This is a genomic window from Marinomonas polaris DSM 16579 (genome assembly GCF_900129155.1).
In the GTDB taxonomy this organism is placed as follows: Bacteria; Pseudomonadota; Gammaproteobacteria; order Pseudomonadales; family Marinomonadaceae; genus Marinomonas; species Marinomonas polaris.
The window spans coordinates 41,026-98,696 of the sequence record NZ_FQVF01000021.1 but is presented as its reverse complement, the minus strand read 5'-3'; the positions used below and the strand labels follow the sequence as shown (position 1 = coordinate 98,696).

The following is a 57,671-nucleotide window of genomic DNA, read 5'->3' as shown; positions in this document are numbered from 1 at the left end:
TTTTGAAGGTATTCTTATAAATACTTTACGACTTGAATTTGGAAGCAAAAACTTTCCATCCAATGCTCGGCTTAAATCTTGACCTTCCAATTTGTAAACTTGACCTTTATTTTTCACTACCCATTTAGCCTGAGAAAGACGAATAAACTTATTGCCTTTATTTTCTAATAACACGCTCCACGTTTCTTTATCTACTTGCTCTTTATTCTTTATTACTAAATTAGCTTTAGCATCATTCGGTACAACATTAAGTAATGTTTTAAAGCTAAGCGCCATACCAATACCTGATCCATCTAGTTCACCAAGATCAACGGTCACTTGGTTAATCGCTATTCGATAAGACTTAGATTCAGATAAAACAGGTTCTCCGATATACCTTATAATTACGGATTGAGTCTTTCCAGGTGGAATAATAGTTGTCAAAGGTATAATTAAGAAATCATCATCATTTGGACGAAGTTCTTCTTTTCCATTTTTATTCACTAATAAATCTAACGCGAATATTTCTACCGTTAAAGATTTATCTGAATTATTCAAAACACGTATAGTTTGCTGAGATTGACTTCCTGTAGGCTGTATTTCAGATACCATTGGCTGTACCTGAAAAGCAAATATAGGAAAAGAGCTAAAGACAAAAATAAAAAATATAATATATCGCATAATTTTTTTCCTAATTCAAAAAAAGGCAGTATTAAACTGCCTTTTTTTGTTTTTTCTTAGTTAGCTGTAATTGATAACATTAGTTGATCTGTATAGTTACCAGCGAAGGTTGGAGTCTGGGTAACAGTCATAAAAATGTTACCTGAGTTGTAACCTGCTGCTAACGCAGGAGAGCCATTTTTACTTTGTGATTCTTTCAAATCATCCACACCAGTAGTCGCATTCAAAGTGAAGTCATATGGACCTGCTTTAAACTGTGCAGTGTAGCCAACGCCAGTACCGTCTTGACCATCGACAGTTTGCATGTGACCTTCAGACGATGTCAGAGTAACTGTCGCTCCATCGTAGTCATTACATTTCAAGCTAGTGATTGGAAGCTGGAACGTCGCACCTTGGGCTAGTTGAGAAAAATGCACTGACGTAGCAGAGGTAGCTACTTCACAAACTGAAGGGACTGAACCGCCCACATCAAGATTGCCTGCTAACACTGCGCCAGATGACAAAGTTGCAATTGCTGATAATACGATTAACTTTTTCATTGTAATATTCCTTCAATAATGTGAATTAGATTTAAAAATTAATGTCTACCAAACTCCACCAGAAACAGCTGATGGAGTCATTTCTATGCGAATTACATCCTGATAATCTCCCGCATAAACTAATGGCTCAACCAGTTCAAGTTGTAACTTTGCCATGCTTTTAAATAAAATATCGCCAACGTTTATATACTGTGTCGTTTTAAGACGATGAGAGGAATAAGTTTCGCTTTCCCCTAAATTCTCAATAGACCAAGTGACGTTATAGCTATTTATTTGAGTACCATGCTGATGACTTAAGCCACCATTTTCCGACTGCATTGATACTCGCATAGGTGAATTACAATCAATCACCAATTCGGTACTAGCGTAACCTTTAGATGATATTGTTAGATTATTATTTAATGCGGTAAATTCACACTTTGAAGGAATATAACCGACCAAAGTCAAGTTAACATCACTGCTGCAAAAAGCATCAAACGTACAAGCAAATAATAAGTACCTAACCCGTTTTATCATCTTTTCATTTCCCTTGGGTTATCTCGCTAACACAACCAAGATCCTAGATAAAAAAAAACGTTTAGTTAGTTTCTATTTGCTTATCAAGACACCATTCATTCGTTTATCCGCTTTGAAGACGTATAGATTTTCAGTAAACATTTAACCTAATTTGTGACTTTAAAAATAAACTTAATCAGCTAAAAAAATAAAATCCCTATTGAATTTAACGACTTACAAAATATTTCTCTTTTATTACAGAAGTAAACACCTAATAAACAAAATCTCACAATAAAAATGAATAGCCTCTAAAAAATAATTAAACATTACTAAAAAACAACTTAAGGTAAATATTTCTTAAGATCTTGTGACATAATACTGACAATCAGCTTCTACCTACCTGTACGCCCTGGAAAGCCACTCTTGTAGGAAAGAACAACACTGGCTACCACTTTATAATTAATACAGCTCAATTCTTGTATCTTATTCAGACTTGTATCCGCATTGTGTCGACGAGGCCAAAATACAGATATAAAAAAAGGCTAATTGAGTTTCCCCAATTAACCTTATTTATATCTAAGTAGAAAAAGTGTTTTCTACACGGTTTTTACTTCCGCTGGCTCGATGTTTAACTTGTCTTCTTCAATCTGATCTAACTCAGGGTCACCTTTCCCTTTCGAGATTTTGATCACATAACCAGTCACAAATAACATCACAACGATACCAATGATAGTTGATAGTTGCATTGGCAAACCAAAACCTAAAGTACTGTTATTTAAGATAAACGTTGTACATACCGCCGTCATAAACATCGCAGGAATAGTCGAAATCCAATGCAGTTTATTGAAACGTAATAAGTACGCAGAAGCCGTCCACAACATCATCACAGCAGTCATTTGATTAGCAAAACCGAAATAACGCCAAATCACAGCAAAATCGACCTGAGTCAACACGCCACCTACTATGAATAAAGGCATCGCCATCAGCAAACGACTTTTCAGTGTTTTTTGCTCCATATTGAAGTATTCAGCCAAAATCAAACGGCTAGAACGAAATGCAGTATCGCCGGAAGTAATTGGCAAAATAACCACGCCTAAGAAAGCAATGATCCCGCCAAAAGTCCCAAGTAAACCAAAGGACGATGTGTACACCACATTGCCAGGACCGCCGTCAGCAACAGCATCACCCAAAGATCCCATAGAACCAAAAAATGACAAGGCAATCGCACACCAAATTAAGGCAATCACACCCTCTCCTATCATGGCACCAAAGAAGACGAAGCGTCCGTTTCTTTCATTCTCTAAACAGCGTGCCATTAATGGTGATTGAGTGGCATGAAAACCAGATACAGCACCGCAAGCAATAGTAATAAACAACGCAGGCCAAAGAGGTAAATTGTTTGGATTCATATTAGTGAACATATCGCTAAACTGATAATCCGCTAAAATAGAATGCCCTGAAGAGAACCCAATCGCCCCGATCAAACCAACAGACATGAAAATCAATAGCGCGCCAAAGAAAGGATAAAAACGACCAATAATTTTATCGATAGGCACAATCGTGGCTAAAATATAATAAGCGAAAATGATCGCGACCATAGCTCCCATAGAAACCGTAGTGCTTGTTTGTTCATTCACTAAATTAGTAATCATACTGGCTGGAGCGGATACAAATACCACACCAACAAGCAGTAACAGCACAATTGCAAACACATTCATAAAATGTTTCGCACCTTTACCCAAGTAACGACCAGTAATAGATGGAACAGAAGCGCCACCATTACGAATAGAAAGCATTCCTGAGAAATAATCATGAACAGCGCCGGCAAAGATACAACCTAAAACAATCCAGAGCATTGCTGCAGGACCATATAAAGCCCCCATGATAGGGCCAAAAATTGGTCCCACACCAGCAATGTTCAATAACTGCACTAAGTAGATTTTTTTCTTAGACATTGGCACGTAATCCACACCGTCACGCTTAGAAAAAGCAGGCGTAGTACGATTTTCTTTGATACCGAATACTTTCTCGACAAAAGTACCGTAAATGAAGTAACCCGCAATAAGCGCAGCTACACAGAAAAGAAACATCATCATATTATTATTTTCCCATTCAATGATTGTTTTTATAAGTGTGGTCACGAAGATAAATGCACTTCCAAAAACAAGCATCTGAGCTTTCACTCAGTGGCAAAATATCAAGTTAAGAGGTCATAGGGAGAATTGAGCGGTATTCACGATTAGTAAATGGTTATGGTCACGCCTCTAGTAGATACCAAGCATTTGCTTCAATAGCTTCAAATAACGACGGCTAACTGGCGCGATACTTCCACTGAGAGTAACCACTTCAGCAAGCCCATTATCGAGCAATTGAATCTCTTTTATCGCCTTGGCATTGATAAGATATTGGCGGTGACAACGCAGTAATTCGGTCTTTTCTTCTAATGTTTTTAAGGTAAGCTGGCTGCTTGCCGTCTGTTGCGCCGTTTTAACATGAACACCAGAAAGGTCACTGTAAGCCATTTCGATATCGTGTAGAGGAATAATCATGATTCGATTATGTCCAATACAAGGCACTTGCTGAAGCTGCGTTGGCATTAGAGCATCAATTTGTGCCTGAGTATGAGGTGCTTCTTGGTTATGCCTAACTTTTAACAGCCTATTAAGGCTTTTATGAAGACGCTTGGGATCAACCGGTTTAAGCAAGTAGTCAAACGCATTATCTTCAAACGCCTGAACAGCGTATTGGTCAAAGGCCGTAACAAAAACCACATGAGGCATGGTTTCTGGGTCAAGCATACCGATAAGCTCAATACCACTAAGCTGCGGCATTTGAATGTCCAAAAAGATGACTTCCGGCTTTAGAGTATTAATAAGCTTAAGCCCTTCAATAGCATTACTAGCTTGAGCAATAACCTCTACTTCTCCCGATTCCTGAAGTAATTCGGTCAGCTCTTCTCGTGCAAAAAGCTCATCATCTATTACGATTGCCGTTAACATAACTATATTTTCTCGACTGTTATTGGTTATATCCGATATCTACTCGATGACTGGAATTAGAAAACGCATTCTTGTCCATTGCCCTTCGTCACACTCTGTTTTCAATTCCGCCGCATCACCAAAATAATGCGTAAGACGCTTAGCCACAATATCCATACCTAAGCCGGTATCATCAGCAGGTATTGGTACAAATCGCCCGGCATTGTCCTCAACAAATATGTCATAACCTAATGCATTTCGTTGACTATATATTCGAATTCGTCCGCCTTCTAACAGGGTGCTAATGCCATGTTTGATTGCATTTTCAACAAGAGGTTGCAGTGTAAAACTAGGCAACATTCTATTCAGTAATTCATCATGGATATCAATTTCTACCTCAAGTCGATCGGTGAAACGCGCTTTCTCAATTGTCAGATATGCATTCACATGGGCAAGCTCATCTTTAAACATTACCGTCTCGATATTTTGTTTAAGATTGCTCCTAAAGAAATGCGAAAGATGCTGAATGAGTTCCCGCGCCTTATTAGGGTCTCGACGAATAACCGCACTAATGGTATTCAGCGCATTAAATAAAAAGTGAGGATTGACTTGCGCTTGCAACAACTTGATTTCTGCTTGAGTTAACAGTGTTTGCTGCTGCTGAAAGTCACCATATAAAATTTGGCTCGATAATAATTGCCCGATGCCCTCTCCCATAGAGCGATTAATATTGGACAACAGCTTGCGCTTTGGTTCATAGAGCTTAATGGTACCGACAACTTTTTTACCTGCCCGCAAGGGAATAACAAGAACCGAGCCAAGTTTGCAGCTATCTGAAATAGAACATCGATAAGGCGACTCACTGCCACCTAAATACACCACTCTATTCTCTTCCATAGCTTGTAATGTATATTTGGAAGAAATTGGAGTATTGGGTTTATGGTGGTCTTCTCCAATACCGATAAACGCCAAAGTTTTTTCGTTATCTGTTACAGCTACCGCACCAACACTAGTTTCTTCATAAATAATACGTGCAATTTTTTCAGCACTGCTCGCATCAAAGCCAGAACTCCATAACCCAACGCTACGTTCCGCAATCGTTAAAGCCCGTTGTGAAAAAACCGCAGAATAGCGCTCAAAAATAGTTTTCTTATCTTGAAGAATACTAACAAACAACGCGGCACCAATGCAGTTGGCAATTATCATTGGCATAGCGATCTCAGACACTAACGCATAAGCTTGATCAAACGGTTTAGCAACGGCAACAATAATAAGCATCTGACTAACTTCCGCCACAAAAGTCACCGCGAGAACAACCAAAGGGTTAAATAACTGATCAGATTTATCTTTTCTCACAAAATACAAATGCATTAAGCCACCAATAACCCCCTCTGCGGTGGTAGAAATTGCACAAGCGACATCTGTAAAACCGCCCAAACTATAACGATGCATACCACCCGTTAAACCAACAGAAAAACCAACAACAGGGCCACCAAGCAAGCCACCAATCACTGCACCAATCGCACGTGTATTGGCAATAGCATCATTAATAGTAAGACCAAAGTATGTCCCCATAATGCAGAACAATGAAAATAAGACGTAACAACTAAATTTATGAGATCGCTGCGAGGAAACATTCAGCAAAGGCAGAAAAATAGGAGTCTTGCTCAACATGTAAGCCAAGACAAGATACACACTCATCTGCTGCAACAACGAAAGAATTAAATGCATAAAACGATACTTTTAAAAACGAAGACATCAAGAAAATAGAGACTCAATTTACCCGTCTAACCCTATCGGAACAAGAAAAGAGTCTGCGACAAAGCCGACAATACATAACAAATTCTCTATCTCTTGAGATTTAGTCATTTAAAAAGCCGATTTGATTTTACTCTGCCCCCCTCTATCACCGATAATTCCCGCTAATGACTCACCCCAGCCGATGAAAGGTTTTGGTAGAGCAACTCGCATCTAAAGTGGAAACCCTATTCAATGGAAATCAAAGTTAATTTTCTCGACAATCTGAGACTTGAAGCCAAGTTTGACGATTTTACCCTTATAACCGATCAGCCGATCCGCTATAAAGGCGATGGTTCTGCACCAAGTCCATTTGATTACTTTCTAGCGTCTTCTGCTTTGTGTGCAGCGTATTTTGTGAAGGTCTACTGCAAGGCTCGTGATATCTCAACGGATAACATACGTTTGTCGCAGAACAACATTGTCGATCCAGAAGATCGCTACAACCAGATTTTCCAAATTCAAGTCGAATTACCAGACGACATTTCGGACAAAGATCGCGAAGGCATCTTGCGTTCTATTGATCGCTGTACCGTTAAGAAAGTGGTGCAAACAGGGCCTGAATTCAAAATTGAAACTGTTGAAAACCTAGACGCAGACGCCAACGCTATGTTGATGGGTCAGCCTGATGGCGCGACGAGCACTGTGATTCTTGGTAAAGACTTACCGCTAGAGCAAACTATTGCCAATATGACGGTCATGCTAGCCGACCTTGGAATGAAGATTGAGATTTCCTCATGGCGTAACATCGTGCCTAACGTTTGGTCTCTGCATATTCGTGACGCGGCGTCGCCTATGTGTTTCACCAACGGTAAAGGCGCATCCAAAGAAAGCGCGCTGTGTTCTGCTCTTGGTGAGTTTATCGAGCGCTTGAATAATAACTTTTTCTACAATGATCAATTCTTTGGTACCGACATCGCTAACAGCGAATTCGTGCATTACCCCAATGAAAAATGGTTTGCGCTAACTGAAGACGATTCCCTACCAAAAGGCATCCTAGATGATTACTGCCTAGAGATTTATAACCCAGACGACGAACTGTTTGGCTCGCATTTGATCGACACCAACTCAGGTAATAAAGCCCGCGGCATTTGTACGATTCCTTATACACGCAAATCCGATGGCGAAACGGTTTACTTCCCGTCAAACCTCATCGAAAACTTGTTCCTAAGCAACGGCATGAGCGCGGGCAATAACCAGCAAGAAGCGCAAGTGCAATGTTTGTCGGAAATTCTAGAACGCGCCGTTAAACGCCAAATAATCGAAGACGAAATTGTCTTGCCAGATGTGCCAATGGAAGTGTTGGAGAAATACCCAAGCATCCTTGCTGGCATCAAGGTATTAGAACAACAAGGCTTTCCTATCGTGGTGAAAGACGCCTCTCTTGGCGGACAATTCCCCGTGATGAACGTCACTCTAATGAATCCGAAAACGGGCGGTGTGTTTGCTTCTTTTGGCGCCCATCCAAGTCTTGAAGTGGCGTTAGAACGTAGCTTAACCGAGCTAATGCAAGGTCGTAGCTTCGAAGGTTTGAACGATGTACCAAAACCTACGTTTAATAGCATGGCTGTCACAGAGCCAGAAAACTTCGTTGAACATTTTATTGACTCAACCGGTGTCATTTCTTGGCGCTTCTTCAGCGATAAGCACGATTATGATTTCTGCGAGTGGGATTTTTCAGGCACCAATGAAGAAGAAGCCAACGCCATGTTCGGCATTTTGGAAGAATTAGGCAAAGAAGTGTATGTTGCTGAACTTAGTGATTTAGGCGCATCAGCTTGTCGTATTTTGGTACCGGATTATTCCGAAGTGTATCCAGTGGAAGATTTGGTGTGGGACAACACCAACAAGGCGTTGGATTACCGTGAAGATATCTTGAACCTACATTCTTTAAGTGATAAGCAACTTACCAATCTGGTAAATCGTTTAGAAGACAGTCAGCTAGATAACTACACAGACATACCTACTTTGATTGGTATCGTATTTGATGAAAATACCGTCTGGGGTCAGCTGACCATAATGGAGCTGAAAATCCTGATCTATTTGGCGCTTGATGCTCACGAAGAGGCGTTAGAACTTGTCGGTGAGTTCCTGCAGTTTAACGACAACACAGCCAAACGCGGTTTATTCTATCAAGCAATGAACTGTGTATTGGAAGTAACGCTAGACGAAGAATTAGAGCTGGACGACTTTATCCATAACTTCAGCCGTATGTTTGGTAAAGAAGTTATTGAAAACGTTGTCGGTTCTGTCACTGGCGACGTGCGTTTTTATGGCCTCACTAAAACCAGTATGCAGCTTGAAGGCATCGAACCGCATTTACGCTTGATCGAAAGCTACAAAAAACTGCATCAAGCTCGTAAAGCCAACGCAGCCAAATAATCTAGTAATCTAGTAATCTAGTAATCTAGTAATCTAGTAATCTAATAGATTTAGCGTAGAACGTTAAAAGCGAACCCTCGGGTTCGCTTTTTCATTATAAAAACCATAAACATACAGCTTTTCCTCAAGGGAATCGATTCTGCTATAATTTTGATTCTAACTATTTAGCCTAAAATGCTTTAACGGCAAGACTGCCGTACTTCAATATCGTTTATTTATATGAGTGACAACTGAATGTTTCATAATATCGTGCGCCAATCTGCCTTTGTATCAATTGGCCTTGTATTACTAACATTAAGTGGCTGCGAATCCATGTCACTCTCTTTCGATTCCGTTGATTCAGTAAAACAGTTATCAAAACAGATAAAAGAAGCAGATGACCTTGACGATGTAAAAACCATCGCCAAACAAGCAAAAGTCACTAGGGACTTAGTAAGAGCAGATATTAAAGCGATTCAAGCACTATATGCAGAGCTTGACCAAAAAGTGAATAAAAAATGGGGCAAAGGTAATAGCGAGCTGCCCGAGAAGAAAAAGTACGTAAAATACACCAACGACTACCAAGCAAGAACCATTGTAGACTTTGAAAAAGGCACAGTGCGTGTCGAAACGCTAACCACGAATTCGCCTCTTGATACATTAAAACAAGCCGTAACAACCACACTACTCACAACAGCAGATCCAACCAAAACCGATATTTTCTCTAGCGACGCACCAGATACAGAAGGTGTCCCCTTTTTGTATCCACAAGTTATGGATCATGATGGCAAGCTTGTGCAATATCGTTGGCGTGCACAACGTTACTCAGATTATCTTGTAACTAATAAACTAAAAAAATCCAGCTCAAACGGCAAAACAGTCTATGCCGTTGAATTCAACCTAGTTGCTCAACACGAACACCTACGCCAAGAAAAATACAGCCAATACGTAATCGCCGCTGCTAAACGCTACAACTTATCTCCAGCCCTGATCTACGGCATTATTGAAACCGAAAGCTCTTTTAACCCTTACGCTGTCAGCCCAGCGAACGCTTATGGTTTGATGCAAGTGGTACCAGCCACAGCAGGTCGAGACGTTTATAACCTAGTGAAGAAAAAATCTGGCGAGCCAAGCAAAGAAGTACTTTTCTCTCCAGAAAATAACATCGATATCGGCAGTGCTTACTTACATATTTTACAGACCCGTTATCTCGTAAAAGTCAGCAACAAAGTCAGCCAAGAATACTCAATGATTTCCGCTTACAACGGCGGCACTGGCAACGTATTAAAAACATTTGATAAAGACAGAACACGTGCCATGAACAAGATCAACCAAACCTCCACCAGCAATGTGTATAAGAAACTAAGATACGACCACCCTCGAACCGAATCTCAAAATTACCTAGAGAAAGTCACCAAAGCGAAAAAGAAATATGAGTAAGACTAGACGTCGGACTCTTCGGTGATCGAAGCAAAAGTATTGGAGAACAAGTATTTAAATATTGCTAAGCAAGGAGGTGTAGCACTAGAAAAGAAAGTGACTTACTAAAGTGGTAAGTAAACAAGCAATGGACATCATCAAAAAAATTCTAAAAATAAATGGAGAGATGAGTATGCGAATCAGACACTCAATGCAACGCTGGCTAATAAGCGGAATAGCCATTCTTTTTACCGTAACCGCTTATTCCAGTCCTATAGTGGCTTTATCAAACACTGCCAAGATAGAAGGCAACAATAGCCAAGGCATCGATTCTTTTTTAGGTGTTCCTTATGCAAAAGCACCGACTGGCTCGTTGCGCTGGCAATCACCTCAACTAGCAGATTCTATACAAAGCACTTTGCAAGCCACACAAAAAGGCGCTATTTGCCCTCAATGGCAACAAGGCAAATTTAAAGGTCAAGAAGATTGCCTAAACCTAGATATTTATCGACCAGACAACAATAAAGATAACTTACCTGTTCTCGTTTATATACACGGCGGCAATAATCAAACAGGCGAAGCCCATGAATTTGACCCTAGAGCACTGGCCGAATCATTAGACGCCATCATAGTGCAAGTGAATTATCGTCTCGGTGTATTAGGATTCAACCCTCTTAGAGCGATTAAAAGTAACGACCCAGTCCAGGCCTCAGGTAATTTTGGACTGTTAGATCAACACGCCGCACTGCAATGGATACAAAATAACATCAAATATTTCGGAGGGCGCGCCGATCAAGTCACCGTATCTGGTTTTTCTGCCGGCGGACGAGATGTTATGGCAATGTTAATCTCGCCCCTGTTTGAAGATCAATTTCAGCAAGCTATTGTCTTCAGTGGAGGCATGACAACATCACCAGTAGCACCAAGCCAAGAAGTATTCCGTCAAGCATTTTCTTCGCTTGTTGTCAGTGATGGAATCAAAACCAATATGACGGCAGCGCAAGAGTGGCTAGCCGAGGGAAGTAAAGCGGTTAAAGAGTATTTGCAACAACTACCAGCAGAACGATTAGCACCATTAATGAAAGACGCTGGCATACGTATGAGCCACTTTCCACACTTGTATCGTGATGGTGTAGTAATACCAAAAGAGGGCTTTGATACCATCAGTTACAATAACGTGCCAATCATAATGCTGTCAGGACAAACCGAGTTCTCTTTCTTTGCGTTAAGTGATCCCAACTTTGTTAAAGCATGGCATTCTGGAGCATTAAGCAAAGATCCTGAGTTACTAGCCCAATACCAATTTACCTCAAACTACGGTAGCAAACTTTACAGTCTATTTAATGTGCAAAAATCAGCAGAACAGATGTTTGAACATTACCCGTCTCCTATTTATGGAGCTGAAATAGCCTTTGGAACCAACCCTTTTGTCGCACAAAACCCACAAATGGACTTAATCGGATCATTTCATGGTGTGTTTATGCCGCTCCTAGATCAAAATTGGCAACAAGCACTTTTAGGGGAGACGTTTCAGAAGGCAGGAACGCTAGATCTAGCCAAACACTTTCAAGCTTATCTAAAACGTTTTATTCGTACAGGTAACCCAAATGATCCAGACCTAGTCAACTGGTTAACCTGGTCACCTGAACATGAAAAACAAGGTCAATCATTACTCACCCTAAATGCCAATAAACACCGAGCTCTGATTCAAATGTCATCGAAGTCATACGATGAAAAAGCGCTACTTGACGCAATGAAGAATGATCACAGCCTTCCAGATCAAGCAAAAAAGAAAATGATTAATCAGGTATTAAATGGACGCTGGTTTAGCGATGCGCTAGACCAACAATTTAATAACCCTTCCTTGTGGCCTAAGCCATAAGGATAATTTTGGCCGGCCCGCTCATTGGGTTCGGCCAAACTTTGTCGTGAATTCAATTAAGAAGAAACCCTCTCGCCACCGCACATGTCGCTTTGGCGTTTTTGATTTTATTCAATATAAGCTCTGGTTCTGTGCCGGTTTCAATTTGAGCAGACAAGAGCGCGGCGGATTCTGCAACGCCGTAAACACCAACGGTTTTAAAAATGTAGTCAGATTTAGTGCTAAGCAACGGCTCCATTGGGGCGAGTTGTTGGGCGCTATAAGTGTTGAAATTCCAGCGGTACTTTTTTGCAAGGGCAATAAGATTGGTCTCATCCGCTTTAATATCAATACTGTTTAGAGAGTGAATATCGTTTGGGATTAAGCCTTTTTGCGCTAGGGCGTCGAGCATGAGACTTTCAAGAAATTCTAATGGGCAGTTGCGTTCACAGCCCATTCCCAAGGTGTAAATAGGATTCAGGTAAGGTTTTGCTGTGGTCATAACAAGCTGTGCGCCAAGGGATTTTGCCACTTGCGCGCCCCACTCGTTGGCACCACCTTCATGACCAGACAAAAGCGGAATGACAAACTTACCTTCTTCGTCCAATACCAAGACTGGCGGGTCTTGATACTTATCTTGAATCACTGGCGCGAGGGTTCGCATAACGATGCCAGTGGCGCAGATGAACACCAGCCAATCACCGTTTTTAAACGCCGTTTGCACGAACTCGGCAAAGGGTTTTGGCTTGTAGTCGACTACCGTATCGGCCCAATGATTCAGCCGTCCTTTAGACAATAACTTTTTAGCCAGACTTTCACCTGCTGGCGTTAACGCGATAAAGCGTATCACCGAGTGCCTCGCTCACTTTTGGTCACCACGAACAAGGAGAAATACGGCCCAGCTTTGTCTTCCAAAGTAGAGACATCACGCACAATACGTTCGTTTTCACGACCAATGTATTCAAGATATTTCGCGTCTTGCATGCGATTGGTTTTGCGTAACGCCATGAGAATACGCGGACGCGCACGTCCTGCTTTCATGATGACCACACTGTCATGTTGCTCTAATGCCATATCTATTTGCTGTGCGGTATGACGACCACTCACCACAGCAAAGGACTCTTTCAACACGGTTAACGGATGATTCAAGGCAGACGATGCGGCATTGATTGACGACACACCGGGTACAACTTGGCATTGAAAATCGCCTTCTAGACGCTCTAATAAATAAGCGAAAGAACCAAAAAACAGCGGGTCGCCTTCACACAAGAAAACCACGTCTTTGCCTTGTGATAATTCGTCAGCAATCGCTTTTGCACCATTGTCGTAGGCTTCATTTGCCAATGAACGATCCGTCGACATAGGCATGACGATGGCAATTTCGTTTTGCGCATGAGTCACGCCAGCAAAGGCTTCACTGGCGATGGTTTTCGCTTGGGAACCGCCTTCATCGTTAGCAAGGTAACTCACCACACTAGCACGCTGAATCAAACGTAACGCTTTTAAGGTGATCAATTCTGGATCACCGGGACCTACGCCCACACCAATGAATCGGCCTGTTTTTTGAGATGTTTCCGAGGCACTCATTGTGCGCTTTCCTTATAAATTGTCTTATTGTCTATCTTGATCATGTGTTCTGCAGAATACTTTTTAAAGTGATGGAGTGTCACAGGTAAACTTGGGCGAAATAATCGCTGCCCAGCTAATCGCTCGCCTTTGGCAATCGACACTTGCAAGCTTTGTTCGTCTGCGTCTTGCGCTTCGTCACGCAGTTGCGCGAATTGCATTACTTGGTATTTTGTCTCTTCGGTAACGGCGCTAGCCATTAAACTGCCGCCAGCAGGCAATAGATCCCAAACCTGCGTCATCAAGGCATTTAATTCGCCATCACTGCCACCAATGAAAACTTTATTAGGCCTGCCGTGTTGTGCGTTGTTGTCAGCTAGCAAATTGCCAGCAAGTAAATCCACCAGCACATCTGGCGCGCGGCCTGCCACAATAGATAAATTCTGCATGACGCCAAAACGGTCTTGGTTGGCTGTTAAACAGGCTAATCTATCTGGATGATGTTCAATGGCAACAATCTGACTACGCGGATGCCAATACGCCATTTCCACACTCACACCACCGCAACCCGCACCAATGTCCCAAACTATGTCGCCCTGCTCAATGTTCATATAAGACAAAATCGCCAACCGCACTTCTCGCTTGGTAATCATGCCTTTGCCGTCGCCCTTATCTGTCACAAAAGACGTATCTGGAATGCCAACCGAGCTTGGATAAAGCGAGGGTTGCTGGCTAGTTTTCAGCACAATCACATTGAGCGGATCAAACTCTAATTCGCTTTCGAACCCATCTCCGTCAGTAAATAACTTAGTTGCGAACGTCCGGACTTTTTCTTGCGCATAACCCAAGGCTTCACAAACCGTAATTTCGCTTTGATCCAATCCTGCTTGCACGCATTCTTCGGCAATGTGTTTCGGTTGGCTGTATTGATCGGTCAGTAACACCAAGGTTTTATTCGATTGCAAATGACGACGCAAAGACGCCAATGGACGACCGTGCAAGCTCACCACATGCACATCTTGCAAGGATAAACCAAGACGATGACACGCTATTTGAATACTGGAAACGTTTGGGTAGAAATACAGGTTTTCAAACGAAAAATTACGCATTAACCAAGCGCCAATCCCGTAATACAAAGGATCACCAGAGGCCAAAACCACCACCTGTTTTGCACCTTGTGATTGCCACTGTGCGAACGATTCTTTCAGCATTTTGAGCTTGGGTAAATCCTCACGTTGCGCTTGATGAGTATATTGCGCAATCGTTTCGTGCTGACGTGGTGCGCCTAAAACAACGTCATTCGGCGACAAGCTCGCCAAGACCGCTTGCGCCGCGACATCAAGATTCGCAGTGTCGTTAACACCTAAGCCGATAACATGAATCAGCATTCGTGTTTCTGTCATTAACCTACTTCCATTCAATGCCATTAAATTAAGCTAGGTGGATTGTCGCTGCCCATTAATAACTCAAGTTTCGGAGTTCAAAAACAGCAACAAAATACACTTAACTTACTGTTTTCCTTGTTCCCACCCAGGACCGAGGGTAAAAAAGAACCTTGGTATTTGATTTACGCTGACGCGTTGAGCTTGCGAAACAGGCGCAAGTATTTTTTATTTTTAAGAACTGAACACCAAGGCTCATGGAATGCATTAATAATACTCGCCTAGATTACAGCGCAACAATGCATTACAACTGGCCGATGTCACTGCACTACCGCCCATTCGTCCGAGCAAGGTAATGCATTCAATACCGAGTTTTTCATGGGCTTGCCAAAGGGCATCTTTCGATTCCGCAGCGCCAACAAAACCCACTGGCATACCGATAATTAAGGCTGGTTTTGCTGCGCCTTGTTCTATCATTTCCAATAAACGAAACAAAGCCGTTGGCGCATTGCCGATTAGTACCACGCTGCCAGAAAGGTCTTCTTGCCATAAACTCAGCGCCGCCATAGAGCGGGTTTCACCTTTGCTTTTGGCCAATTCCGCCGTGCGAGGATCATTCAAAAAGCACAAGGGCTCTCGCGTTAGCATGCGTTTGGTCACGCCTTGCTTGACCATTTCCACGTCGCACAAAATCGCGCAGTTATTCGCCAATGCCTCGCGCCCAGCTTGGGTCGCATTCGTACTAAATCGAACTTGCTCGGCCACATCAGGCAAGCCAAGGCTGTGTACCACACGCATCACGACTTGCTGCTGATCTTGACTCAAGCCAGACAAATCAGTTAATTCACGGATTTGGCGAAAGCTGTCGTTCTCAATGGCTTGAGGGTTGTTTTCGTATTTATAGTCGTCTGAAGAAGTCACTGTTGGCTGTCTTTTTGTTGATGCTTAATATGGATAGAAGTGTTACCCCAAGCCGCTAAACAGGCTTGCAAGCATTCTTCTGTGTCACTAAATTCACGATCGGCGTCGGGTAAAATTGGCCGAGCATGTAATAAAACGGAAATCGATAATTCGCGCGCGGCTTCGAGTTTTGAATACGTCGCTGAGCCGCCGCTGTTTTTACTGACAATCACATCAATGCTGTGAGCCACTAACAATTGACGCTCGTCTTCTAAGGCAAAAGGCCCAATGGCTTTTATCCAATCGATGTTGTCCGGCAGAGAAAACTTGGGTTCAACCGCCGTTCGCCATACGATGCGTTCAATACTCGGCAATTGCATAATACGTTTGAGCAAAGCTTCGCTCATTTGCCCTGCGCTTAATAACGGCACTCGAAAACCATCGAGCTGAGCAAGTAAATCGGCTTCATCTTGGTAATCCTGCCAGTTATCGCCTTCTTCTTGTTGCCAAGCGGGACGATGAAAACGCCAGCACGGAATGCCAACGTCTTTGGCTGCAATAACAGCTTTGCTGCTCATGGTTTGCGCATAAGGATGAGTCACATCCAAAATCGCGCCTATGTTATTGTCTTTTAAATACTGAGCCAAACCACCAAATTGGGTAAATCCACCTACCACCAGCTGGCAATCTACTTTTGGTATGCGGACCAAACCCGCCAAACTGTAAATGACGTTTAATTTCGAATGATTTAGCCCTGACTGGTTCTGCCCTTTTTTATGAAGAGCATCGGCCAAATGTCGAGCATCAGCGGTGCCGCCCAATAATAAAATTTTCATGGCTCATCCTGTTTATTCATATCCGCATCCAACGCTTTGCCGACAAATTGGCCTTTGCGATCAATCGCCCACACCTCTAATTCTATGTGAGCTGGAATGTATCTTCGCGCAAAGTCTAATGCTTGCAGGCAGATTGCATCAGCAAGCGGCAAACCTGCCGACATGGCGAACGACAAGGCTTCCACGCTGGTGTTGGCGTTTGTCATGCACTCTTGTAACTCAGCATCTGCGCCTAAACTTGCAGCCAGTTGCGCCAACGCCCCCAAGTCGATACCAGACACGCGGCTGTTTAAATCCATGTGATGCTGAGCTAACTTGCTGATCTTACCAAAGCCACCGCAAATACTTAATTTAGTCAGTTGAGCTGGTGTGGTGGATTCCACTTTTTTTATGTGCTTTAACACAGCGCCGACAAAGTCGCCCATTTCGATCAAGGCCATATCATCAAGCTGATAATGGCTTTTTATCGCGTCTTCACTGGCGTTGCCGGTCGTGGCCGCAATGTGTGTAATTGCGTTAGCACGCGCCACATCAATGCCTTGATGAATGGATGCGATGTAAGCGGCACAAGAAAAGGGTCGCACTATGCCGGTAGTACCTAAAATTGATAATCCGCCTAAAATCCCCAAACGCGGATTCATAGTTTTTTGTGCGATTTGCTCGCCATTGATCACGCCGACAGAGACATCAAAACCACCAAGATATTGATAGGTTTGCGCAAAGCCTTCTAAATGCTCAGTCATCATTTTACGCGGCACTGGGTTGATTGCTGGTTCGCCAACGTCAAGCAACAAACCGGTTCGCGTCACAGTGCCAACTCCTTGTGCTGCATGGAAACGCACGCCTTGCTCTGATGACAATCTCAGTTCAACAAATAACGTCGCACCATGAGTGGCGTCTGGGTCGTCCCCAGCGTCTTTGATGGTAGCGGTTTTGATACCGTTGTCTATTTCTTGGTATTCGATAATCGGTAGGTCGACCACTTTGCCTTTGGGTAAGGTGACACTCACGTTTGAATCTTGTTTTTGGGCAAAAAGTGCTTGTGCCGCGGCTACGCAACAGGCCGTGGCACAGGTCCCGGTGGTTAAACCAGTACGCAGTGGCGCGGGCGATTCAGCACTTTCGGGCCACATTCTTTTAGTTTCCTTTTCCTAAAAAAATCTTGGCGGTGACATCAAGATTCGAAGGGAAAAACAGATGCAAATAACTGGCGGTCAAACCTTTCTGCTGATAAATCGCTTCGCCCGGTGCAGGATGTCGCTGACGACGACCATAGCCGACAGGTTCTGGCGTATTGGCGCTGCGTGACCTATGGTGAGCATGGCCACGAATTTCACCTTGCGGAATCACCGCCGTTTGCATACCTTGGCAGCCACGTTTACCGCGCATTGCACCTTGGCCTTCCAAAATCCCCAACATCGGATAGCACTGATTATCCAAATCGGTTAAATCATCCAAGCTATAAAGCATGCCGCCGCATTCTGCCAAAATGCCTTTACCTGTTTGGAAAAAGTCTTTGATCGCTTGGCGCATTGTTGTGTTTTCTGACAAGGCTTTAGTGTGTAATTCAGGATAACCGCCCGGTAACCAAAGCGCATCGGCATCAGGTAAAGCTTGATCATGCAATGGTGAGAAAAACACCACGTTAGCGCCTAAGCTTTTTAGCGCAATCAGGTTAGCATCGTAGATAAAACTAAACGCCGAGTCTTTGGCAACCGCAATGGTTTTGCCTAATAAGCTTTGCTCGATGGTTTGTTTAGCGTCTACTTGATTTGCAGGGTAAAAAGGCACGGCTGTAGGTAATTCCAGTAAGCCTGTATCTTTGGTTTCTTTGAGCCATTCAACAGCGGCTTCGAAACGAATTTCTAGTTCATCTTTCACTTCGTCCGCTTGCACCAAACCCAAGTGACGTTCTGGCAAGGTAATCTCTTCATCACGCTTTAACGTTGCAAGCAAAGGCAAGTTTGCAGGAAGCGCATCACGAATCAATTCGGCATGACGTTCGCTACCACAACGGTTGGCAATCAATCCGGCCACTTGCACGTCATCACGGAAGTTCGCCAAGCCAGTCGCTACTGCGGCGGCGGTTTGCGCCATGCCTTTGACATCCATAACAATAGCCATGGGAATACCAAAACGAGCCGCAAGATCGGCACTGGATGGTTCACCATCAAACATGCCCATAGCGCCTTCCACCAAGATTAAATCCGCCACTTGAGCAGCTTGGTAGAGTTTGTCTTGGCAATACTCTTCGCCTGCCATCCAAATATCCAATTGTTCAACTGGCTGTTTTGAAGCTTGCGCTAAAATTTGTGGATCAAGGTAATCTGGACCCGTTTTAAAGACACGAACCACTTTGCCCTGATTGGTAAAATAACGCGCCAAGGCGGCAGTAATTGTGGTTTTGCCTTGATTCGACGCAGGCGCCGTCAAAAATAACGCGGGACAATGAACAACGGAAGTGGTCATAAAGCAGTCTCTAAAAGTGTCTAAAAGTTCTCTAAAAGAGAGCTCAATAAAACGTATTGTGCGCCCAAATGCTGGGCAATATCCTGACCTCGGCCACGCTTAACCGGAGCGTTTTCAGTATCGATCAGTACAGTGTTGCCCTGTAAAACAAGATCGGACACATCAGCTTGGGTGCGACCATCGGTCAATATGTAAGTTTGGCTGTGCAAGCCAGTGGTTGTCTTATGTTGTTGAACCAAATACTGACTGGCGTTTTCTATGGCAACGCGAAACGGCGTACCGCCACCAGCACCTAAATCATCAAGTAAGTCTGAGATTTCTTTTGGCGCACGGACTTTTGGCAAAATCGACGACACACCGTCTTGCCCAAAACCTAAAATCGTAATCTGTTCTCGTGCTAAATACGCATGGTTGGCAATGTCTAAAATCACGCCTTTAGCTTGAGCAAAAACGCCTTGGCTCAAAGTTGATGCCGACGTATCTAATAACACCAAGTGCAAAACAGATTGACCCGTTTTGGCTGGCTTATGCGTCAGGTTTTTCGGCGGCCATTCTTGTGGGTGACTAACGATGCTGCGAAACCAATCAATCCCATCCGCTGATTGAAGATCAACAGATGACGCAACATCAGGACGATAACCGCCCAATTGCTTGCCTTTACGCTTTCCCGGCGTCACCTCATCAATACGAGTGCGAGTTGAATTTCTTTCGTTCAACTCGTCATGAATGGCGACACGAATCGGCGCGCTACTAGCAAGTACTTGTGACTCCATACTTCCCCACTCACCTGAACCATTTTGCTCATTTGTCTGATTGTCTTTAGAGCTTTCTTGATCTTGTGGCTGATCACCTTTATTTAGTGAAGGCGAACGTGAATGATCAGTACGACGAGACGGTGGTGGGCTTGGAGGCTGTGACTGGTTCTGAGTTTTAGCTTGGCGTCTATGTGCCAATACCAAATCTTCCACCGCTTGAATATCGTCCAAAGCAACAGTTTTTGCGCCACGCCAAGCAGCATGAGTCATCGCAGCTCGAATCCAAACAATGTCGCCACGCACACCATCAATATTTGCTAACTGACAGCGAGTCGCGACTTCTAAACGTAATTCATCAGAACAGCGCACTTGTGCCAAGGCTTGTCTTGCTAAACGAATGCTGTTTTTTAAATTACGCTGTTTGTATTTAAAGGCATCACAAAAGGCCTGTGAATCTTGATCGTATTCGTCTCGCAGACGGACAATCTGTACTCGCTCTTCAAGGCTATATTGATTCACTAATTCGACCATTAACCCAAAACGGTCTTTTAACTGCGGACGCAATTCACCTTCGTCTGGGTTCATAGTACCAACCAATAAGAAACGTGCCGCGTGTTCATGGCTAATACCATCACGCTCAACACGATTCACACCGCTGGCTGAAACATCTAAAAGTTGATCAACTAAATGGTCGGCAAGTAAGTTCACTTCATCGACATACAACACACCGCCGTGAGCTTTGCTCAATAAACCTGGCTTAAACGCGACGTGTTTGTCTTGCAGAACTTGCTCTAAATCGAGAGCGCCAAGCAAACGATCTTCACTGGTGCCAAGAGGTAAAGTGGCAAAAGGAACAGGCTCTTCACCTTGTAAAGCAGGCATCACCCCAGACAAACCGCGAGCCAAGGTAGACTTTGCCGATCCACGCGGACCGCTTATCAAAACACCGCCAATTTGGGGATTAATCGCACACAAAATCAACGCTAACTTCAACGGCTCTTGCCCCGCCACTGCGGTAAAAGGAAAGTCACTAGAGGCTAAACGGGTCATTGAGCTACCTGTTGCGGTTCATTAAGTTCAAAAGGAAATCATAAGCCGTCTATTGTAGGCGTTTTCCCTATGATTTGTCTTGTTTGACCTTAACTAGGCAGCAGATTCCTGTCAAACCTAAAGCCTTCAGCATGGCTTGAACAAAACGCATGCCTGTGAAGAAACGATGTGGGTTATTCGTTCTCTGTCTGATACTTATCAATCAATGTTTCTACCAATCCCAAATCAAATTGATTGATCGCCGCTTGAAGGGCTTTTTGCTGATGCTTAGGCAATGATTGACGTAATACCTGAAATACCTCTTCGGTGGTTTGCACATCGCCACTTTGTGCAGCCAATAACAATGGCTGCCAATCTTCTGGTGTTAAATCAGGTAATAGCTCTGGTAACTCGACTGTGTGAGCGCTTTCTTCAGATTGCTCATCAGTAGCCTTTTGTGTCGCAGTGGTTTCAATGATAGGAACAAATTTCACATCAAGATGTGCCACTAAGGCTTTGTAAATATCTTCTATTTGATAAGGCTTAGCGATGACCTGCCAAAAACCATCATCCAATAGAGCTTGCTGTTCATGCACCAATGTCGATGCTGTTACCGCTATTACAGGAATCAATTGTTCCTGATCTTCTTGTTGAATGAATTTTAATAAGTCTATACCGGTTTTGTTGGGCATTCGAATATCGGTCATCACCAAGTCTGGCGGATTCGCTTTGAAGGCTTTTATAGCTTGCTCGCCGTCTTCTGCTTCAATGATCTGACAACCAGCCTTTTCTAACAAAGACACCAGAATATCTCGCGACCATTCATCATCTTCCGCCACCAAAACTCTGATGGGATTATTAAGTCTCATATTAAGAAGCGTGTCTTGCTGGTCACCGTCAATCGCTTCGTCGCCTTCCACTTTAGACAAGGGTAAATCAACTATAATTTGTGTACCGACACCCTCGCTACTTTTAACAGACAAAGTCCCGTTCATCAGTTTGACCAACGTCGTCGATAGAGACAAACCTAACCCTGTGCCACCAGATGCCTCACCCGCTTTCCCCTGTATAAACGGCGTGAACAGGTGATCTATTAATTCAGCTTCTATTCCTGGACCTGTATCTTCAATGCTGATATGAATACGATCCTCTACAATCTGAACGACCGCTTTCACGTAACCTTGAGCTGTGAATTTCACAGCATTACCCAGTAAGTTGGTAATTATTTGCTGGAATTTAACGGGATCTATCCAGACAAACTGCCGCTCGTCTATATCACACTCGACAATAAGCTCTAGACCTTTTTCCTGAGCTTGACCTTGAAAGAGCTTACTAATCTGGCTAACTTCGCGACAAAGGTTAACTTTTTGCTCGTGTAGTACAAGCCGCCCAGACTCTATTCGGGCTATGTCTAAAATGTCGTTAATCAAGCCCAATAAACGATGCCCAGCACTCGCAATGGATAAAAAACGCGTTCTAGAAACGCCAGTTAATTGGTTGTCTTCACTAATCAGTTGTGCGTAGCCAATAATCGCATTTAATGGCGTACGAATTTCATGACTCATATTAGCTAAGAAATGGCTTTTTGCCTGGCTGGCTTGCTCTGCGGCTTCTTTTGCTTGCTCCAACTCCATGGACACATATTTTTGCTCGGTAATATCATTCATGATGTCACCAACAGAGGTTGCCTTGCCATTTTCATCACGCAATAAAAAATAGGTTTCGTAGGTTGCGAAGATATGACCACCTAAGCTCTTGGCCTGCAACTCACCCTCCCAAACACCGTACTCTCTCACATAAGGAATCACGGTTTCTTTCAGAAACTTTTGGCTAACTTCAGGATAAAATTCAAGATAATTATATTCGGCCAAAGACGCATCACTGGCCTCTTCACCCACATCTAGAAGTGAACGTATTTTTTTATTAAAATACGTAATATCGCCATCCAAAGTAGCCATGGCAAAGCCTTGCGCAGAGTTATCTGCAAAGCTTTTAAATAACTTAAGCTGGTTAAACAGGAGATGACGCTCAGTAATATCTCGGGCAATTCCTAAAGTGCCACGAAAATTGATCGAAGGTTCAATTACTGGAACTCGATGGATTTCAAATAAACACGGCTCGCCCCCATCTTTTGGGTAGCCCCAACTTTGCTCATGAGAAGTAATGCCCGTTTGTAAGGTTAAATCTCCTCTGCTTTGATAATAATCACCTTTGCCATCCAAATTTAAATCTAAATCACTTTTTCCTTTTATCTCTAGCGTAGTGAGTTGATTAAAATCTAAAAAAGCTTGGTTACAGTCGAGGTAATTTCCTTGCTCATCTTTTGACCAGACAATATCAGGAATGTTATTTAACAAGGAGGATAAGGTAAGTTCTCGGCGACGCGCTTCTTCACGCGCAACGATCAAAGCGGTTTCAGTTTCAACTAGATTACCTATTTCTTCAAAAATCCCAGCTACACTCAAAACACGATGGTGGCTATCTCTACGAGTAACGCTGCCGCGCATCTCTATCCAAAAACATTCATTAAGATGGTTCTGAATCTGTAAGCGTATCGATTTAGGTGCGAGACGTGTTTCTTGTTCGAGTAACGCAGTTTTCCATGTATTAAAAGTTATTTGATCTTCTGATGATAAAAACGCCAACCAATCTTCTAGGCGCTTTGGTGTTTTTTGTTCTTCAAAACCAAGTTGCATAAAGAATTCAGAAGAAGCATATAAACGACCTGTTTCAGGAAACCACTCCCAAACGCCTGCATTGGTGGCAAGAATCGCTCTTGAATAGCGACGCTGTAATAACTTAAAACGAAAAAGAAAAGCGAGTTGCAAAGCAACCAGTACAAAAGCGGTTAGGCAAAATAAACCAGCAAACACTTTGAGTAGAATGGGAAACTCTATATCCATGATAAATCCCTAAAAACACCAGAAGTAACTTTATTGACTTTAAAAGCCCGGTACCAAGTCGCGCGAGTACAGCTTGTGCTAAAGCTTTTCCGGCTTATGGAAAAAATATCCCTGCCCCCACTCAACACCTAAAAGCTTAAGCTTATCTACGATACTTTGGTTTTCGACAAACTCTGCCACAACAGGTTTATTAAGCATCTTAGCCAACTTCACAATCGAGTCGACCATGCCGTAGTGGATTTCGTTTACGTGCATGTCTTTAATAAACATGCCATCGATTTTAATTAAATCAAATGGCAAATCCATCAGATATGCAAAAGACGAAAAACCTGTACCAAAGTCATCTAAAGCAATGGTACAGCCATGTTCGTGAAGCAAAGCCATAAACCTACGTGTATCAGCAAAGTTATTAAGCGCTTCAGTTTCTGTGATTTCAAAACAGAATTTGCTGCCATCTAATTGATAGTACTGTAACTGCTCAATAATAAACTCAGCAAAGTTCGACTGTCTTACCGACAGCGCAGATACATTCAAAGCGACTTGATCAATTTCGCCCCACAAATCATAACGTTCTGACAACTGCTGCATGGTATTGCTAATCACCCAGCGATCTATTTTGGAGACAATACCAAAACGCTCTGCTGCTCGGATAAAATCATTGGGGTAAATTAAACCGCCCGTTTCTTCGTCTTTCAGTCGAACTAATATTTCTATTTTCTTTTTCGGTTCATCGTTAATCAATGAACACACTTGTTGAAAATGCACTTCGAATAAATCTTTATCGAGGCCGTCAATAATACGCAGCCCCCAGTTTAAATTCCCCCTATGCTCTTCATATGCAAGGTCTTTGGCATTCTTGATAATTCGAGAATGAACACCCGACTTTTTGCTGGAATAACAAATTTCGTCAGCCAACATAACAACTTGTTCAAAAGACACCATATCAAGCGTAATTGGAATAGCAACTTGCGTCACAGTCATTCGAAACTGACGCTCATCCCATACAAATGCAAAGTTCTTGAAACCTTGTTGTAGTAAGCGGAAAAAAGATTCGACCGCCTCATCACCGCCTTGACTGATAACAATGGCAAATTTATCACCGCTTAAGCGAGCACAAAAATCGCGTTGGGGATCAGCGAACTCACTCATCATGATCGCCAGTTGATACAACAATTCATCACCGGCAATACAGCCGCATGAATCATTTATCAGACGAAACTCGTTCACGTCGATTAAAATAAAATAAGGTATATGCTCAGCGGTTTTAGCTTGGACGCCAGAAATGAGATGAGATATGTGTTCATCTAGTGCGTCGCGGTTATAGAGTTGAGTGACAAAATCATGCTGTGCAAGATAGTTCAGTCGATCTTGCATATAGCGTCTTTCGTTCACTTCTTTTCGAAGGTTTCGATTTACCAAATTAAGATCTGCAGTCCGCTCACGAACCTTTTCTTCCAGTGACGAGGTAAGCTCTCTTAACTCATTCACCAATTGGAATTTTTCCAGCTGGTGTTGAACTCTGGAACGGACTTCTTCTATTCGAATAGGCTTACTGATGTAATCATTGCCGCCTGCCTCAAAACCTCGACTTATATCATCAGCCAACGCGGTAACAAAAATAATCGGTACATCTTTATGATGCGGATGGCATCGAATTCGACGACAGGTCTCGAACCCGTCAATTCCCCCCATCATAACATCTAACAAAATTAAACACGGCTGGGTTCTATCTAGCAGTTCCAGAGCTCGTTCGCCGGAGTTTGCTACAGAAATTTGGCAATCCAATGCATCCATTACTTCCTTTAAAACGCGTAAATTCTCTGGAACATCATCGACAATTAACACCGTTGGGGACTGCTTCATACCTAGCTATGCCTTTTCTATGATTTAACAATCACTTAAATAAAGTAATTAAAACGCCACGATTGAACAATTATTAAGTAATACCCCTAAATACTACCTCTGTTTCTTATAAAATATCCATCTAAGTTATCTATAAAAAGCCTAGAATAAAAATTAGCCGATGATCCTAAGCACAAAATAAAAGTAGATTGTACAAGGGTCTCAAATGAAGACTCATTAAAGCGCTGAATGATAGGAAATATACAAATTAGATACGAGGCATGCACTAATGTGGATCAAGGAAAGTCCACATTAACACACGCTGATAAAACGACTTGTTAAAAAAGAGTCAAATAAAAGTAAAGATCGACTTTATACCTTAAACTTTGGCATCTACCATCACTATTTGCGCCCACTTTGGTGGACGATGATAACGGCCAACTACTGAACTTAATAATAAGAACGCAAGTAACGAGTAGGCTAAATGGCTCCAATCAAGAAACACCATAGCCGCCATCAATACCGTAATATCCGCAACTAACGTTGTTTTACTCGCATGAACACCAAATCGCCGCTCTAAATACACAGATAAGATATTTAGCCCGCCTAAAGAAGCATTATGGCGGAACAAGATAATTAGCCCAAAACCAACTAATAAGCCACCTAGAGCACCCGATAAAAGAGGATGAATCGATAGAACAACATATTGTTTCATCAGTTCAGAAAGCAAAGACAACAGACTAACACTGGCAAAGGTACGTAAGGTAAAGTCTCGCCCTAGTGTGTACCAAGCTAATATGTAAAAAGGAATATTAAGCAAGAAAAACAACTGCCCAAAAGATAAATCAGTAACCCGCAACAGAATCATTCCAGCGCCTGCTGTGCCGCTAATAAGCAACCCAGCGGAATTTAGAATATGCAAGCCTAAGGCAACAAGCAGACAACCCTCAATAATAGAGAGCCAACGATGAGTGGTTTTCATAAAACGTCCTTAACAAGAGTCGTATTAACTTTTGGTTAATAACAAAGGTTTGTAAAAATCGCTTCTTGTGAAAGCGGATAACACAAACCACATTCAATTCAGTAAATTCAGCACTGAGTTTCTCAGTTAAAACTGAAGCACATTTCATACCATAATATAGGGAAGGTGTGAATAATTCTACTAAGCCTCAGTCTTTCAGAGAAACCGTCAGATAAGGCGCGGCTCTGAAGGAATGTAGGAACCTTTCAAAGAGTCGCAACGATATGTGGCGCTTTCTCTGAAAGACCCGAAGGGCATGGTCTAAAAGACCTATATTCTTTGTTGAGCACCTCGAAAATAGGTCAACTATTCACATTCGGTACTCGCCTAGAATAACAGGCTTTTATCCACATGCTGAGGCAAGAGGACTTGTTCACACCTTCCCTTGAATACACAATTGCTTATGGACTTTTATTTGTCTCTTGGATCATTTATCACCAGGGAAGCGAATAGCACTACTCATCAAAACAGAAACAAGGCTACAATAGCCAAATGAGAATCACACTTAGACAATTACAAATATTTGAAGCGGTTGTTCACACAGGATCCGTTACTGCTGCTGCAGAAATGGTTTCCATCAGCCAACCTGCTGCAAGCCAAGCACTAAGAGAGCTAGAAGCTCTTTTAGGTCGGCCTCTTTTCCGCCGCCACGGCAAACGTTTGCAAATAACACCACAAGCAAGGCACCTCCTCCCACAAGCTCGTGCAGTTCTCAGTCAAATAGAACAAATCGAGAGCATGGGCAACGAAGATGAGCTAAGCGGCTCATTGCATTTGGCTGCCAGTGTGAGTGTTGGTAATTATCTACTGCCTAAACAGATGTCTTTGTTTAAACGTCAACACCCTAACATTCGTTTTAACTTAGACATTGGCAATACACAAAGCGTGATTCAACAATTGCTAACAGGTAAAGCTGAAGTCGGTTTTATCGAAGGCTACTGCCAACACGCAGAATTGATGACCCAGGTATGGTTAAAAGACGAACTTGTGGTATTTGGTTCCGCTGAAGAAGAACGCCCTGAGAATTTATCGTGGGATGACTTAAAAGAGGCCAGCTGGGTAATGCGCGAATCCGGCTCTGGTACTCGCAATATATTAGAACAAGCCACCGCGGCTCAAATTCCACAGCTTAATGTCGTCCTTTCCCTTGCTCACATGGAAGCGGTAAAACAAGCCGTCATTCATCAAATGGGACTTGGCTGCTTGTCTCGTATGGCTATATCCCAAGAACTCAACGCTGGGCTAATACGTCTTTATCAAACACCATTAGAACTAAACCGAAACCTATTAATTGTCACACCAAAGAACACCGCGCTAACCCAAAACGCTCAGCGCTTTATCGATCTCTGCTGCACAGCGCCAATCCTATCAAATACATAAAATATACATTTTTAGACCTTTGCTAGATTATTTAGCATTTGCGGTTGAAGTTTACGCAAAGGTCAATACAATAAATTCATAAAATATATAAATTATGCGAATCACATAAAAAGTATGAATATTAATAAAATTGATCTTAATCTTCTTATTTATCTCGATGTCTTACTGAGAGAATGCAACGTCACGCGCTCTGCAAATCAGCTAAACATCACACAGCCAGCGATGAGCAATGGCTTAAAGCGTCTAAGAGACTTGTTAAGCGACCCATTGCTAGTCCGCACTAGTGAAGGCATGAAGCCTACTGAGAAAGCCTTACGCCTACAACCTATCGTACGCAAAGTTCTATTAGAACTAGAAGAAGCTCTGCAGCCAGAAGCAGACTTTAACGAAAGTATTAGTACGCGTGTATTTCGTATCATGGCGAGTGACTATGCCGCTTCAACCGTTATTCCGCGACTACTTAACCGTCTACGGGAATTTGCACCCGGCATTACGCTCGACATAATGACGCCAAGTGATGTCACCTTTCATGATGTTGAGGCCGGCAAAATCGATATGGCCATTAACCGTTTTGAAGAATTACCTCAGTCCTTCCATCAAAAAAGTGTCTGGTTTGATACCTTTGTCTGCATGATGAGCTCAAAAAATCCTGTCAAAGACCATTTTGATATTGAAGCATACTTACAAGCCCAGCACATTTGGGTGAGTAAAACAGGCTTTGGTGTGGGTGTCGGCATGGACCCAAACGACGTACAGAAATTAGGCTGGGTTGATGAGGCACTACAAGCTCTTGATCATAAACGCAGCATTCGGGTGTTTACCAGAAGTTACCATACCGCGATGCACTTGGCTCTTGAGCAAGATCTTATTGCCACTCTTCCCAAAAAAGTCGCCATGGTTAATAAAAAGAACCCTGATTTAGTCATTCTAGATCCACCATTCGATATTCCAGAAATTGAACTAAAAATGATTTGGAGCCCGCTACTACATCACGATGCCAGTCATATTTGGTTCAGAAGACAAGTCATTGATGTGGCAAATGAGCTAAAAGCACAAGCTAAATAATAAGAGCCATCAGAAGACACAAAACTATGTTCAACATTTCTCATGTTCATCATGTCGCCATCATTTGCTCTGACTATTTGGTCTCAAAACGATTCTATAGTGAGATTCTTGGCTTTCGCATACTAAAAGAGACTTATAGAGAAGAACGTCAGTCTTATAAATTAGACCTTGCCATTAATGACCAACAACAAATTGAACTTTTCTCATTTCCATCACCACCAGTACGTCCTTCTCGGCCTGAGGCGCAAGGCTTAAGACACTTAGCCTTTGCAGTAGAAAATTTAGAAGACTGTATTAAACATCTAAATCAACAAGGTGTGATCACGGAAGACATTCGATTGGATGAGCTGACTGGCAAGCGTTTTACTTTCTTTGCCGATCCAGACGACTTACCGCTTGAGCTTTACGAGCTATAGCCGCAATAGCAGCATTTAAAGCCAGCACTTATAAACCGGCATTTAAAATCATCGCTTAAAGCCAATAACTCAAGTCAAAAAAAACGCCCACTACTTTACAGTGGGCGTTCTGTTCTTCTCTTACTATAAAACAAAGAGTCTTATAGAGATTTAGAGTTTTCAGCAAGGTAAGACGCAACACCTTCTGGAGAAGTTGTCATGCCTTTGTCGCCTTTGTTCCAGCCAGCTGGACAAACTTGGCCATGCTCTTCGAAGAATTGAAGCGCATCAACAACACGAACCAATTCATCCATGTTACGGCCAATCGGCTCATCGTTTACAACTTGTGAACGAACAATACCTTTTTGGTCGATAACAAAAGACGCACGCATAGCAACACCAGCTGGGTAGTAAGAATCACCACCTTCTGACTCAATGCCGTATGCTTTTGCGATTGCATGATCCATGTCTGCTGCTAATGTATATTCAACAGCACCGATACCACCTTGCTCAACTGGAGTATTACGCCAAGCGTTGTGAGTAAAATGAGAATCGATAGAAACACCGATGACTTCTACGCCCATTTCACGGAATTTATCCATACGGTGAGACATAGCAATGATTTCTGAAGGACATACGAATGTGAAATCTAACGGGTAGAAGAACACGATTGCGTATTTGCCTTTGATTGTTTCAGCAAGGTTGAAAGAATCAACAATTTGGCCATCTGCCAATACGGCTGGAACTGTAAAATCTGGGGCTTTTTTACCAACTAAAATAGACATCTTTAACGTCTCCTTTTATTGCTTAATATTTAAAGGCTAATGTTTAACTCAACAATGTCGCTTACCATCATAACCGACACAAAAACTTATTCTTCAGAAGAAGAACCGACTGCTTCGTTGATCAAAGTCTGTAGTTCACCGTTAGCAGCCATTTCAACGATAATATCGCAACCACCCACTAACTCGCCTTTAACCCAAAGCTGTGGGAATGTTGGCCAGTTAGCAAACTTTGGTAGCTCAGCACGAATATCAGGATTATCTAGGATATTTACAAACGCAAAACGCTCGCCGCAGGACATTAGTGCTTGCACTGCCTGAGATGAAAACCCGCACTGTGGAGCGCGAGGGTTGCCTTTCATGTACAACAAAATATCGTTACTGCTAATCTGCTCTTTAATTGTTTCGATTGTATTACTCATGCTAAAAACCTCGCTCTGCAACTGTCTTTGGTAAGGACAAACGAATTATTAATGCCCTTACTAAATTCAAGTCTATTAAATTCATTAAACTTGCATCAGTTTATTGGGTCTCGTGGTGTATTTACAACCCCAAAAAGATGCTTTCCTTTCTACTTTCTCTTGTTAATTGCCCTTTACTCGCCTACCTGAGTGTATTAAATTGGTCGACTCCCTTTTTCCAAAGACATACAAGGAGTCCTAGCGTGTCGCCTAGACATTTTCTTACTCTGAAGGATCTATCTTCTGACGAGTTAAAACAGTTACTACTACGAGCTTCAGAGCTTAAGAAAATCCATCACGAAGGCACTCTATTTCAACCGCTGAAAAACCGAGTTTTAGCGATGATATTTGAAAAGTCATCGACCCGGACTCGAGTTTCTTTTGAGGCGGGTATGGCTCAATTTGGCGGACACGCATTGTTTCTTTCCTCTCGAGATACGCAATTGGGACGTGGCGAACCAGTTGAAGACAGCGCACGTGTTATTTCAAGCATGGTAGATGCCGTAATGATAAGAACCTTTGATCATAAAACCGTCGAAACTTTTGCCAAATACTCATCTGTTCCTGTTATTAACGCTCTGACTGATGACTATCACCCATGCCAACTGCTTGCTGATATGCAAACATATCAAGAACACCGAGGATCTATCGAAGGCAAAAAAGTCGTCTGGGTTGGTGATGGCAACAACATGTGTAATTCCTACATTAATGCAGCAGCTATGCTCGACTTCCAATTAGTTGTTGCTTGCCCAGTAGGCTATGAACCCAATGCAGATTTGGTTGCAGAACATGCTGATCGCGTGACTGTGCTTCACAATGCGCATGAAGCAGCCAAAGGCGCGGATCTAATCGTCACTGACGTATTTGCCTCAATGGGCCAAGAAGACGAGCAGGAACAGCGCTTAAAAGACTTTGATGGCTTCCAAGTGAATGCCGAACTAATGGCTAAGGCTAATCATGATGCCTTATTCATGCACTGCCTGCCAGCTCACCGAGGCGAAGAAGTGTCTGCTGACGTAATAGATCATCCAGACTGTGTGGTTTGGGATGAAGCAGAAAACCGCTTACACGCACAAAAAGCACTGCTTGAATTTTTGCTCTGCCACTAACACAATATCAAGGCTCGTAAGGATCCCCTTCCCTACGAGCTTTTTTTTGCCCCCAAATATTAAAAAGACGCATCAACCGTGAATTACTATGAGCATTATTGAAGTTAGGCATTTAAAAACACTGACCGCACTCAGAGAAACTGGCAGCTTAGTCGAAGCTGCCGAACGAGTTCACTTGACGCAATCAGCTTTATCTCACCAACTTAAAGATCTTGAAGAAAAGCTAGGATGTCCACTTTTCATTCGAAAAACGAAACCAGTTCGTTTTACCAGCGCTGGACTGCGTTTATTACAATTAGCAGATGATGTGCTACTTTCATTCCGTTCGGCCCAGCGCGATATTCAACGCTTCGCTGAAGGGGAAAGTGGACGCCTGCACATCGCTATTGAATGCCACAGCTGTTACGAATGGCTGATGCCAACCATTGACCATTTCCGCGAACATTGGCCGGATGTCGAGCTCGACCTTTCTACAGCCTTTGGTTTCATGCCATTACCAGCTCTTGCCCGCGGTGATTTAGATTTAGTCGTGACATCCGATCCACAAGACATTCCAAATATTGAATACATCCCATTGTTTCAATATGAGTCTCAGGTCGCCTTATCCAGACATCATGCTCTGGCAAAAAAAGAATTTCTAACACCGGAAGATTTTGCGAAAGAAACACTTATTACCTATCCGGTCGAAACGGAACGATTGGATATTTTTAAACACTTCCTAAACCCAGCGGACGTGTCACCAGCTAAAATTCGTCATAGTGAATTGACGCTGATGATGATGCAGTTGGTAGCAAGCGGTCGCGGTGTCTGTTGCTTACCAAATTGGGCATTAACAGAATACACCAACCGACAATATGTCATTACCAAGTCGTTAGGCGAAGAAGGCGTTTGGTGTAAGCTCTATTTGGCAATAAGAAAAGATCAGCGTGAAAACGCCTATATGGAAGATTTGATTTCTACCGCATCAAAAACTTGCTTTAAGAATCTAAAAGGCATTCTAGCTCCAGAACTTTAAAAACATCACTCAAAACCAACTTTCAAACGATTTCACGAGCGAAACCTAGACTAGGAAAAATAGACGAATAAATGAATAACTACATGGATGTAGTTATTCGGGCGATACAGGAAGTCAAAGCCGGGGTTATGAGTTATGGGCTATAAATGAGCCAATGTTGCTAAATCCATAAATAAGCGAGTCTATTTTAACAAAGTATTGGCAAGCGTAGTAATCGTTACAAGTACAGCATCAGGACAGAGAGTTCTGATGCTGATTACGCGACCAAATCAAACTAAATTTAGCGCCACCAGACTCACTGGCATCAATCAACACAGCACCACCATGCCAAAAAGCAATACGCTGAACAATCGCCAAACCTAGTCCATAACCACCTGAAGCTCGTGTACGACTGTTATCTAATCGCTGAAAAGGAATAAAGACCTTATCTCTATCTTCAAACGCAATACCTGGCCCATCATCTTCAATATCTAACTGCCAACGCTCTTCATCATGAGAGAAAGTAATAACAATCTTACCTGCAGCGTATTTTGAGGCATTTAAAATAAGGTTCTGTAACGCTCGACTCAAATGGTGCTCATCTGCTAAAACCAAATCTGTTTCATCGATATTTACCTCGACACTGAGATGCTGAAGTAATAAATGATTATGCTGTAAAATATCGCCAACCAGTTGAGAAATAGAAATCTCTTTGAAATTCAGCGCCAAAGAACCAGCTTCTAACTTCCCGTAAGTTAACACCTCATCAACCAGTGTATTCAGTTCTTCAACATCGCCCTCAAGCGCTTCAATCGTTTTAGCAACATTATCATCTACCTCATCCTTCATCACCTCCAACCCAAATCGTAAACGGGCAATAGGCGTTCGCAACTCATGAGAAATAGCATTTATCATTTCACGTTGAACTTTTAGCAATCGTTGGATATGAGAAGACATCGAGTCAAAGGAATACGCCAGCTCTTTTAGCGTCCCACTACTGTCAGGAATACCTTTCGGTAAACCACTTCGACCACGGGCAATTTGACGAGTAATACTTTCGAATGTTTTGCGCTTAAAGTCCAAAGAGATAAGTTCACGCCAAATTAGCATCAGCATAATTGCAATACCGACACCGACTACAATAACCACAATTAAAGTCAAGGACACATTATCATCATGAACAACAGACAAATAGACGGTATTACTTGTATCCTTATCTTTCCAGACAAAGCCATATTCACTATAAGCGCCGCTCACTAGAGCTACAGCAGTTAATGGGCTAGAAACCTTAGAAGAAATTTCCTTCATAGAAAGACAAGACATACTTTTTAATAAGGTAACTTTGTCTGAGTAGGAAATATCATTTGCTAACAAAAACTGTGCTAACAATGACTCTATTTTAAAAAGCGGACGATCTTGATTAGCGTGTCCAATCAGAACCGGCTGATTAGTTTTTCCAAATGCAATCTGATAGCTATTATTAGGTAATTTAAGCCATTTTTTTTCTGCAATAAGAGAAGAGAGAGCCGCGATTGAAAACGGTTTAGAGGATTGGGAGGTCCAACTAAATTGGGAATCGGGAAGATCTTTTTGAATACCTGAAAGAAGTAAGACAGAGCTGATTTCAGCATCAACACAAAGCAATTGCTCAGCTCTTGATGCGCCAAAACGAATTTGAGTGAACTCCATGACGATGTAACAACACGCCACAATAACGACACCTCCAAAAATAAGGTGTCGATATAACCGCCACATTTCAGCTCGCATTCTATTCTATACTTCTTTTACGAACAGGTAGCCTTTACTGCGAATAGTCTTTATACGGCGAGGATGAATTGGATCATCACCTATTTTTGAACGTATACGGGAGATTCTAACGTCAACCGAGCGATCCTGACCATCATATTCAATGCCACGCAATTCACCAAAAATTTCTTCTCGGCTTAAAATACGACCAGCATTACTAGACAGCAACCATAACAAATCAAACTCGGCACTCGTTAGTTCGATTTCTTCTTCAAGTAACCAAGCTTCACGGCGAGAGTTATCAATAGTCAGTGGCCCAAAAGTCAAGTTTTGCTCTTCCTTGGAAAGATCAAGCGTCAAATCTACATCTTGTGTACTGCGACGCAACAAAGATTGAACTCGAGCCAACAACACTCTAGGTTTAGCTGGTTTAGATACATAATCATCAGCACCTATTTCTAAACCTAATATCTGATCAACATCGTCACTACGAGCAGTTAACATCAGAATAGGTCCTTTGTAGTCATTGCGAACACTTCTACACACTGTAAAACCATCTGCGCCCGGCAACATAAGATCTAGAATAACCAAAGATGGCTGTTCCTCAACAATACGGGAAATAGCTTTGCGTCCATCAGGCTCGATCCCAACAGTAAAGCCATTTTTTTGCAAATACTCTTGAGTGAGTAACGCCAAACGCTCATCGTCTTCAACAATCAAAATGGTTCTGTTGTCATCTATGCTCATGGGCAATCCTCGTCCAGTTGTTATCATTTTTAGTTTTAGTGACTTAAAATCAATTCGTTTAAAATCAATCTACTAGAAGACTTTGAATTTGTCTAACTCTCTCGAGGTTAATACCAAGATCAGAGTAGCCAACACGAGAAGCTGAACGGACATGAACAACACTGTCGGCTTCTGGTAGGTAAAACTCAACATCATCAATATAGCCAATCAAAGCACTTTTCACTTCAAAGTGAACATAGCCTAGTGTGCTACTAACCAGATGAGCATTCCCTTTGCTTAGTATAAAAGACTCAATAGACAACTGAGTCTTCATACGGTCACCTGTGTAAACTATAGGCTCTGCATAATGCTCCAAATCTTCCGGAGATGCTTGAGTTGACACACAGTTCGGGGACGAAGGACAAGACATCAGCCCGCCATCCGTGACACCAAGTCCTTCAGGCAATTTATTACTTATAGTGACGTATATAAAGAAACCTACGAACAAGACAACAATCAATGCAATTATCCAGCGAACCATGCCTCTACAACTCCTAAGCAATTTTCATCTTAACGAAACGATCTTTTACCTGGCTTTTTAGGTTTAAACTCAGGTTTGTCATTGCTCTGCCAATCAAAACCTTTAGGTGGCGCACGACGCGCTCCGCCTGCTGTTGCTTTGTTTTTGTGGCGTTTTAATTCTAATTTCTCTTGTTGGGTTTTTGGTGTCAATTCTGATAACTTAAGGTCAACCATGGCGCACAAAGAATTAACATCGGTTTCTTCCATTTCTACCCAACGTCCAACTTTTGCTTTTGAAGGCAAGAAGACAGGGCCGAAGCGAACACGTTTCAAACGGTTAACTTTTACACCTTGAGATTCCCAAAGACGACGAACTTCACGGTTACGCCCTTCCATCAAGCAAACATAGAACCAACGGTTAATGCCTTCACCACCGCCATCAACGATGTCCGTAAACTTGGCAACACCATCGTCTAAAATTATGCCTTTTTTCAACGCAGCTAGATTTTCATCAGTGACTTCACCCATCACGCGGACAAGGTATTCACGATCTATCTCAGTAGATGGATGCATCAATCGATTTGCTAATTCACCATCAGTGGTAAAAAGCAGCAAACCTGACGTATTGATATCCAAACGGCCAACAGCAATCCAACGCTCTCCGCGCAATTTTGGCAGTTTATCAAACACAGTAGGTCGACCTTCAGGATCTTTACGAGTACAGACCTCGCCTTCTGGTTTGTTATAAATAATAACACGGCGGTTTTCACCAGCCTCAGTCGCAATAATAGAGTAACCATCTATTGTGATCGTATCTTTTACGCTAACGCGGTCACCTAATGTGGCAACTTCGCCATTAACTAATACACGACCTTCACGAATACGAGTTTCCATTTCACGACGTGAACCTTGACCCGCTCTTGCTAATACTTTTTGTAACTTCTCGTCCATTACGAACCTCTTAGAGGGAATGCTTCTCAGCAACCCAGTTTTAGTAATATTAATTAACCATTTTTCGCATTATAAGCCACACAGCATGGGCCTTGACAGCTGAATATTAAAGATTTTACAGAAAGGGAGCAGGATCACCTGCACCAACACGTACCACTTCAATACTATCTGCATCCATTTTAACGACCGTTGTCGGTTGTAACCCACAAAAACCGCCATCAATGACTAAATCTAGCGCATGTTCTAGAGTATCGCGAATATCATATGGATCTGTCATTGGATCTGTCTCTCCAGGCAAAATAAGAGAAACACTCATAATAGGTTCGCCCAATTCTTCTAACAAAGCAGACACTATGTTGTTATTCGGAACACGAATACCAATGGTCTTTCTTTTCGGATGCAATAATCGCCTAGGAACTTCCGATGTCGCATTAAAAATAAAAGTATAAGGACCCGGTGTATTATTTTTCAACAAACGGTACAAGCGATTATCAAATCGCGCATAGGTTGATATTTCAGACAAATCTCGACACACCAAGGTAAAGTTATGCTTATCATCCAAACGACGAATTGCTCGAATTCGATCCAATGCATCTTTATCACCCAAATGACAACCGAGCGAATACCCACAGTCTGTTGGATACGCAATAACACCGCCGTTACGAATCACTTCTGCCGCTTGTTTTACCAAACGCGCTTGCGGGTTTTCTGGGTGTATCTGAAAAAATTGACTCAACCTATTCTCCACTAAAAAATATATAAATAATAACTCGTAACTAATTCAAGGGAGCTTAAAAATAAGCCGTGCTATTTCCAAGTCTGCCATACTAAATCTACTTCACTTTCGTGTATTTGCGTAAATTTACCCACCTGCATCCACGGACCAAACGGTCCATGATAATCACTTCCTACCGACGCTTTTAAGTCAAACTCTCTGGATAAGCGTTCAAGCAAACGAACACTGTCAGGGCGCTCATTACCCGAAACTACTTCTATTCCTGTACCTCCCCATTTTTTGAAATCGCCTAATAGACGCTTTAACTTAGTTACAGTTAGAGGATAGCGCTTAGGATGAGCTAAAACTAATTCCATATTTTGGCCAGTAAGAGCTGTTAAAACATCCTCAAGTTCTGGCCAAACATCACGTAGCTGACCTAGCTTTTTATTACCTAAATAGCGATCAAACGCCTTATTGGCGTCTTTTACAAAACCTTTCTCTACCAGTAAAGTCGCAAAATGTGGTCGACCAAGTTGACTCTCGCCAGCTAGGGCAACCGCTTCATCAAACAAGTCAGGTAAACCTTGCTTCACCAATAGATCGGCTATACGTCGTGCTCGATCAAGACGTATAGCCTGATTTTTATTCACAATAGACAGCAAAGCTGTGTTGTCTAACGAGAAGTTCAGCGCCACCATATGCAAAGGAACACCGCCCCATTGCGTCGACAGTTCAACACCATGAATAAAGCTAAGCCCATGCTCTACAGCTCGCTGACTGGCTTCAACAATACCATCAAGCGTATCATGGTCAGTTAGTGCAAACAGAGAAACGCCCTGCTCTACCGCAAGATCCACAAGCTCGGTTGGCGAAAAACGACCATCCGAACGTGTAGAGTGAGTATGTAAATCGACTTTTCGATAACTTGCTGCTTCAGGCATAGATTGGCTGTTCTTTAAAAGGAATGGTGGTTATCATAAGACCAGCATACATACATTTTAGTATACATTCACTGGGTTTTTATATGAAAATACTGTTCGACTTTCTTCCTATTGTTATCTTCTTTGTTGTTTATAAAATGACAGGGAATATTATTCTTGCGACCGCAATTTTAATTCCCGCGACTATTATTCAGGTCGGTTTTACTTGGTTCAAGAACAGAACCATAGAAAAAATGCACTTAGTTTCTCTAGCATTAGTCGTGTTGCTAGGCGGTGCTACCGTTCTGCTAGGTGACGGTGATTTTATCAAATGGAAGCCAACGATCGTAAATGGTTTGTTTGCCATTGCATTTTTAGGAAGCCAATTCATCGGCGATAAAAACATCATTCAACGCATGATGGGTGATAAATTAGACTTGCCTTTCAAAGTATGGCGCACTTTAAACCTTGCATGGGTTGGATTTTTTATTATCTCTGGTGTCACCAACTTATACGTTGCGTTTTCATATAGCGAAGAAATTTGGGTAGATTTTAAACTGTTCGGTTTATTAGGAATGACCATTGTATTTATCATATTACAAGGCATTTACTTGTCATCGCACTTACAAAATAAGGAATAACAATGCTTTACTCTATTATCGGTGAAGATACAGCAAACAGCCTTAGCGCTCGTCAACAAGCACGACCAGCTCACTTGGCTCGTTTAGAGTCACTGCAAAATGAAGGTCGTTTAGTCTTGGCAGGTCCAAACCCAGCCATTGATTCTGATAACCCTGGCGATGCTGGTTTTAGCGGCAGCGTTGTTATTGCTGAATTTTCCAGTCTTGAAGAAGCCAAAGCTTGGGCCGACTCCGACCCCTATGTGGACGCTGGCGTTTATGAAAACGTAACGGTTAAACCTTTTAAGCAAGTTTTTCCGAACTAATTGAACAAAAAGACTTAACAAAATGCCGCTATCAATATGAAGCGGCATTTTTTGTGGAATCTATTTTGTTATTTTTTAACATCCGAATGCCCAAGATCTCGCTCAGGATCGATCACATCTCTCATTCGCTGTTTTAATACTTTAGCCTCAGGAAAACCATCTTCTTCTTTACGACACCAAATTTCCTGACCGTTCACACGAACTTTAAAAATACCGCCTTGCGTTGGTATCAAGGTAACGCTTTTTATATCATCATCAAATGTCGTTAACAGCTCTTGAGACAACCAAGCAGCACGCAACATCCAGCGACATAAGGTACAATATTCAATTTCTACGGCAGCAGTTCGCATTTGCTTTCTCTCCGGTAAATTAACAAGACGTCTTGGAACGCCACTACACAACTAATACTATTGCCCATACATTCAATAAGGAAGTAGCACTATGCGAAAATCTCTTATCACTAGCTTGGCTCTGCTCGCTCTTTGTTCACAAGCATATGCGACAGAAGTCGATATTTTAACTAATCAAGGCACGATCCGAGTCAATCTAAATGATGACGCCGCGCCTAAATCTGTTGCCAACTTTCTACGTTATGCCGACGAAGGTTTCTATAACGGCACTATTTTCCACCGAGTAATACGTGGCTTCATGGTACAAGGTGGTGGCTTTACCAAAGACCTAGAACGCAAGACAACCCATAAAGCCGTTGCCTATGAAGGTGATAATGGACTAGCTAATAACCGTGGCACTCTTGCTATGGCCAGAACACAAGACCCAAACAGTGCTACATCACAGTTCTTTATCAACCAAGTCGATAACGCCTTTTTGAATCATGGCGCTCGTGGCGCTGCAGGCTATACCGTTTTTGGTGAAGTTACTTCTGGTATGGATATTGTGGACGCCATTTCTGCAGTACCAACATCAACGGTTGGCCCTTACCAAAACGTTCCGACCGAACCTGTTATTATCGAGAGCATCACGCGTGTTAACTAGTTACCAATTAGAATCTCCTGCGTTAACTTGGGGTGAGGATGGCGCACCTCACTCCAACCAGTTTGACGATGTCTATTTTGACAAAGAGTCAGGGCTGGAAGAAACACGTCACGTTTTTTTAAAAAACAACCAACTAAGCGAACGTTGGGCGTCACTACAAAAAAACGCCTTTGTGATTGCCGAAACAGGCTTTGGCACAGGATTAAACTTTTTATGCGCTTGGCAGGCTTTTTTAAACGAAGCGGCCAGCGATAAACAGTTGCACTTTATTTCGGTCGAAAAATACCCAATGACCAAGAGCATGCTGACCGACGCGTTAAAGATGTGGCCGTCTATAAGCCATTTTAGTCAGCAACTAATCGACGTTTACCCTGAAGTTTGCCACGGATTGCACCGCATGGAGCTAGAACAAGGCCGAATTCAATTAACACTTTGGTTTGGTGAAGCAGAAGATGGCTTCGCTGTGTTAGATGCCGATGTCGATGCGTGGTTTTTGGATGGTTTTGCTCCCAGCAAAAACCCAGAAATGTGGTCAGACAATCTGTTTAAGCACATCCACCGCCTTAGCCATCAAGGCACAACCTTCTCCACCTTCACCGCTGCTGGGATTGTGCGCAGAGGCTTAAAAAACGTTGGCTTTGATGTTCGTAAAGTAAAAGGCTTTGGTCAAAAAAGAGAAATGACAGTTGGTGAACTTAATAGCCCAACAGCGTCACTGCCTGAGCGCATGTCCCAAGGTCAATCTTGGTTCAATCTTCGCCAAGATAATCTGCAAGAAGTCACTAAAGTATTGGTCGTCGGTGCAGGGTTAGCAGGTGCCAATACCGCTTATGCTCTTGCTAAACAAGGCATACAGGTCGAAGTGTGGGAACAAGGAAACTGCATTGCTGGCGGTGCGTCAGGCAATCCACAAGGCATGCTTTACCCTAAGCTCGCCTCTCAAGATACGCCAGTGAATCGCTTTTATTTATCAGCTTATTTACACGCAACTCGTTTATATTCCAGCTTAGATAAAAACAAACAATTCTGGGACGCCTGCGGATTAATACAAATACCGAAACACGACAAAGAAGCCGGACGCTTTCAAAAACTACTCGATGAAAAGCTCTATCCTGAAGCCATATTACAAGCATCCAAAGACAGAGAAGGCAGTTTGCTCTTGCCGCTATCTGGCTGGGTTGTGCTGACAAAACTTTGCGAGACACTTTTGTCCCACGAAAACATTCAAGTTTGCTTAAACACTAAGCTTGAAAGCCTCTCAGCTGTTGAAGCAGGTGGCCAAACCATTGGCTGGCAAGCACGCTCCAAGTATCAAGAAGCTCCACTTAACGATCAACAAACACGCTTTTCGCATGTTGTGCTATGTACGGCAAATGATACAAAAGCTTTAGGAGTAACACCTAACACACCAGACTATCCGATTCGTGGACAAGTCTCGTTTATTGATATTGAAAAAGCCAAAGTCGCTTGCCAAGCCATCGGTGAGTCTACCGATAAAATAGACTTCGATAAGGTTCTTTGTGAGTTTGGCTATGTTTCCCCTTCGATAAACAACTTACTGCACTTTGGCTCGACATACGATCTAAAAGACCTAGATGATCAAGTAAGAGAAGAAGGGCATAAACGCAATTTAGCCATTTTAGAAAGCCTGATTTTATTGCCAAAAGAAACATTTAACAGTGAGGATTGTGGTGGACGAGTATCGTTCAGATGTGCCGTGCCAGATTACACGCCGATTGTTGGACCGGTTCAATCAGAGGACGTTTATCAGCAAGCCTACTCAACTTTAACTAAGAATGCGAAGTGGCAAAGTAATGAGGTTGCAGAGCCTATAAAACAGCTCTACATCAATATCGGGCACGGTTCGAGAGGACTTATTTCTACGCCATTAAGTGGAAGTTATATTGCCAGCTTGATCACTGGCACTCCTTCTCCTTTAGAGCAACAGGTAAGCCATAAACTGCACCCAAGCCGCTTTATCATTCGCGACCTAAAACGCAGCCAAAACCTTTAATGCAGCACAAGAACTTAAACCTATTGTTCTTTAACTCACTGCATTGAGTAAATTCTGAAAAAACTCAATGCAGTGATATTTACGCCATCATTCTCTTATGATTCAAACAACTCACAAGCACTTGGAATAAGCTCAACAAATCGACTAGAGGTTTGAGGACGGAATACATAATGATTAAGTTCTGGCAACAAAGCCCTTAGCTTATCGCTCAGTTGCAACAAACTTGGATTAATTGGCTCATAAGGATAAACGTGGTCCTGTAGGCTCAATTTATGCAATTCATCAAGTTCATCTTGCAATATGCCTTTCATCGCAAAAAAGCGATCTTTCTGATTAATATCGTTGGTTTCCCAATAGGCATCGGAAAACGCGGAATTTAATTCATAAAAGATATGCAATGCATCAGCAACATTTTTTTTAGACATGTTATCTCCATCTTTATTGAGCAATCTTCATATTGCCACTTGTATTGTTTAACCCTAACCTTATAACCTACATTCTAAACGTGAATCGATATAGGTGAATACCCCTTGAGTACAACAATGCATCATGCCGTGACTTCTGACAATCTATGGCCATCTTTACAAGCGGAAGCAAAAAAGCTTGCACAAGATGAGCCTATTTTGGCCAGCTATTTCAATACTACTATCTTACGCCATGAATCATTGTGTTCTGCTTTAAGTTTTTTACTCGCCAGCAAGCTAGACAGCATATCAATTCCCGCTATGGTATTACGAGAAGTATTCGAAGAAGCCATGGCAGATACTAACTCTGGCATTGTCAGATGCATCGAGCAAGATATTTTAGCGATAAAAGAAAGGGATGCTGCTTGCGATACATTTACTACGCCACTGCTGTTTTTTAAAGGCTTCCACGCCTTACAAACGTATCGTGTAGCAAACTGGTTATGGAAAAACAATCGCAAGAGCTTAGCCCTGTATCTACAAGGACAAATGTCGATGGTATTTAGTGTCGACATCCATCCAGCAGCAACAATAGGCTGTGGAGTCATGCTAGACCACGCCACAGGCCTTGTGGTGGGTGAAACCTGTGTTATTGAAGACAACGTATCTATTTTGCAATCGGTCACTCTAGGCGGCACAGGTAAAGAGCACGGCGATCGTCATCCTAAGATACGTTCAGGTGTATTAATTGGTGCCGGTGCGAAAATTCTTGGCAATATTGAAATCGGTGAAGGCGCGAAAATTGGTGCGGGTAGCGTAGTATTAGAACCTGTTGAACACCACACAACTGTTGCCGGTGTTCCTGCAAAAATCGTAGGTCGCAACACTGGTGAAGAGCCATCGAGAGTGATGGATCACAATATTAACCATTGTGTTCGAGATTGTGTGGAATAACGAAAAAAATTACGACCTCACATGAGGTCGTAATTACTTAAATCACTTTTCGGAACCATCTTAATGGTTTCGCTCTCTGTATCAAACAACAGCACAGCTTCCCCGTTTCGTAACGACCTGAGCGCCTGCTCGCGCTTTTGCGCTGCCGACAAATCATAGTCACCATAATCAGTGCCATCACGCGACACAATATCATCCAAAATGGTTTCTAGCGTATCTGGTGCTAATGAATCATAAGGTATTAAGGTATCCAATTAGATCGCTCCATGTTGATTAAGCAAAGCAATGACACCCGCTTCATCAATAACTGGCACATTAAGAGACTGCGCTTTGGTGAGTTTCGAACCGGCTTTTTCACCAGCAACTAAGCAATCTGTTTTCGCTGAGACTGAACCACTCACCTTAGCACCTAATGCTTGCAACTTGTCTTTTACTTGATCGCGACTAAATTGGCTTAATGAACCCGTTACAACATAGGTTTTACCAGACAAGGGTAACTCATCAGCTGAAACTTGCTGCTTCTTCTCCCAAACAACACCAGCAGCTAACAAGCCTTTAATGGTATCTCGATTTAATTCCTGATCAAAAAACAAACGCACGTGTTGAGCTACAATGGGGCCGACATCCTCCACCTCTACCAAGGTTTCTTGATCTGCCGCCATCAAATCATCTAGCTCAGTAAAATAGCTGGTCAAGGCACGAGCCGTTGCTTCACCCACTTCACGAATACCCAAGGAGTAGATAAAGCGGTTAAATTGCGTATTCTTTGCCGTCTCGATTGAAGCAAGAAGCTTTTCGACTGACTTTTGCCCCATACGCTCCATGGATAACAAGGTGTCCTTTTTCTCGACTAGGGTAAAAATATCCACCGGCGTTTTAACAAGTTCCTGATCCACCAGCTGCTCAATCAGCTTATCGCCAAGGCCGTCAATATCCATCGCTTTACGAGAAACAAAATGCTTTAGAGACTCTTTTAGCTGCGCACCACACACCAAACCGCCAGTACAGCGAATGATGGCTTCACCTTCAACTTGTTCCAAGTCCGAGCCACAAACAGGACAAGCTTGTGGAAAAATAACATCCGTCACATCATCAGGGCGCTTATCTAAAACTACCTGAACGACTTTAGGAATCACGTCACCTGCGCGATGAACAATCACAAAGTCATTCACTTTTACACCTAATCGAGCGATCTCGTCTTTGTTGTGCAAGGTCGCATTAGAAACCGTCACACCGCCAACAAATACTGGCTCTAATCGCGCAACAGGTGTAATAGCGCCAGTACGACCCACCTGGAAATCAACACCTAACACTCGAGTCATTTCTTCCTGAGCGGGAAATTTTCTGGCGATGGCCCAACGTGGCGCACGCGCAATAAAACCCAGTTGATTCTGCAAAGCAATTTGATCAACTTTATAAACAATACCGTCGATGTCATAAGACAAACTGGCACGCTTTTCATTGAGCATTTCGTAATAATCAATACAACCTTGTGCGCCTTCAGCTGTTGCCATTAGATCATTGGTACGAAAACCCCACTCGCTTAATTGCAGCAGGCCTTCGTAGTGACTTTTAGGCTGCTCCCAACCTTCTACATAACCAATTGAATACGCACACATCACCAAAGGACGAGTGGCAGTAATCTTAGGATCAAGTTGGCGTAAGCTACCTGCTGCAGCATTACGAGGGTTAACAAAGGTCTTTTCACCTTGTTCAACCGCTAAGGCATTCAGTTTTTCGAAGCCTTCTTTTGGCATATAGATTTCGCCGCGAACTTCTAATACTGCTGGCGGTATTTGAGTGCGCAGTTTCAGCGGTACAGAATAGATCGTTTTGATATTCGACGTAATGTCTTCACCAGATAATCCATCACCGCGCGTCACGCCTCGTACCAAACGCCCGTTTTCATAACGCAAACTAATTGCCAAGCCATCTAATTTCGGTTCGCAACAATACGTCACATGATCGGTATTGAGTAATTTGCGAATGCGCTGATCAAAATCAGACAAAGACTCATTGTCAAAGGCATTGTCTAAAGACAACATAGGAACAGTATGAGCGACATTAGCAAAACCGCTGTCTGGCTTTTCGCCAACTCGCTGGGTTGGAGAATCCTCTTGAATCCACTCTGGGTGCTCGGCCTCTATAGATTGAAGCTGACAATAATCACGGTCGTATACTGCATCAGGAACAATTGGTTCGTCTTTTACATGATAAGCATAGCTGTAATCGTTAAGTTGCTGAATCAAGTCCAGCATCTGCTGATGCGTCATGTCTGTCTCTTGGGTCATATATAAATAAACTCGAAATTTTCTGCAGGCTTGTATTAAAAATAAACATCAAAACAATCAAGGCCCCTTAGGGCCTTGATATTATTACTGTTTGTTGCGCATTAATCGGCGGCGCTCAAAATCGCGAATTCGCTGACGACAATGAGCAATCGTTTGATCGCTCATCGGAGTTCGGCGCTCATCACGCAACTCCCCACCTAGGTTACGTACTAAGGTCTGAGCTGTTTCAAGCATGAAGTCGAACGCTTTCATGCTATTTTTTGGACCTGGCAAGCCCATGAAGAAGCTAACACCTGGGCAATCGCTTTCTCCCATCGTTTCTAAATCAAAAGTGCCCGGCTCGATAGCATTTGCCATACTGAACTGCACTCGACCACGATCGAAACCATCTTCATGACGATGGAAAATATCCATTTCACCGTAGCGCATACCGCAATTTAAGATAAGCTGAAGCAGCTCCATACCAGAGAAGTTTTGCTCTTCAGGGGCAAAAATATTAATCACGATGACTTCTTCTATTTCAGCAATACTGTTGTCTTCTTGATCAACTTCGTTAATACCATCAATCACACTATTCGGTGTCACTTGATCGATATCAATTTCTGAATAACTGCGTTCATAGTCCTCATCAACATGACCGTCATAGATATTATTAGTCTCTATAGCAAAATCCAAATCAAGATCATCTTGCTCATAAAAGCCATCATCAGAATAGTTTTGCTCAGATACTGCAGAATCGCCAAAATCTCGCTCAGGCACCAAAGAAGCCAACTCATCAAGGTGCATTTCTTCACCTCGATCCAGCTCTGGACCAGAATCAACTTTATGAGGGACATCGGCTAACGGCGATTTTGCCGTTTTCCTAGCATTCTCAAAAGCATTAACGATAGGATCTTGTGACGATTTTACTCGTTCACTTGAAGAGACTTTACTATACCCAACGGCAGAGCCTTGACGCACTAGTGCATCATCATCTGATTCATCTATATCAGAGAAGTCATTATCTGCCTGGGCATATTCCTGCCCTTTTTTATACCGACGAAATCCATCTATGAGGATAACGACAATAATGACGACCCCAATCAAGATTAGCCACTCACGCAAGCTAAATTCCATTACTCATTCCGAATTGCATCAATTAATGTTGATCGTATTATCAAACGAAGCGGCTTAGGATTCAATTACAAGGATACGTTGATTACGAAAATCTCTTTACGATTTGTAAGTAAACCATGCTTTGTACCGATAATTCGACCTTTTGTAAGATCATTGTCATTAATATTCGCCAATTTAACCACTAAATCGACTCTATTAACTTCCGCCAAGGTTACAGTTGGCATTAAGGAGTCAAGATTTGTTAACAAAATAGGCTGCCCCAAATCCTCAGGAAATACTCTTTGTATGGCGATTGGCATTTTTTGCCCCTTAACCACAGCATAAACTAGCAAAATATCGTCTCTTTTCCATGTCAGCTTACTGGCATCCCATTCAATTTTCACCGCTAACTGATCGGTAATAATGGGCGCAACTTGCTGATAATCAATTCGGCCTAATTCTCGTGCTTTACTAATCGCCGACAATAACGCCAAGCGTTCCGTTGAATGTACGCTATAACGAATCGCCTCTTGCCAAGCTAATACGGCGCCTAAATAGTTTTGTTGTGCAAAATTAGCCACACCCTTCAAATCCAGAGCCGTGGCTTGGGTTGGCTCCACTTGCAGAATAGCATCAACAATTTTTAGCATTTTATCGGAACTTTGACCCCCATTCGCATAAAAAATAGCTTGAGCGTATTCAACCAATAAGTTCACACGGTTTTCGGCATTGCGCGGTAGTTTTTCTAATGCTTTCTCAAACGCAGCAACCGCTTCTTGATACTTTTCAGCACCGACATAATCTGTTGCCAAATAATACCAATCCTCAACTCTGTCATAACGCGCACTGCGATATTTTAAAAAATCGTTCACTTTCTGCGGAGTCAGTTGCTTCGTTTGCAAATCTTGTGTAAAAGCCACCTCTTTCGAATAACCAATTTGTTGATACAGACTCACACTACCCAAAACGGCAACAACTACTACACAAAGCATAACCCAACGAGCAAAGAGAATATCATTATGAAAAAAGCGTTTTTTTCGGCCATCAATAGAATTCTCCTCATAATCTACATCAGATAACAACTGCAAAGATTCGCTCGGAGTCAATCGACCTGCATCCTCTTCTTCAGCGATTTCTTTTCGGCGCACCATAGAAAACGTCTGTATATTTTGATCGTCTTTATTATTTGAATACTTAACCAAACGATGAGTAATAGAGCCGAAAAGATAGACAATACTCATCACCATCATGGTGGCCATCACCAAATATGCGATCATCATAAATCTCGTCCTCGTCGTTTACGGTTCGCCATCACCACTACAACAAAAGCCAGAAGCCCTATTCCAAGCAGAATAAACGGACCATACCAAAGTAAAAATGTTGCAGTTGAATGCTGTGGACGATACAAAACAAAAGAGCCATATCGCGCCACCATGTAATCAACAATTTCCTGATCCGTTTTACCTTGCTCTATCATCTGATGGACAAGCTCACGAAGGTCAACAGCAATGCCAGAGCCAGAGTCTGCCAAGTTTTGATTCTGACATTTTGGGCAACGTAATTCTTCAACCAAACTTTGATAACGTGTTTTGTTCAATTCTGAGCTAAAGGTCATTTGCTCCTGTGCAAAAACTGATAAGGAAAGAAGCACTGCAATAGATAAGAAAACATCTCTAATAAGCATCATTTCATATAGCCTTTTATTTCAGGCCAATTTTCGGCATTAATCACACCTTGATGTCGATAAACCACTACACCAGAACGATCAACAACAAAGGTTTCAGGTGCGCCTGTGACGCCCATATCAACGCCAAAGTTGCCGATCTCATCCATCAATATGACTTGATAAGGATTACCCTTTTGCTCTAACCATTGCTCCGCAAGCACTTTCTCATCTTTGTAATCGATGCCAACAATAGGCACACCAGAATTTGCCAGCTCCATTAAAAAAGGGTGTTCAACATGACATGCAGGACACCAAGTTCCCCAGAAATTAATCAAATAAGACGTATTCGGTAAATCTTTGTGCGTATAAACCTGATCGTCTTGCAATGACACCAAGGTGAACTCGGGTACTTTTTTTCCCACCAAGGCTGAAGGCATATACTGAGCATCTTTGCCGAGCTGCAAATAAAACACTACGCCTAGCACCAAAAAAACTGCCAACGGCATAAAAAACAGCAACTTCCGCATGGTTACACTCCAGCCCGTTTTCGATAGCGTTTATCTAACGCGGCTAATAAACCACCTGTCATCATCATCAAACCACCAAGCCAAATCCAACGCACAAAAGACTTAACATAAATTCGCACACTCCATGCGGAGTCATCAAGTCGTTCCCCCAAGGAAACATACAAGTCGCGAGTAAAACCAGCATCTAATGCAGCTTCCGTCATAACTTGCTGACGAGTTGAAAAAAAACGCTTTTCTGGATGTAGAACAGCAACAGCATTACCCGCTTTATAGACGGTAAATTGCCCTTTGCTTGCCACGTAATTTGGTCCTTTCACTTGTTCCATTTGATCAAACTGAAATTCATAGCCTGCGATAGTTGCTCGATCCCCGGGAGATAATCGCAACATAGATTCATGGCTATTGACGCTAACCAATACAATCCCCACCAAGGTAACGACCATACCAAGGTGCGCCAATAACATACCGTAGTAATTTCTTGGTAATTGACGAGCGCGAGGAATAATCCCTTTTGTACCAGCAGAGACTTTTCCAAACCAATCAGAGAAGGATAAGAACACCACCCAAAATGCCACCGCCAAACTCAGCCAAGCGATAAAACCAAACCCATAACAATAAACAACCAAGCCCGCCGAGAAGGTAGCGATAAACGCTGAAATAGAGCAAACCTTAAAAAACACTCTAAATTTCGTATGGTGCCATTTGGACAAAGGGCCAATCGCCATAAACACCATCAGCAAGAGAGCAATTGGCGTGAAGACGCTATTGAAATATGGTGCGCCAACAGAGATTTTACCCAGCCCTAACGCATCAAATATTAAAGGGTACAAGGTACCTAATAATACCGTTAACGTCAGAACCGTTAATAAGATGTTATTGAGCAGCAACCAAGCTTCTCGTCCTGTTACACCAAAAGACACAGTAGAACGCACCTCAGCCGCTCGAATGGCATACAACAACAAGCTGCCACCAACGAGCACCAAAAGCAAAGCAAGAATAAAAATGCCGCGAGTAGGATCAGCGGCAAAAGAATGCACCGACGTTAGTACGCCAGAGCGAACCAAAAATGCTCCTAGTAAGGAAAGACTAAATGTAAAAATCGCTAATAAGACCGTCCAGCTTTTAAACACACCACGCTTCTCGGTGACAGCAAGAGAATGCAACAAAGCCGTTCCCGCTAACCAGGGCATAAAAGACGCGTTTTCTACTGGGTCCCAAAACCACCAGCCGCCCCACCCTAGTTCGTAATACGCCCACCAACTTCCCAGTGTGATGCCTAAAGTCAGAAACGCCCACGACGCTGCTGTCCAAGGTCTTGCCCAACGCGCCCAAGAAGAATTTAAGTTGCCTGTAATCAAAGCGGCAACAGCAAAGGCAAATGCTACGGAGAAGCCAACATAGCCCATATACAAAACAGGAGGGTGAACAATCAAACCAAAATCCTGTAAAAGTGGATTCAGGTCACCGCCATCCGCAGGCACATCCGGTAATAAACGAGCAAAAGGAGAAGAGGTAAAAAGTAAGAAGGATAAAAAACCAACACAGACCATACCTAACACAGATAAAACCACGGGCCCGATATCTTCAGGGAAGGTTCTTATCTTTAACGCAACGGCGGAACACCAGCCAGACAAGATAAGTACCCACAATAATAATGAGCCTTCATGCCCGCCCCACAAAGCACTAAATTTGTACCAAACAGGCAACTGGCTATTGGAGTTCTGGCTGACATACAACACAGAAAAGTCATCCGTTAAAAACGACAAGCTCAAAGTGACAAAACTTACCAACACCAAGGCCGACATAATAAAAGTCAAAGGTCGAGCCGTTTCAAACAAGAGTCGATTGCCTTTCCAATAACCAATCAAAGGCACCGAGGCCAGCGACAAGGCAAAAAACAACGACAATATTAGCGAGAATTGACCAATTTCAGGAAACATAAACAGCCTAAATTAATAAGTAGATTGCGCGGACTCTGCGCTCTCGCCTGTCGAACTTTGGGCATTTTTCAATGCCTCAGTGATTTCTGGCGGCATGTATTTTTCATCGTGTTTAGCCAAGACTTCGGTCGCTTCAAACACGCCGTCATTATTTAGCTTACCCTGAGCCACAATGCCCTGACCTTCTCGAAATAGATCAGGTAAAATCCCACGATACTCAATGGTGACTTTGTGCTGAAAATCAGTCACATCAAAAGCCACCGCCAAGGTATCAGAATTACGTTTTACGCTGCCTTTCACCACCATTCCGCCCGCGCGAATGTTGGCATTTCGTGGCGCTTCACCCATAGCAATTTGGGAAGGAGAAAAGAATAAATTAATATTCTGCTGCAAGGCATACATTACCAAGCCAACCGCTACGCTCAATATCAACACAATGGCGGTTATGACTAACAGACGTTTTTTTCTTACTGAATGCATTAGCGGGTTTGATTCCTCAAAAAGCGTTTACGTAACGTGTCTCGGGTTTTGCGGCGTGTTGCTAGCGTATTCCAAACCAACCAAACTAAAGTCAAAGTACTAAAACCATAAGCTGACCAAACATAAACGCCGTGAGTTCCCATCATCAAAAACTCTGACAAACTATTAAAGGCCATGTTCCATTACCTCTTGTTTCACCCAGCTCGATCTATGTTCGCGAATTAATATCTCAGACTGCATGCGCCAAAGAACCACACCAGCCACGAAACAGTACAAACCAATCACTGAAAAGAGTAAGGGCAACCACATTTCTGCAGGCATTTCAGGCTTTTTAGTGAGCGTAAACGTCGGCCCTTGGTGTAAGGTTTCCAGCAGCACCACCGAATACTTAATAATGGGTAAGTTAATCAGCCCTACGACACTAATAACAGCAGCGGCTTTATTCGCGAGAACCTGATCCTCTAAAGAGTTTTGCAACGCGATAATGCCCATATAGAGAAAAAACAACACTAGAACAGAAGTAAGTCTTGCATCCCAAACCCACCAAGTTCCCCAGGTGGGTTTGCCCCAAATGGCACCCGAAACCAAAGCGATCAACGCCATAATCGCGCCAATTGGCGCCATTGCCTTAATAAAAATAGGCGCCATTTTCATCTGCCAGACAAGAAACACAAAACCTGATACGCCCAATGCTAAGTAACAAGATTGCGCCAACATAGCGACGGGCACATGAATATAAATAATTCGAAAACTGTTACCTTGTTGGTAATCTGCGGGGGCAAAAGCAAGCCCCCACGCTAGACCGATAACAAGGCAAAAGCAGCCAAAACAAAACACAGGCAACGGCCAAGATTTAGACCAAGAAAAAAACCACTTAGGTGAACCTAATTTATGAAACCATGCCCAACTCATCAGTTTACACTCGCTTTGACTGCAATCGCCGTCATGAAAGGTGATATAACTAAAGACATTAAAGACATAGCTAACAACATTGCCAATAACCCTGAATAAGGCAAACCTGCTTGTGCCGCTTTAATCGCTAACGTCGAAAAAATAATCACTGGCAAATAAAACGGCAATATCAGTAACATCACCAGCATGGCACCTTGTTTTATCGATACCGTTAAAGCTGCACCAATCACACCAATAAAAAACAAGCTAGGTGTGCCTATGAGTAATGTCATGATCAATACCCTAAAACCTGATCTTGGCAGATATAACATTTCACTTAATAAAGGCATCATAACAAGCAAAGGCAATACAACAGCCAGCCATTGCGCGACGACTTTTAGCAAGATTAATAAAGGCAGTGACAACCCACTAACAACCAGCTGCTCCAAAGAACCATCTCGATAATCTTCTTTGAACATACTTTCTACAGCCATCAAAATAGCCAATACCGCAGCACACCAGACGATACCTGCCGCCGCTGGCGCCAGAAAATCAGGCGAAGAATTAATTCCTATCGGAAACAAAGCAACCACAATAATGAAAAACAACAGCGCATTAAAAACGTCTTGTTTACGACGCCACAACACCAAAAATTCAGACACTAAAAAAGAAGAATACGTCATAATAACAACGCTACGTCACGAAGAGCAATGGACAGCAAGTCCTGGTGGGTGGTTAATATCACCAAACCGCCTAACAACACATGCTGTTGAATACGCTCCTCTAGCAGGGCAACTCCTCTGACATCTAAAGAAGCAAAGGGTTCGTCCAACAGCCAAAGTGTTTTTTTATTTAACCATAACCGCGCCAAAGCGACTCGTCGAGCTTGGCCTGCGGATAATTTTTTCACCGGCACATCGACCTGATCTATAAGGCCTAACTGAGTTAACACCGAATACAACATGCTTGTAGAAACGTCAGGACAATACCAACGAAGATTTTCAGCAACAGTGAGCAGACTTTTAACACCAATAGAATGACCAAGATAGATTGCATCTTGCTGTAAAGGATTTCTGTCTAAGGTGACATCCTCGCCCGAATACAATATTTGTCCTTCTAGAGGCGAAAGCACACCAGCGATGACTTTTAACAAAGAACTCTTACCAGCCCCATTTTCTCCTAGAATACGCACGACGTCACCAGACTGAACACTAAAAGAAAGCCCTTTACATAGGTCTCTTTCCCCACGCTCGATCCAAAGGTCTGATATTGTTAAAGAAGCAGAAGATTGCAAAAGATTTATCCAATTCGGCCGATATAAGGGTCAAGGTTAACATTGTTTGGCTACACTATTTTAACTGTACGGCTTAACCATACCGAACAGCCCAAACATTATATGAGAAGCGTTTCTAAAAGCACAAATCAATCGGCTATCTAATCAACAGGCAGGCTACATGATCTCTGACATCCAATCTATGCTTAATGCATCATCAGGCAAGCAGAGCAATGCGACTAACAGCAGTAGCAATAATATATTAAGCAACACAGGAACAATTGCGAAATTAAGCAGTGAAATAAAACTAATCGAAAATCTCAGCCTGATTAAATTTCAGGGCAGCGAGTCTCTTAATTTTCAAGGCAAACCAGCCCAACTGTTGCATGCAACCAGTGCACAACAGCCATTTATTCTTGTTAATACTGGCGCGCCCATCGACATTAGTGATATCCAAAATGCCAAATTAAATAAAACCAATTCTCTGCAAGCCTCCCTGACTCTTCCTGTAGAGAATCAAACCAGCAAAACGGGCGTCAATCAAAATGCACCTCAAGTTAGGCAAACTGATAATCTTATGCTGGCATCTCGTGTCGTAAACTTAACGGTTACTTCAGTAACACCTGCGACAAACAATACTGGTAATGCTCCACTTTCTACAACAGCAAATTCTCAACCAACAACCGTAACGCCCCAGACCTCTAGCGTTCAGACTTCCAGTACTCAAACCTCTAGTGCTCAGACAACGAGTCCTCAAACAGCACCTCCTCAACTCGCGGCGACAAACATTCAGGCCAAGACAACCAATCAACCGTTGACAGTAAATACGCCGCAACTAGCTACGAGCATTCAAACGACCACAGCAACAGTCACCCAATCAAACCCACAACTAGCAAGGGTTTCTGATGGTAAAGCAGAGTTTCCTATTCTTAGTCAAACGCCATTGAAAAAAGGCGATGTCGTACGAGTCATGGTCGACGCCAATAACAATATGCAGGTGTTGCCAGCAAAAACTAGTGCGACAGCGCCTACTGTTCAAACAGAAGCACTTAAACAAAGCCTACCGAAGCAGTTGTCTCTTGGGGATATGTCTCAGCTCGTCAAACAATTACACAGCCTAAACGAGACGTCGAATGCGAACTTGCTACCGCAAACGCAACAAGCGCTTAAACAGCTGATGCAAAATATGCCAACGTTGGGAGCCCTAACAACCTCGCCAGAAGCTATGAAACAGGCCATTCAAACAAGCGGGCTATTCTCTGAATCATTACTGGCTAATGACAGTAAAACGCAAATACCCGCCGACCTAAAACTCAATCTGACAAAGTTAAAAGACGCCCAGGAAAGCATTGGTCCTATGCGTCTTGGCAGTATTCCAACAGAACAAATTGCAAATGCAATCGAACGCATTACCACCAGCCAGTTACGGCATTTTTCAGAACCTAATCAGTTCAACACTCCAACCTATCCCTTGCATATAGAACTACCAATTAAACATGGTCAATCACCAAGTTTTGTACAAATAGAGATAGATAAAGACGCAAGTTCAGAAGAGCAAGAGAAACAAGATAGGCGCTGGCTGGTAAAACTAAAGTTTGATTTTGAAGAAACAGGAAGATTCGATGCGAGAACCAGTATCCAAGCAAATAAAGTTGGAATACTCTTTGCCGCAGAAGACCCAGAAACGGTACAAAAATTACAAAAGAATCTGTCTACATTGAAACAACAATTAAAAGACAAAGACATTGAGATCGAAAGATTAGACGCTTTTCAAGCTAAACTCGATAAAGAAAAAACTAATATTGTTAAGACTCAATCGTTAATAGATGTGAGAACATAATGCAAAAAGCAGTCGCTTTAAAATATGACTTTAGCGCAGCACCAACAGTCGTCGCAAAAGGAAATGGTTTACTTGCTGAAAAAATCTTGGCAGTTGCGAAGGAGAATGGCGTTCTACTTCACCAAAGCCCTGAGCTTGTAGAAATGCTCAGCACTTTGGAATTAGGAGAAGAAATACCGGAATCATTGTATCTAGCAGTCGCAGAGGTGATCGCTTTTGCACATAAAATCAAAGATCATCAGTGGTAATCAGAGTTCCTACGTGACTCTTGCTTTAATAAGCTGATCAATTCTGCTTCAGCTCGTATAAGACCGCATTTAGAAACCAAATCATCAATAGTTGCGCCCATTTCCAAAAGCTCCATAGCGCGATTGTATGAGACTCCACCCTCTTTCGATAAAATTTCAGATTGCTTTTCTACAGCGAGATTCAATTTTTTCTCAATAGCTACCAAGCGTCGCCCCATCCCTATTGATCCTGAGGCAAGTACTTGCACTTGCTTTTTTTGATTCAATTCTGCTTCTGCGTGATGCTGCTTCATGCGCTCTAGCCGTTTCGATAATCGAAAAGCCCAAACGACAACCGCAATCAAGATCACAAATTGAAGTATCAAGAGAAGGTTAAATAACCATTGAGATTCCATTTAGTACAACTACCTTAATTACTTACTTCAGACCATTCATCTTCTGATAACAGTTTATCTAGATCGACAAGAATTAATAAAATATCATTTTTATGACAAACACCTTGGATAAACTTAGATGACTCATCATTACCAACATTTGGCGATGGCTCAATCTCAGACTGACGGAGGTAAACCACTTCAGATACTGCATCTACCAGAATACCAATAACATGACCTTCCACTTCAAGAATCATGATACGCGTAGAATCTGTAAGCTCGCCTGATGGCAAGCCAAATCGCTGACAAGTATCAATAACGGTTACAACCGTTCCACGCAAGTGAATAATACCCAAAACATAACTAGGAGCTCCAGGAACTGGGGCTATCTCAGAATAGCGCAGAACTTCTTTTACCTGCATAACATTTACACCGTAGATTTCATTCTCTAAGCGAAATGTCACCCATTGCAACATCGGATCTTCTGACTGATTTGCATTTTTTAACGCTATGCTAGTAGTTGCCATTATTCATCTCCAAAGATCAAAAAATGATCATTACAATTATTTTTGCGTGTTTTTAAATCCATTTTGGGGGTCGTCTAACAATTCTATAAACCCCTGCACATCAAGTATGGCACACATATGATCAATTACCGTACCAGCTAACCAAGGTCTCTTACTTCGATCACTGCGCCACTTCACTTGCGATGGCTCTAAGGTAATAGCCTCTGCCACGCGTTCACAAGCAACACCCCAATCTGTACGGTCAAGCTGTATTACGAATTTAAAATTGTCTTTCATTTCGCCTTCATAATGATTAGGCATTATCCAGCGCGCAGTATCAACAGTACGAAGGTTAAACTCTCCAACATTCGCAACGCCCATGAACCAATCTGGCTGTCCAAATATTGACGTTAACTTATCTCTTCCACTTTGAAAAATCCCACCCAACTCAACCAAAGGTACCGCAAGTTTCAAACCACCGACATAAAAAAGCAAACACTCAAATCTACCTGTCGCCCATGGCAAAGGATCTGTTCTCGAAATCCTCTTAACTGGCTCTGGCTCTGGCTCTGGCTCTGGCTCTGGCTCTGGCTCTGGCTCTGGCTCTGGCTCTGGCTCTGGCTCTGGCTCTGGCTCTGGCTCTGGCT

General features: G+C 42.6%; 57 protein-coding genes (1 of these 57 running past the window's edge). 15 read left to right on the top strand and 42 right to left on the bottom strand.

Annotated features, from left to right (window positions below; genetic code table 11):
• From BUA59_RS19475 to BUA59_RS19450, 6 genes are all read right to left on the bottom strand, one after another.
• Positions 1 to 660: the 5' portion of a fimbrial biogenesis chaperone gene (locus BUA59_RS19475; protein WP_072841320.1), read on the bottom strand. It extends 39 nt beyond the left edge of the window; 660 of the gene's 699 nt are visible here — the first part of the coding sequence; the start codon lies at positions 658 to 660; the stop codon falls past the left edge of the window.
• A gap of 56 nt (positions 661 to 716) precedes the next feature.
• Positions 717 to 1,199 (bottom strand): hypothetical protein, encoded by a 483-nt coding sequence (locus BUA59_RS19470; RefSeq protein WP_072841319.1) that lies wholly within the window; start codon positions 1,197 to 1,199, stop codon positions 717 to 719.
• Between the two features lie 45 nt (positions 1,200 to 1,244).
• Positions 1,245 to 1,715, bottom strand: coding sequence for a hypothetical protein (locus BUA59_RS19465; RefSeq protein WP_072841318.1), 471 nt, complete (start codon positions 1,713 to 1,715; stop codon positions 1,245 to 1,247).
• A 575-nt stretch (positions 1,716 to 2,290) separates the two neighbouring features.
• Complete coding sequence (locus BUA59_RS19460) at positions 2,291 to 3,790, bottom strand: carbon starvation CstA family protein (RefSeq protein ID WP_072841351.1); 1,500 nt, start codon at positions 3,788 to 3,790, stop codon at positions 2,291 to 2,293.
• A 168-nt stretch (positions 3,791 to 3,958) separates the two neighbouring features.
• Positions 3,959 to 4,693, bottom strand: a complete 735-nt coding sequence (gene btsR / locus BUA59_RS19455) for a two-component system response regulator BtsR (RefSeq protein ID WP_072841317.1) — start codon at positions 4,691 to 4,693, stop codon at positions 3,959 to 3,961.
• 39 nt (positions 4,694 to 4,732) lie between these two features.
• Complete coding sequence (locus tag BUA59_RS19450) at positions 4,733 to 6,403, bottom strand: sensor histidine kinase (RefSeq protein ID WP_072841316.1); 1,671 nt, start codon at positions 6,401 to 6,403, stop codon at positions 4,733 to 4,735.
• A gap of 261 nt (positions 6,404 to 6,664) precedes the next feature.
• Between BUA59_RS19450 and BUA59_RS19445 the strand changes: the two genes are divergently transcribed.
• The 3 genes from BUA59_RS19445 to BUA59_RS19435 all read left to right on the top strand — a co-directional run bounded on the left by BUA59_RS19445 (position 6,665) and on the right by BUA59_RS19435 (position 12,131).
• Positions 6,665 to 8,851 carry an OsmC domain/YcaO domain-containing protein gene (locus BUA59_RS19445; RefSeq protein WP_072841315.1) on the top strand — a complete coding sequence of 729 codons (2,187 nt, stop codon included), beginning with the start codon at positions 6,665 to 6,667 and terminating at the stop codon, positions 8,849 to 8,851.
• A gap of 234 nt (positions 8,852 to 9,085) precedes the next feature.
• Complete coding sequence (locus BUA59_RS19440; protein WP_084122565.1) at positions 9,086 to 10,270, top strand: murein transglycosylase domain-containing protein; 1,185 nt, start codon at positions 9,086 to 9,088, stop codon at positions 10,268 to 10,270.
• Between the two features lie 172 nt (positions 10,271 to 10,442).
• Positions 10,443 to 12,131, top strand: a complete 1,689-nt coding sequence (locus BUA59_RS19435; RefSeq protein WP_217653757.1) for a carboxylesterase family protein — start codon at positions 10,443 to 10,445, stop codon at positions 12,129 to 12,131.
• 52 nt (positions 12,132 to 12,183) lie between these two features.
• Here the strand turns inward: BUA59_RS19435 and BUA59_RS19430 are convergent, their stop codons facing one another.
• The 11 genes from BUA59_RS19430 to BUA59_RS19380 form a co-directional block, all read right to left on the bottom strand.
• Positions 12,184 to 12,960, bottom strand: coding sequence for a cobalamin biosynthesis protein (locus tag BUA59_RS19430; RefSeq protein ID WP_072841314.1), 777 nt, complete (start codon positions 12,958 to 12,960; stop codon positions 12,184 to 12,186).
• The gene (cobI, locus tag BUA59_RS19425) at positions 12,957 to 13,697 is read right to left on the bottom strand and encodes a precorrin-2 C(20)-methyltransferase (protein WP_072841313.1); all 741 of its coding nucleotides are present in this window, start codon (positions 13,695 to 13,697) and stop codon (positions 12,957 to 12,959) included. Before cobI ends, BUA59_RS19430 begins: the two co-directional genes overlap by 4 nt.
• Entirely contained in the window at positions 13,694 to 15,079 is a 1,386-nt protein-coding gene (gene cbiE / locus BUA59_RS19420) for a precorrin-6y C5,15-methyltransferase (decarboxylating) subunit CbiE (RefSeq protein WP_245813197.1), read from the bottom strand. Before cbiE ends, cobI begins: the two co-directional genes overlap by 4 nt.
• A 246-nt stretch (positions 15,080 to 15,325) precedes the next feature.
• Complete coding sequence (locus tag BUA59_RS19415; RefSeq protein WP_072841311.1) at positions 15,326 to 15,979, bottom strand: precorrin-8X methylmutase; 654 nt, start codon at positions 15,977 to 15,979, stop codon at positions 15,326 to 15,328.
• On the bottom strand, positions 15,976 to 16,794 hold the full coding sequence (locus tag BUA59_RS19410; RefSeq protein WP_072841310.1) for a precorrin-6A/cobalt-precorrin-6A reductase: 819 nt from the start codon (positions 16,792 to 16,794) through the stop codon (positions 15,976 to 15,978). Before BUA59_RS19410 ends, BUA59_RS19415 begins: the two co-directional genes overlap by 4 nt.
• Complete coding sequence (locus tag BUA59_RS19405) at positions 16,791 to 17,927, bottom strand: cobalt-precorrin-5B (C(1))-methyltransferase (RefSeq protein WP_072841309.1); 1,137 nt, start codon at positions 17,925 to 17,927, stop codon at positions 16,791 to 16,793. Before BUA59_RS19405 ends, BUA59_RS19410 begins: the two co-directional genes overlap by 4 nt.
• A 4-nt stretch (positions 17,928 to 17,931) precedes the next feature.
• The gene (locus BUA59_RS19400) at positions 17,932 to 19,263 is read right to left on the bottom strand and encodes a cobyrinic acid a,c-diamide synthase CobB (protein WP_072841308.1); all 1,332 of its coding nucleotides are present in this window, start codon (positions 19,261 to 19,263) and stop codon (positions 17,932 to 17,934) included.
• A gap of 20 nt (positions 19,264 to 19,283) precedes the next feature.
• Entirely contained in the window at positions 19,284 to 21,068 is a 1,785-nt protein-coding gene (locus BUA59_RS19395) for an ATP-binding protein (protein WP_072841307.1), read from the bottom strand.
• A gap of 173 nt (positions 21,069 to 21,241) precedes the next feature.
• Positions 21,242 to 23,950, bottom strand: a complete 2,709-nt coding sequence (locus tag BUA59_RS19390) for a hybrid sensor histidine kinase/response regulator (protein WP_072841306.1) — start codon at positions 23,948 to 23,950, stop codon at positions 21,242 to 21,244.
• Between the two features lie 78 nt (positions 23,951 to 24,028).
• Complete coding sequence (locus BUA59_RS19385; RefSeq protein ID WP_072841305.1) at positions 24,029 to 25,813, bottom strand: two-component system response regulator; 1,785 nt, start codon at positions 25,811 to 25,813, stop codon at positions 24,029 to 24,031.
• Positions 25,814 to 26,171: 358 nt separating this feature from the next.
• The gene (locus BUA59_RS19380; RefSeq protein ID WP_072841304.1) at positions 26,172 to 26,774 is read right to left on the bottom strand and encodes a DUF6198 family protein; all 603 of its coding nucleotides are present in this window, start codon (positions 26,772 to 26,774) and stop codon (positions 26,172 to 26,174) included.
• Between the two features lie 531 nt (positions 26,775 to 27,305).
• Between BUA59_RS19380 and BUA59_RS19375 the strand changes: the two genes are divergently transcribed.
• From BUA59_RS19375 to gloA2, 3 genes are all read left to right on the top strand, one after another.
• Positions 27,306 to 28,193: a LysR substrate-binding domain-containing protein gene (locus tag BUA59_RS19375; RefSeq protein WP_072841303.1), complete on the top strand. Its 888-nt coding sequence runs from the start codon at positions 27,306 to 27,308 to the stop codon at positions 28,191 to 28,193.
• Positions 28,194 to 28,307: 114 nt separating this feature from the next.
• Positions 28,308 to 29,258 (top strand): LysR family transcriptional regulator, encoded by a 951-nt coding sequence (locus BUA59_RS19370; RefSeq protein WP_012071055.1) that lies wholly within the window; start codon positions 28,308 to 28,310, stop codon positions 29,256 to 29,258.
• Between the two features lie 26 nt (positions 29,259 to 29,284).
• The gene (gene gloA2 / locus BUA59_RS19365; RefSeq protein ID WP_072841302.1) at positions 29,285 to 29,674 is read left to right on the top strand and encodes an SMU1112c/YaeR family gloxylase I-like metalloprotein; all 390 of its coding nucleotides are present in this window, start codon (positions 29,285 to 29,287) and stop codon (positions 29,672 to 29,674) included.
• Positions 29,675 to 29,814: 140 nt separating this feature from the next.
• Here the strand turns inward: gloA2 and BUA59_RS19360 are convergent, their stop codons facing one another.
• Positions 29,815 to 30,438, bottom strand: a complete 624-nt coding sequence (locus BUA59_RS19360; protein ID WP_072841301.1) for a peroxiredoxin — start codon at positions 30,436 to 30,438, stop codon at positions 29,815 to 29,817.
• 86 nt (positions 30,439 to 30,524) lie between these two features.
• Positions 30,525 to 30,857 carry a Grx4 family monothiol glutaredoxin gene (gene grxD / locus BUA59_RS19355; RefSeq protein WP_072841300.1) on the bottom strand — a complete coding sequence of 111 codons (333 nt, stop codon included), beginning with the start codon at positions 30,855 to 30,857 and terminating at the stop codon, positions 30,525 to 30,527.
• Between the two features lie 242 nt (positions 30,858 to 31,099).
• On the opposite strand from grxD, the gene argF reads away from it, so the two are divergent.
• Both argF and BUA59_RS19345 read left to right on the top strand, forming a co-directional pair.
• Positions 31,100 to 32,005 (top strand): ornithine carbamoyltransferase, encoded by a 906-nt coding sequence (argF, locus tag BUA59_RS19350; RefSeq protein WP_072841299.1) that lies wholly within the window; start codon positions 31,100 to 31,102, stop codon positions 32,003 to 32,005.
• An 88-nt stretch (positions 32,006 to 32,093) separates the two neighbouring features.
• Positions 32,094 to 33,020 (top strand): LysR family transcriptional regulator, encoded by a 927-nt coding sequence (locus tag BUA59_RS19345; protein WP_249422120.1) that lies wholly within the window; start codon positions 32,094 to 32,096, stop codon positions 33,018 to 33,020.
• 231 nt (positions 33,021 to 33,251) lie between these two features.
• Here BUA59_RS19345 and BUA59_RS19340 read toward each other — a convergent pair whose 3' ends face one another.
• From BUA59_RS19340 to BUA59_RS19315, 6 genes are all read right to left on the bottom strand, one after another.
• A complete protein-coding gene (locus BUA59_RS19340; RefSeq protein WP_245813196.1) occupies positions 33,252 to 34,754 on the bottom strand; it encodes an ATP-binding protein in 1,503 nt (500 codons plus the stop codon).
• Positions 34,755 to 34,772: 18 nt separating this feature from the next.
• Positions 34,773 to 35,492, bottom strand: a complete 720-nt coding sequence (locus BUA59_RS19335; protein WP_012071062.1) for a response regulator — start codon at positions 35,490 to 35,492, stop codon at positions 34,773 to 34,775.
• A gap of 64 nt (positions 35,493 to 35,556) precedes the next feature.
• A complete protein-coding gene (locus BUA59_RS19330; protein WP_084122563.1) occupies positions 35,557 to 36,012 on the bottom strand; it encodes a DUF1499 domain-containing protein in 456 nt (151 codons plus the stop codon).
• A gap of 29 nt (positions 36,013 to 36,041) precedes the next feature.
• The gene (gene rluB / locus BUA59_RS19325; RefSeq protein ID WP_072841297.1) at positions 36,042 to 36,944 is read right to left on the bottom strand and encodes a 23S rRNA pseudouridine(2605) synthase RluB; all 903 of its coding nucleotides are present in this window, start codon (positions 36,942 to 36,944) and stop codon (positions 36,042 to 36,044) included.
• Positions 36,945 to 37,059: 115 nt separating this feature from the next.
• Positions 37,060 to 37,680 carry an L-threonylcarbamoyladenylate synthase gene (locus BUA59_RS19320; protein WP_072841296.1) on the bottom strand — a complete coding sequence of 207 codons (621 nt, stop codon included), beginning with the start codon at positions 37,678 to 37,680 and terminating at the stop codon, positions 37,060 to 37,062.
• 71 nt (positions 37,681 to 37,751) lie between these two features.
• Entirely contained in the window at positions 37,752 to 38,603 is an 852-nt protein-coding gene (locus tag BUA59_RS19315; protein WP_072841295.1) for a PHP domain-containing protein, read from the bottom strand.
• 83 nt (positions 38,604 to 38,686) lie between these two features.
• Between BUA59_RS19315 and BUA59_RS19310 the strand changes: the two genes are divergently transcribed.
• A complete protein-coding gene (locus BUA59_RS19310) occupies positions 38,687 to 39,223 on the top strand; it encodes a septation protein A (protein ID WP_072841294.1) in 537 nt (178 codons plus the stop codon).
• 2 nt (positions 39,224 to 39,225) lie between these two features.
• Positions 39,226 to 39,528 carry a YciI family protein gene (locus BUA59_RS19305; RefSeq protein WP_072841293.1) on the top strand — a complete coding sequence of 101 codons (303 nt, stop codon included), beginning with the start codon at positions 39,226 to 39,228 and terminating at the stop codon, positions 39,526 to 39,528.
• Positions 39,529 to 39,596: 68 nt separating this feature from the next.
• Here the strand turns inward: BUA59_RS19305 and BUA59_RS19300 are convergent, their stop codons facing one another.
• Positions 39,597 to 39,878, bottom strand: a complete 282-nt coding sequence (locus tag BUA59_RS19300) for an Rdx family protein (protein WP_072841292.1) — start codon at positions 39,876 to 39,878, stop codon at positions 39,597 to 39,599.
• Positions 39,879 to 39,969: 91 nt separating this feature from the next.
• On the opposite strand from BUA59_RS19300, the gene BUA59_RS19295 reads away from it, so the two are divergent.
• Both BUA59_RS19295 and mnmC read left to right on the top strand, forming a co-directional pair.
• Positions 39,970 to 40,521: a peptidylprolyl isomerase gene (locus tag BUA59_RS19295; protein ID WP_072841291.1), complete on the top strand. Its 552-nt coding sequence runs from the start codon at positions 39,970 to 39,972 to the stop codon at positions 40,519 to 40,521.
• On the top strand, positions 40,511 to 42,535 hold the full coding sequence (gene mnmC / locus BUA59_RS19290) for a bifunctional tRNA (5-methylaminomethyl-2-thiouridine)(34)-methyltransferase MnmC2/FAD-dependent 5-carboxymethylaminomethyl-2-thiouridine(34) oxidoreductase MnmC1 (protein WP_072841290.1): 2,025 nt from the start codon (positions 40,511 to 40,513) through the stop codon (positions 42,533 to 42,535). The genes BUA59_RS19295 and mnmC overlap by 11 nt, the downstream gene beginning before the upstream one ends.
• 95 nt (positions 42,536 to 42,630) lie before the next feature.
• Here mnmC and BUA59_RS19285 read toward each other — a convergent pair whose 3' ends face one another.
• Positions 42,631 to 42,960 carry a hypothetical protein gene (locus BUA59_RS19285; RefSeq protein ID WP_072841289.1) on the bottom strand — a complete coding sequence of 110 codons (330 nt, stop codon included), beginning with the start codon at positions 42,958 to 42,960 and terminating at the stop codon, positions 42,631 to 42,633.
• A gap of 117 nt (positions 42,961 to 43,077) precedes the next feature.
• On the opposite strand from BUA59_RS19285, the gene cysE reads away from it, so the two are divergent.
• Complete coding sequence (gene cysE, locus BUA59_RS19280; RefSeq protein ID WP_072841288.1) at positions 43,078 to 43,893, top strand: serine O-acetyltransferase; 816 nt, start codon at positions 43,078 to 43,080, stop codon at positions 43,891 to 43,893.
• A 17-nt stretch (positions 43,894 to 43,910) separates the two neighbouring features.
• On the opposite strand, the gene BUA59_RS19275 is transcribed toward cysE, so the two are convergent.
• From BUA59_RS19275 to ccmA, 12 genes are all read right to left on the bottom strand, one after another.
• Positions 43,911 to 44,147: a YheU family protein gene (locus BUA59_RS19275; protein WP_072841287.1), complete on the bottom strand. Its 237-nt coding sequence runs from the start codon at positions 44,145 to 44,147 to the stop codon at positions 43,911 to 43,913.
• The gene (gene ligA, locus BUA59_RS19270) at positions 44,148 to 46,166 is read right to left on the bottom strand and encodes an NAD-dependent DNA ligase LigA (protein ID WP_139248930.1); all 2,019 of its coding nucleotides are present in this window, start codon (positions 46,164 to 46,166) and stop codon (positions 44,148 to 44,150) included.
• Positions 46,167 to 46,268: 102 nt separating this feature from the next.
• Positions 46,269 to 47,300 carry a cell division protein ZipA gene (zipA, locus tag BUA59_RS19265; protein WP_072841285.1) on the bottom strand — a complete coding sequence of 344 codons (1,032 nt, stop codon included), beginning with the start codon at positions 47,298 to 47,300 and terminating at the stop codon, positions 46,269 to 46,271.
• Positions 47,301 to 47,365: 65 nt separating this feature from the next.
• Complete coding sequence (locus BUA59_RS19260; RefSeq protein ID WP_245813194.1) at positions 47,366 to 48,559, bottom strand: tetratricopeptide repeat protein; 1,194 nt, start codon at positions 48,557 to 48,559, stop codon at positions 47,366 to 47,368.
• Complete coding sequence (locus tag BUA59_RS19255; RefSeq protein WP_072841284.1) at positions 48,556 to 48,966, bottom strand: cytochrome c-type biogenesis protein; 411 nt, start codon at positions 48,964 to 48,966, stop codon at positions 48,556 to 48,558. Before BUA59_RS19255 ends, BUA59_RS19260 begins: the two co-directional genes overlap by 4 nt.
• Positions 48,963 to 49,472 carry a DsbE family thiol:disulfide interchange protein gene (locus tag BUA59_RS19250; RefSeq protein WP_072841283.1) on the bottom strand — a complete coding sequence of 170 codons (510 nt, stop codon included), beginning with the start codon at positions 49,470 to 49,472 and terminating at the stop codon, positions 48,963 to 48,965. The genes BUA59_RS19255 and BUA59_RS19250 overlap by 4 nt, the downstream gene beginning before the upstream one ends.
• 2 nt (positions 49,473 to 49,474) lie before the next feature.
• The gene (locus BUA59_RS19245) at positions 49,475 to 51,412 is read right to left on the bottom strand and encodes a heme lyase CcmF/NrfE family subunit (RefSeq protein ID WP_072841282.1); all 1,938 of its coding nucleotides are present in this window, start codon (positions 51,410 to 51,412) and stop codon (positions 49,475 to 49,477) included.
• Positions 51,413 to 51,424: 12 nt separating this feature from the next.
• Positions 51,425 to 51,892: a cytochrome c maturation protein CcmE gene (gene ccmE, locus BUA59_RS19240; RefSeq protein ID WP_072841281.1), complete on the bottom strand. Its 468-nt coding sequence runs from the start codon at positions 51,890 to 51,892 to the stop codon at positions 51,425 to 51,427.
• On the bottom strand, positions 51,892 to 52,068 hold the full coding sequence (ccmD, locus tag BUA59_RS19235) for a heme exporter protein CcmD (RefSeq protein ID WP_072841280.1): 177 nt from the start codon (positions 52,066 to 52,068) through the stop codon (positions 51,892 to 51,894). Before ccmD ends, ccmE begins: the two co-directional genes overlap by 1 nt.
• The gene (locus BUA59_RS19230) at positions 52,058 to 52,804 is read right to left on the bottom strand and encodes a heme ABC transporter permease (protein WP_072841279.1); all 747 of its coding nucleotides are present in this window, start codon (positions 52,802 to 52,804) and stop codon (positions 52,058 to 52,060) included. Before BUA59_RS19230 ends, ccmD begins: the two co-directional genes overlap by 11 nt.
• Positions 52,804 to 53,466 (bottom strand): heme exporter protein CcmB, encoded by a 663-nt coding sequence (gene ccmB, locus BUA59_RS19225; RefSeq protein WP_072841278.1) that lies wholly within the window; start codon positions 53,464 to 53,466, stop codon positions 52,804 to 52,806. Before ccmB ends, BUA59_RS19230 begins: the two co-directional genes overlap by 1 nt.
• Positions 53,463 to 54,077, bottom strand: coding sequence for a cytochrome c biogenesis heme-transporting ATPase CcmA (gene ccmA / locus BUA59_RS19220; RefSeq protein ID WP_072841277.1), 615 nt, complete (start codon positions 54,075 to 54,077; stop codon positions 53,463 to 53,465). The genes ccmB and ccmA overlap by 4 nt, the downstream gene beginning before the upstream one ends.
• A 160-nt stretch (positions 54,078 to 54,237) precedes the next feature.
• Here ccmA and fliK point away from each other — a divergent pair, with 160 nt between their 5' ends.
• Together fliK and BUA59_RS19210 are read left to right on the top strand one after the other, a co-directional pair.
• Positions 54,238 to 55,896 (top strand): flagellar hook-length control protein FliK, encoded by a 1,659-nt coding sequence (fliK, locus tag BUA59_RS19215; protein ID WP_072841276.1) that lies wholly within the window; start codon positions 54,238 to 54,240, stop codon positions 55,894 to 55,896.
• Positions 55,896 to 56,144, top strand: coding sequence for an EscU/YscU/HrcU family type III secretion system export apparatus switch protein (locus BUA59_RS19210; RefSeq protein ID WP_072841275.1), 249 nt, complete (start codon positions 55,896 to 55,898; stop codon positions 56,142 to 56,144). Before fliK ends, BUA59_RS19210 begins: the two co-directional genes overlap by 1 nt.
• On the opposite strand, the gene BUA59_RS19205 is transcribed toward BUA59_RS19210, so the two are convergent.
• The 3 genes from BUA59_RS19205 to BUA59_RS24215 all read right to left on the bottom strand — a co-directional run.
• The gene (locus BUA59_RS19205; protein ID WP_072841274.1) at positions 56,135 to 56,539 is read right to left on the bottom strand and encodes a DUF2802 domain-containing protein; all 405 of its coding nucleotides are present in this window, start codon (positions 56,537 to 56,539) and stop codon (positions 56,135 to 56,137) included. The genes BUA59_RS19210 and BUA59_RS19205 overlap by 10 nt on opposite strands.
• A 14-nt stretch (positions 56,540 to 56,553) precedes the next feature.
• Positions 56,554 to 57,045 (bottom strand): chemotaxis protein CheW, encoded by a 492-nt coding sequence (locus BUA59_RS19200; protein WP_012071089.1) that lies wholly within the window; start codon positions 57,043 to 57,045, stop codon positions 56,554 to 56,556.
• A gap of 36 nt (positions 57,046 to 57,081) precedes the next feature.
• The coding region (locus BUA59_RS24215) for a chemotaxis protein CheW (protein WP_245813192.1) at positions 57,082 to 57,671 on the bottom strand (590 nt) is incomplete at its 5' end.

Coding starts and splice junctions, on each gene's coding strand:
- BUA59_RS19470 (WP_072841319.1), bottom strand. CDS start 1,199: ATGAAAAAGTTAATCGTATTATCAGCAATTGCAACTTTGTCATCTGGC.
- BUA59_RS19465 (WP_072841318.1), bottom strand. CDS start 1,715: ATGATAAAACGGGTTAGGTACTTATTATTTGCTTGTACGTTTGATGCT.
- BUA59_RS19460 (WP_072841351.1), bottom strand. CDS start 3,790: ATGATGATGTTTCTTTTCTGTGTAGCTGCGCTTATTGCGGGTTACTTC.
- btsR (WP_072841317.1), bottom strand. CDS start 4,693: ATGTTAACGGCAATCGTAATAGATGATGAGCTTTTTGCACGAGAAGAG.
- BUA59_RS19450 (WP_072841316.1), bottom strand. CDS start 6,403: ATGCATTTAATTCTTTCGTTGTTGCAGCAGATGAGTGTGTATCTTGTC.
- BUA59_RS19445 (WP_072841315.1), top strand. CDS start 6,665: ATGGAAATCAAAGTTAATTTTCTCGACAATCTGAGACTTGAAGCCAAG.
- BUA59_RS19440 (WP_084122565.1), top strand. CDS start 9,086: ATGTTTCATAATATCGTGCGCCAATCTGCCTTTGTATCAATTGGCCTT.
- BUA59_RS19435 (WP_217653757.1), top strand. CDS start 10,443: ATGCGAATCAGACACTCAATGCAACGCTGGCTAATAAGCGGAATAGCC.
- cobI (WP_072841313.1), bottom strand. CDS start 13,697: ATGAGTGCCTCGGAAACATCTCAAAAAACAGGCCGATTCATTGGTGTG.
- cbiE (WP_245813197.1), bottom strand. CDS start 15,079: ATGACAGAAACACGAATGCTGATTCATGTTATCGGCTTAGGTGTTAAC.
- BUA59_RS19410 (WP_072841310.1), bottom strand. CDS start 16,794: ATGAAAATTTTATTATTGGGCGGCACCGCTGATGCTCGACATTTGGCC.
- BUA59_RS19405 (WP_072841309.1), bottom strand. CDS start 17,927: ATGTGGCCCGAAAGTGCTGAATCGCCCGCGCCACTGCGTACTGGTTTA.
- BUA59_RS19400 (WP_072841308.1), bottom strand. CDS start 19,263: ATGACCACTTCCGTTGTTCATTGTCCCGCGTTATTTTTGACGGCGCCT.
- BUA59_RS19395 (WP_072841307.1), bottom strand. CDS start 21,068: ATGACCCGTTTAGCCTCTAGTGACTTTCCTTTTACCGCAGTGGCGGGG.
- BUA59_RS19390 (WP_072841306.1), bottom strand. CDS start 23,950: ATGGATATAGAGTTTCCCATTCTACTCAAAGTGTTTGCTGGTTTATTT.
- BUA59_RS19385 (WP_072841305.1), bottom strand. CDS start 25,813: ATGAAGCAGTCCCCAACGGTGTTAATTGTCGATGATGTTCCAGAGAAT.
- BUA59_RS19380 (WP_072841304.1), bottom strand. CDS start 26,774: ATGAAAACCACTCATCGTTGGCTCTCTATTATTGAGGGTTGTCTGCTT.
- BUA59_RS19375 (WP_072841303.1), top strand. CDS start 27,306: ATGAGAATCACACTTAGACAATTACAAATATTTGAAGCGGTTGTTCAC.
- BUA59_RS19370 (WP_012071055.1), top strand. CDS start 28,308: ATGAATATTAATAAAATTGATCTTAATCTTCTTATTTATCTCGATGTC.
- gloA2 (WP_072841302.1), top strand. CDS start 29,285: ATGTTCAACATTTCTCATGTTCATCATGTCGCCATCATTTGCTCTGAC.
- BUA59_RS19360 (WP_072841301.1), bottom strand. CDS start 30,438: ATGTCTATTTTAGTTGGTAAAAAAGCCCCAGATTTTACAGTTCCAGCC.
- grxD (WP_072841300.1), bottom strand. CDS start 30,857: ATGAGTAATACAATCGAAACAATTAAAGAGCAGATTAGCAGTAACGAT.
- BUA59_RS19345 (WP_249422120.1), top strand. CDS start 32,094: ATGAGCATTATTGAAGTTAGGCATTTAAAAACACTGACCGCACTCAGA.
- BUA59_RS19340 (WP_245813196.1), bottom strand. CDS start 34,754: ATGTGGCGGTTATATCGACACCTTATTTTTGGAGGTGTCGTTATTGTG.
- BUA59_RS19335 (WP_012071062.1), bottom strand. CDS start 35,492: ATGAGCATAGATGACAACAGAACCATTTTGATTGTTGAAGACGATGAG.
- BUA59_RS19330 (WP_084122563.1), bottom strand. CDS start 36,012: ATGGTTCGCTGGATAATTGCATTGATTGTTGTCTTGTTCGTAGGTTTC.
- rluB (WP_072841297.1), bottom strand. CDS start 36,944: ATGGACGAGAAGTTACAAAAAGTATTAGCAAGAGCGGGTCAAGGTTCA.
- BUA59_RS19315 (WP_072841295.1), bottom strand. CDS start 38,603: ATGCCTGAAGCAGCAAGTTATCGAAAAGTCGATTTACATACTCACTCT.
- BUA59_RS19310 (WP_072841294.1), top strand. CDS start 38,687: ATGAAAATACTGTTCGACTTTCTTCCTATTGTTATCTTCTTTGTTGTT.
- BUA59_RS19305 (WP_072841293.1), top strand. CDS start 39,226: ATGCTTTACTCTATTATCGGTGAAGATACAGCAAACAGCCTTAGCGCT.
- BUA59_RS19300 (WP_072841292.1), bottom strand. CDS start 39,878: ATGCGAACTGCTGCCGTAGAAATTGAATATTGTACCTTATGTCGCTGG.
- BUA59_RS19295 (WP_072841291.1), top strand. CDS start 39,970: ATGCGAAAATCTCTTATCACTAGCTTGGCTCTGCTCGCTCTTTGTTCA.
- BUA59_RS19285 (WP_072841289.1), bottom strand. CDS start 42,960: ATGTCTAAAAAAAATGTTGCTGATGCATTGCATATCTTTTATGAATTA.
- cysE (WP_072841288.1), top strand. CDS start 43,078: ATGCATCATGCCGTGACTTCTGACAATCTATGGCCATCTTTACAAGCG.
- ligA (WP_139248930.1), bottom strand. CDS start 46,166: ATGACGCATCAGCAGATGCTGGACTTGATTCAGCAACTTAACGATTAC.
- zipA (WP_072841285.1), bottom strand. CDS start 47,300: ATGGAATTTAGCTTGCGTGAGTGGCTAATCTTGATTGGGGTCGTCATT.
- BUA59_RS19260 (WP_245813194.1), bottom strand. CDS start 48,559: ATGATGATCGCATATTTGGTGATGGCCACCATGATGGTGATGAGTATT.
- BUA59_RS19255 (WP_072841284.1), bottom strand. CDS start 48,966: ATGATGCTTATTAGAGATGTTTTCTTATCTATTGCAGTGCTTCTTTCC.
- BUA59_RS19250 (WP_072841283.1), bottom strand. CDS start 49,472: ATGCGGAAGTTGCTGTTTTTTATGCCGTTGGCAGTTTTTTTGGTGCTA.
- BUA59_RS19245 (WP_072841282.1), bottom strand. CDS start 51,412: ATGTTTCCTGAAATTGGTCAATTCTCGCTAATATTGTCGTTGTTTTTT.
- ccmE (WP_072841281.1), bottom strand. CDS start 51,892: ATGCATTCAGTAAGAAAAAAACGTCTGTTAGTCATAACCGCCATTGTG.
- ccmD (WP_072841280.1), bottom strand. CDS start 52,068: ATGGCCTTTAATAGTTTGTCAGAGTTTTTGATGATGGGAACTCACGGC.
- BUA59_RS19230 (WP_072841279.1), bottom strand. CDS start 52,804: ATGAGTTGGGCATGGTTTCATAAATTAGGTTCACCTAAGTGGTTTTTT.
- ccmB (WP_072841278.1), bottom strand. CDS start 53,466: ATGACGTATTCTTCTTTTTTAGTGTCTGAATTTTTGGTGTTGTGGCGT.
- fliK (WP_072841276.1), top strand. CDS start 54,238: ATGATCTCTGACATCCAATCTATGCTTAATGCATCATCAGGCAAGCAG.
- BUA59_RS19210 (WP_072841275.1), top strand. CDS start 55,896: ATGCAAAAAGCAGTCGCTTTAAAATATGACTTTAGCGCAGCACCAACA.
- BUA59_RS19205 (WP_072841274.1), bottom strand. CDS start 56,539: ATGGAATCTCAATGGTTATTTAACCTTCTCTTGATACTTCAATTTGTG.
- BUA59_RS19200 (WP_012071089.1), bottom strand. CDS start 57,045: ATGGCAACTACTAGCATAGCGTTAAAAAATGCAAATCAGTCAGAAGAT.